The sequence below is a fragment of the Mesorhizobium temperatum genome (genome assembly GCF_002284575.1).
In the GTDB taxonomy this organism is placed as follows: Bacteria; Pseudomonadota; Alphaproteobacteria; order Rhizobiales; family Rhizobiaceae; genus Mesorhizobium; species Mesorhizobium temperatum.
This window is the reverse complement of the sequence record NZ_NPKJ01000013.1, coordinates 1-55385: the sequence shown is the minus strand read 5'-3', so window position 1 is coordinate 55385 and position 55385 is coordinate 1. Positions and strand designations below refer to the sequence as shown.

Annotated in this window: 56 protein-coding genes and 3 pseudogenes (1 of these 59 running past the window's edge); 27 read left to right on the top strand and 32 right to left on the bottom strand. The window is 62.4% G+C overall.

Annotated elements, in window-relative coordinates; all coding sequences use genetic code 11:
- Positions 1–856: the 5' portion of a 3,4-dihydroxy-2-butanone-4-phosphate synthase gene (ribB, locus tag CIT26_RS02625; RefSeq protein ID WP_095491113.1), read on the bottom strand. 245 nt of this gene lie to the left of the window's left edge; only the first 856 of its 1101 coding nucleotides appear in the window; its start codon is at positions 854–856; the stop codon falls past the left edge of the window.
- A 102-nt stretch (positions 857–958) separates the two neighbouring features.
- The gene (aroC, locus tag CIT26_RS02620; RefSeq protein WP_095491112.1) at positions 959–2068 is read right to left on the bottom strand and encodes a chorismate synthase; all 1110 of its coding nucleotides are present in this window, start codon (positions 2066–2068) and stop codon (positions 959–961) included.
- A gap of 277 nt (positions 2069–2345) precedes the next feature.
- Between aroC and CIT26_RS02615 the strand changes: the two genes are divergently transcribed.
- A complete protein-coding gene (locus CIT26_RS02615; protein WP_095491131.1) occupies positions 2346–2609 on the top strand; it encodes a DUF1344 domain-containing protein in 264 nt (87 codons plus the stop codon).
- Here CIT26_RS02615 and CIT26_RS02610 read toward each other — a convergent pair.
- Together CIT26_RS02610 and CIT26_RS02605 are read right to left on the bottom strand one after the other, a co-directional pair.
- Positions 2598–3455, bottom strand: coding sequence for a LysE family translocator (locus CIT26_RS02610; protein WP_143747771.1), 858 nt, complete (start codon positions 3453–3455; stop codon positions 2598–2600). The genes CIT26_RS02615 and CIT26_RS02610 overlap by 12 nt on opposite strands.
- A 332-nt stretch (positions 3456–3787) precedes the next feature.
- Positions 3788–4834: a hypothetical protein gene (locus tag CIT26_RS02605; RefSeq protein WP_143747770.1), complete on the bottom strand. Its 1047-nt coding sequence runs from the start codon at positions 4832–4834 to the stop codon at positions 3788–3790.
- Between the two features lie 928 nt (positions 4835–5762).
- Here CIT26_RS02605 and CIT26_RS02595 point away from each other — a divergent pair.
- Positions 5763–6230, top strand: a complete 468-nt coding sequence (locus tag CIT26_RS02595; protein ID WP_095491108.1) for a hypothetical protein — start codon at positions 5763–5765, stop codon at positions 6228–6230.
- A gap of 26 nt (positions 6231–6256) precedes the next feature.
- On the opposite strand, the gene CIT26_RS02590 is transcribed toward CIT26_RS02595, so the two are convergent.
- The 4 genes from CIT26_RS02590 to CIT26_RS02575 form a co-directional block, all read right to left on the bottom strand.
- On the bottom strand, positions 6257–8299 hold the full coding sequence (locus tag CIT26_RS02590) for an AfsR/SARP family transcriptional regulator (RefSeq protein ID WP_095491107.1): 2043 nt from the start codon (positions 8297–8299) through the stop codon (positions 6257–6259).
- A 24-nt stretch (positions 8300–8323) separates the two neighbouring features.
- Complete coding sequence (locus CIT26_RS02585) at positions 8324–9532, bottom strand: YcaO-like family protein (RefSeq protein WP_143747769.1); 1209 nt, start codon at positions 9530–9532, stop codon at positions 8324–8326.
- 278 nt (positions 9533–9810) lie between these two features.
- Complete coding sequence (locus CIT26_RS02580) at positions 9811–10419, bottom strand: N-acetylmuramoyl-L-alanine amidase (protein ID WP_095491105.1); 609 nt, start codon at positions 10417–10419, stop codon at positions 9811–9813.
- A 234-nt stretch (positions 10420–10653) separates the two neighbouring features.
- Complete coding sequence (locus CIT26_RS02575) at positions 10654–11034, bottom strand: hypothetical protein (protein WP_206072709.1); 381 nt, start codon at positions 11032–11034, stop codon at positions 10654–10656.
- Positions 11035–11479: 445 nt separating this feature from the next.
- On the opposite strand from CIT26_RS02575, the gene CIT26_RS02570 reads away from it, so the two are divergent.
- Together CIT26_RS02570 and CIT26_RS02565 are read left to right on the top strand one after the other, a co-directional pair.
- Complete coding sequence (locus CIT26_RS02570) at positions 11480–12217, top strand: hypothetical protein (RefSeq protein WP_206072708.1); 738 nt, start codon at positions 11480–11482, stop codon at positions 12215–12217.
- Positions 12214–12879 (top strand): LOG family protein, encoded by a 666-nt coding sequence (locus tag CIT26_RS02565; protein ID WP_245319035.1) that lies wholly within the window; start codon positions 12214–12216, stop codon positions 12877–12879. The genes CIT26_RS02570 and CIT26_RS02565 overlap by 4 nt, the downstream gene beginning before the upstream one ends.
- Before the next feature lie 333 nt (positions 12880–13212).
- Here the strand turns inward: CIT26_RS02565 and CIT26_RS02560 are convergent, their stop codons facing one another.
- Complete coding sequence (locus tag CIT26_RS02560) at positions 13213–13680, bottom strand: VOC family protein (protein ID WP_095491104.1); 468 nt, start codon at positions 13678–13680, stop codon at positions 13213–13215.
- A gap of 105 nt (positions 13681–13785) precedes the next feature.
- Here CIT26_RS02560 and CIT26_RS36385 point away from each other — a divergent pair, with 105 nt between their 5' ends.
- Together CIT26_RS36385 and gcvA are read left to right on the top strand one after the other, a co-directional pair.
- The gene (locus CIT26_RS36385; protein WP_167391253.1) at positions 13786–14085 is read left to right on the top strand and encodes a hypothetical protein; all 300 of its coding nucleotides are present in this window, start codon (positions 13786–13788) and stop codon (positions 14083–14085) included.
- 20 nt (positions 14086–14105) lie between these two features.
- Positions 14106–15032: a transcriptional regulator GcvA gene (gcvA, locus tag CIT26_RS02550; protein WP_095491103.1), complete on the top strand. Its 927-nt coding sequence runs from the start codon at positions 14106–14108 to the stop codon at positions 15030–15032.
- A gap of 143 nt (positions 15033–15175) precedes the next feature.
- Here gcvA and CIT26_RS02545 read toward each other — a convergent pair whose 3' ends face one another.
- Positions 15176–15919 carry a helix-turn-helix transcriptional regulator gene (locus tag CIT26_RS02545; RefSeq protein WP_245319034.1) on the bottom strand — a complete coding sequence of 248 codons (744 nt, stop codon included), beginning with the start codon at positions 15917–15919 and terminating at the stop codon, positions 15176–15178.
- Positions 15916–16278 carry a hypothetical protein gene (locus CIT26_RS37310; RefSeq protein WP_245319031.1) on the bottom strand — a complete coding sequence of 121 codons (363 nt, stop codon included), beginning with the start codon at positions 16276–16278 and terminating at the stop codon, positions 15916–15918. The genes CIT26_RS02545 and CIT26_RS37310 overlap by 4 nt, the downstream gene beginning before the upstream one ends.
- 393 nt (positions 16279–16671) lie before the next feature.
- Here CIT26_RS37310 and CIT26_RS02540 point away from each other — a divergent pair, with 393 nt between their 5' ends.
- Positions 16672–17460, top strand: a complete 789-nt coding sequence (locus tag CIT26_RS02540) for a DUF1194 domain-containing protein (protein WP_143747768.1) — start codon at positions 16672–16674, stop codon at positions 17458–17460.
- 144 nt (positions 17461–17604) lie between these two features.
- Here CIT26_RS02540 and CIT26_RS02535 read toward each other — a convergent pair whose 3' ends face one another.
- The 4 genes from CIT26_RS02535 to CIT26_RS02520 all read right to left on the bottom strand — a co-directional run bounded on the left by CIT26_RS02535 (position 17605) and on the right by CIT26_RS02520 (position 20789).
- Positions 17605–18192: a histidine phosphatase family protein gene (locus CIT26_RS02535; RefSeq protein WP_095491101.1), complete on the bottom strand. Its 588-nt coding sequence runs from the start codon at positions 18190–18192 to the stop codon at positions 17605–17607.
- 54 nt (positions 18193–18246) lie between these two features.
- Positions 18247–19065, bottom strand: coding sequence for an enoyl-ACP reductase FabI (fabI, locus tag CIT26_RS02530; protein WP_095491100.1), 819 nt, complete (start codon positions 19063–19065; stop codon positions 18247–18249).
- A gap of 227 nt (positions 19066–19292) precedes the next feature.
- Positions 19293–20213, bottom strand: a complete 921-nt coding sequence (locus CIT26_RS02525) for a DnaJ C-terminal domain-containing protein (RefSeq protein ID WP_095491099.1) — start codon at positions 20211–20213, stop codon at positions 19293–19295.
- Between the two features lie 99 nt (positions 20214–20312).
- Entirely contained in the window at positions 20313–20789 is a 477-nt protein-coding gene (locus CIT26_RS02520) for an RT0821/Lpp0805 family surface protein (RefSeq protein WP_095491098.1), read from the bottom strand.
- Positions 20790–20829: 40 nt separating this feature from the next.
- On the opposite strand from CIT26_RS02520, the gene pdxH reads away from it, so the two are divergent.
- From pdxH to CIT26_RS02505, 3 genes and pseudogenes are all read left to right on the top strand, one after another.
- Complete coding sequence (pdxH, locus tag CIT26_RS02515) at positions 20830–21447, top strand: pyridoxamine 5'-phosphate oxidase (RefSeq protein WP_095491097.1); 618 nt, start codon at positions 20830–20832, stop codon at positions 21445–21447.
- Positions 21448–21652: 205 nt separating this feature from the next.
- A complete protein-coding gene (locus CIT26_RS02510; RefSeq protein ID WP_095491128.1) occupies positions 21653–21898 on the top strand; it encodes a CopG family ribbon-helix-helix protein in 246 nt (81 codons plus the stop codon).
- A pseudogene (locus CIT26_RS02505) lies at positions 21849–22079 on the top strand (type II toxin-antitoxin system RelE/ParE family toxin); the annotation flags it as partial. The gene CIT26_RS02510 and the pseudogene CIT26_RS02505, both read left to right, overlap by 50 nt.
- 48 nt (positions 22080–22127) lie before the next feature.
- Here the strand turns inward: CIT26_RS02505 and CIT26_RS02500 are convergent.
- Positions 22128–22883, bottom strand: coding sequence for a crotonase/enoyl-CoA hydratase family protein (locus tag CIT26_RS02500; RefSeq protein ID WP_095491096.1), 756 nt, complete (start codon positions 22881–22883; stop codon positions 22128–22130).
- A 53-nt stretch (positions 22884–22936) separates the two neighbouring features.
- Positions 22937–24706: an acyl-CoA dehydrogenase family protein gene (locus CIT26_RS02495; RefSeq protein ID WP_095491095.1), complete on the bottom strand. Its 1770-nt coding sequence runs from the start codon at positions 24704–24706 to the stop codon at positions 22937–22939.
- Positions 24707–24917: 211 nt separating this feature from the next.
- Here CIT26_RS02495 and CIT26_RS02490 point away from each other — a divergent pair, with 211 nt between their 5' ends.
- Both CIT26_RS02490 and CIT26_RS02485 read left to right on the top strand, forming a co-directional pair.
- On the top strand, positions 24918–25148 hold the full coding sequence (locus CIT26_RS02490) for a hypothetical protein (protein WP_095491094.1): 231 nt from the start codon (positions 24918–24920) through the stop codon (positions 25146–25148).
- A gap of 169 nt (positions 25149–25317) precedes the next feature.
- A complete protein-coding gene (locus CIT26_RS02485) occupies positions 25318–26424 on the top strand; it encodes a glycoside hydrolase family 25 protein (protein ID WP_095491093.1) in 1107 nt (368 codons plus the stop codon).
- A gap of 20 nt (positions 26425–26444) precedes the next feature.
- Here the strand turns inward: CIT26_RS02485 and purD are convergent, their stop codons facing one another.
- The gene (gene purD / locus CIT26_RS02480) at positions 26445–27722 is read right to left on the bottom strand and encodes a phosphoribosylamine--glycine ligase (RefSeq protein ID WP_095491127.1); all 1278 of its coding nucleotides are present in this window, start codon (positions 27720–27722) and stop codon (positions 26445–26447) included.
- A gap of 205 nt (positions 27723–27927) precedes the next feature.
- On the opposite strand from purD, the gene ubiA reads away from it, so the two are divergent.
- A complete protein-coding gene (gene ubiA, locus CIT26_RS02475; RefSeq protein ID WP_095491126.1) occupies positions 27928–28911 on the top strand; it encodes a 4-hydroxybenzoate octaprenyltransferase in 984 nt (327 codons plus the stop codon).
- 183 nt (positions 28912–29094) lie between these two features.
- Here ubiA and CIT26_RS02470 read toward each other — a convergent pair whose 3' ends face one another.
- The 3 genes from CIT26_RS02470 to CIT26_RS02460 form a co-directional block, all read right to left on the bottom strand.
- Positions 29095–29661 (bottom strand): DUF6101 family protein, encoded by a 567-nt coding sequence (locus CIT26_RS02470; protein WP_095491092.1) that lies wholly within the window; start codon positions 29659–29661, stop codon positions 29095–29097.
- Between the two features lie 184 nt (positions 29662–29845).
- Positions 29846–31276 carry an FAD-binding oxidoreductase gene (locus tag CIT26_RS02465; protein WP_095491091.1) on the bottom strand — a complete coding sequence of 477 codons (1431 nt, stop codon included), beginning with the start codon at positions 31274–31276 and terminating at the stop codon, positions 29846–29848.
- A 9-nt stretch (positions 31277–31285) separates the two neighbouring features.
- Positions 31286–32257, bottom strand: a complete 972-nt coding sequence (locus CIT26_RS02460) for an L-threonylcarbamoyladenylate synthase (RefSeq protein WP_167391252.1) — start codon at positions 32255–32257, stop codon at positions 31286–31288.
- Between the two features lie 175 nt (positions 32258–32432).
- Here CIT26_RS02460 and CIT26_RS02455 point away from each other — a divergent pair, with 175 nt between their 5' ends.
- On the top strand, positions 32433–32891 hold the full coding sequence (locus CIT26_RS02455; RefSeq protein WP_095491089.1) for a hypothetical protein: 459 nt from the start codon (positions 32433–32435) through the stop codon (positions 32889–32891).
- A 70-nt stretch (positions 32892–32961) separates the two neighbouring features.
- Here the strand turns inward: CIT26_RS02455 and CIT26_RS38175 are convergent, their stop codons facing one another.
- From CIT26_RS38175 to CIT26_RS02430, 4 genes are all read right to left on the bottom strand, one after another.
- A complete protein-coding gene (locus tag CIT26_RS38175; protein ID WP_280951079.1) occupies positions 32962–33084 on the bottom strand; it encodes a hypothetical protein in 123 nt (40 codons plus the stop codon).
- A gap of 112 nt (positions 33085–33196) precedes the next feature.
- The gene (glyS, locus tag CIT26_RS02445) at positions 33197–35674 is read right to left on the bottom strand and encodes a glycine--tRNA ligase subunit beta (protein WP_095491088.1); all 2478 of its coding nucleotides are present in this window, start codon (positions 35672–35674) and stop codon (positions 33197–33199) included.
- Positions 35675–36076: 402 nt separating this feature from the next.
- Positions 36077–37144 (bottom strand): glycine--tRNA ligase subunit alpha, encoded by a 1068-nt coding sequence (locus tag CIT26_RS02435; RefSeq protein WP_245319038.1) that lies wholly within the window; start codon positions 37142–37144, stop codon positions 36077–36079.
- 126 nt (positions 37145–37270) lie between these two features.
- Entirely contained in the window at positions 37271–39046 is a 1776-nt protein-coding gene (locus tag CIT26_RS02430; protein WP_095491085.1) for a tetratricopeptide repeat protein, read from the bottom strand.
- Between the two features lie 290 nt (positions 39047–39336).
- On the opposite strand from CIT26_RS02430, the gene CIT26_RS02425 reads away from it, so the two are divergent.
- Entirely contained in the window at positions 39337–40470 is a 1134-nt protein-coding gene (locus tag CIT26_RS02425) for a helix-turn-helix transcriptional regulator (RefSeq protein WP_245319028.1), read from the top strand.
- Positions 40471–40544: 74 nt separating this feature from the next.
- Here CIT26_RS02425 and CIT26_RS02420 read toward each other — a convergent pair whose 3' ends face one another.
- Positions 40545–41150, bottom strand: coding sequence for a TetR/AcrR family transcriptional regulator (locus tag CIT26_RS02420; RefSeq protein WP_095491084.1), 606 nt, complete (start codon positions 41148–41150; stop codon positions 40545–40547).
- 103 nt (positions 41151–41253) lie between these two features.
- On the opposite strand from CIT26_RS02420, the gene CIT26_RS02415 reads away from it, so the two are divergent.
- On the top strand, positions 41254–42681 hold the full coding sequence (locus tag CIT26_RS02415; protein WP_245319025.1) for an MFS transporter: 1428 nt from the start codon (positions 41254–41256) through the stop codon (positions 42679–42681).
- Between the two features lie 41 nt (positions 42682–42722).
- Here the strand turns inward: CIT26_RS02415 and CIT26_RS02410 are convergent, their stop codons facing one another.
- Entirely contained in the window at positions 42723–43739 is a 1017-nt protein-coding gene (locus tag CIT26_RS02410) for a polyprenyl synthetase family protein (RefSeq protein WP_095491082.1), read from the bottom strand.
- Between the two features lie 166 nt (positions 43740–43905).
- Here CIT26_RS02410 and CIT26_RS02405 point away from each other — a divergent pair, with 166 nt between their 5' ends.
- The 6 genes from CIT26_RS02405 (at position 43906) to moaB (ending at position 47621) form a co-directional block, all read left to right on the top strand.
- A complete protein-coding gene (locus CIT26_RS02405) occupies positions 43906–44130 on the top strand; it encodes a putative signal transducing protein (RefSeq protein WP_095491081.1) in 225 nt (74 codons plus the stop codon).
- Positions 44130–44930, top strand: a complete 801-nt coding sequence (locus CIT26_RS02400) for a tRNA1(Val) (adenine(37)-N6)-methyltransferase (RefSeq protein WP_095491080.1) — start codon at positions 44130–44132, stop codon at positions 44928–44930. Before CIT26_RS02405 ends, CIT26_RS02400 begins: the two co-directional genes overlap by 1 nt.
- Before the next feature lie 84 nt (positions 44931–45014).
- Positions 45015–45881: a S49 family peptidase gene (locus CIT26_RS02395; protein ID WP_095491079.1), complete on the top strand. Its 867-nt coding sequence runs from the start codon at positions 45015–45017 to the stop codon at positions 45879–45881.
- An 82-nt stretch (positions 45882–45963) separates the two neighbouring features.
- Positions 45964–46149 (top strand): hypothetical protein, encoded by a 186-nt coding sequence (locus CIT26_RS02390; RefSeq protein ID WP_095491078.1) that lies wholly within the window; start codon positions 45964–45966, stop codon positions 46147–46149.
- 37 nt (positions 46150–46186) lie between these two features.
- Complete coding sequence (locus CIT26_RS02385; RefSeq protein WP_095491077.1) at positions 46187–47077, top strand: 4-(cytidine 5'-diphospho)-2-C-methyl-D-erythritol kinase; 891 nt, start codon at positions 46187–46189, stop codon at positions 47075–47077.
- Positions 47064–47621, top strand: a complete 558-nt coding sequence (gene moaB / locus CIT26_RS02380) for a molybdenum cofactor biosynthesis protein B (protein ID WP_095491076.1) — start codon at positions 47064–47066, stop codon at positions 47619–47621. Before CIT26_RS02385 ends, moaB begins: the two co-directional genes overlap by 14 nt.
- Before the next feature lie 48 nt (positions 47622–47669).
- Here the strand turns inward: moaB and CIT26_RS02375 are convergent, their stop codons facing one another.
- The 3 genes from CIT26_RS02375 to CIT26_RS02365 all read right to left on the bottom strand — a co-directional run bounded on the left by CIT26_RS02375 (position 47670) and on the right by CIT26_RS02365 (position 50859).
- The gene (locus tag CIT26_RS02375) at positions 47670–48644 is read right to left on the bottom strand and encodes a phytanoyl-CoA dioxygenase family protein (RefSeq protein ID WP_095491075.1); all 975 of its coding nucleotides are present in this window, start codon (positions 48642–48644) and stop codon (positions 47670–47672) included.
- A gap of 257 nt (positions 48645–48901) precedes the next feature.
- The gene (locus tag CIT26_RS02370) at positions 48902–49729 is read right to left on the bottom strand and encodes an MBL fold metallo-hydrolase (protein ID WP_095491074.1); all 828 of its coding nucleotides are present in this window, start codon (positions 49727–49729) and stop codon (positions 48902–48904) included.
- 194 nt (positions 49730–49923) lie between these two features.
- Positions 49924–50859 (bottom strand): cyclase family protein, encoded by a 936-nt coding sequence (locus CIT26_RS02365; RefSeq protein ID WP_095491073.1) that lies wholly within the window; start codon positions 50857–50859, stop codon positions 49924–49926.
- A gap of 338 nt (positions 50860–51197) precedes the next feature.
- Between CIT26_RS02365 and CIT26_RS02360 the strand changes: the two are divergent.
- Together CIT26_RS02360 and CIT26_RS02355 are read left to right on the top strand one after the other, a co-directional pair.
- Positions 51198–51439, top strand: a pseudogene (locus CIT26_RS02360) (type II toxin-antitoxin system Phd/YefM family antitoxin).
- Entirely contained in the window at positions 51436–51852 is a 417-nt protein-coding gene (locus CIT26_RS02355; protein WP_095491072.1) for a type II toxin-antitoxin system VapC family toxin, read from the top strand. The pseudogene CIT26_RS02360 and the gene CIT26_RS02355 overlap by 4 nt, the downstream one beginning before the upstream one ends.
- Before the next feature lie 82 nt (positions 51853–51934).
- On the opposite strand, the gene CIT26_RS02350 is transcribed toward CIT26_RS02355, so the two are convergent.
- Positions 51935–52441, bottom strand: a complete 507-nt coding sequence (locus CIT26_RS02350) for a glycosyltransferase (RefSeq protein ID WP_095491071.1) — start codon at positions 52439–52441, stop codon at positions 51935–51937.
- Between the two features lie 151 nt (positions 52442–52592).
- Between CIT26_RS02350 and CIT26_RS02345 the strand changes: the two genes are divergently transcribed.
- The 3 genes from CIT26_RS02345 to CIT26_RS02335 all read left to right on the top strand — a co-directional run bounded on the left by CIT26_RS02345 (position 52593) and on the right by CIT26_RS02335 (position 55062).
- On the top strand, positions 52593–53747 hold the full coding sequence (locus CIT26_RS02345; RefSeq protein WP_143747767.1) for a PA0069 family radical SAM protein: 1155 nt from the start codon (positions 52593–52595) through the stop codon (positions 53745–53747).
- A gap of 155 nt (positions 53748–53902) precedes the next feature.
- Positions 53903–54598, top strand: coding sequence for a ribonuclease HII (locus CIT26_RS02340; RefSeq protein WP_095491069.1), 696 nt, complete (start codon positions 53903–53905; stop codon positions 54596–54598).
- A 131-nt stretch (positions 54599–54729) separates the two neighbouring features.
- Positions 54730–55062 carry a transposase family protein gene (locus CIT26_RS02335; protein WP_095491068.1) on the top strand — a complete coding sequence of 111 codons (333 nt, stop codon included), beginning with the start codon at positions 54730–54732 and terminating at the stop codon, positions 55060–55062.
- Positions 55063–55076: 14 nt separating this feature from the next.
- Here the strand turns inward: CIT26_RS02335 and CIT26_RS02330 are convergent.
- Positions 55077–55313 (bottom strand): annotated as a pseudogene (locus CIT26_RS02330) (integrase); the annotation flags it as partial.
- Between the last annotated feature and the right edge of the window lie 72 nt (positions 55314–55385).

The window sequence follows — 55385 nt, the reverse complement described above, 5'->3', positions numbered from 1 at the left end:
TGACGCCGCGCCGGCGCTCGCCCATCGATTTCATGATGGCGTCCAGCCTGTGGCTGGTACCGAAGACGTCGGTCACAACGTCCTCGGAATGCAGCCGCACCGGCACCTCCTCGCCGTCGCGGATGTCGCCGAAGACGATCGCCACATGGTGCATAGAATCCCAGGGCAGCGTGTAGGTGAAGACCTGCGCCTTGCCGCCAGGCGTGTCGATGTTGGAACAGGCAACACGCTCGACCAACGTTTCCTTGCGCTGGCGGTAGGCAATGAGGTCGGCGACCGAAATTTGCTTCAAACCGTTCTTTTCGGCGAAGGCCTGCACCTGCGGGCCGCGCATCACGGTGCCGTCATCATTGACCAGCTCGGAAATCACGCCGACCGGCGGCAGGCCGGCAAGCTTGCACAAATCGACCGCGGCTTCGGTATGGCCCGAACGCATCAGCACGCCGCCTTCGCGCGCAATCAGCGGAAAGATGTGGCCGGGGCGGACGAAATCAGACGCGCCGACATTGCCGTTGGCAAGATTGCGCACGGTCAATGTGCGGTCGTCAGCCGAAATGCCCGTCGTCGTGCCGTGCTTGAAATCGACGCTGACGGTGAAGGCGGTGGTGTGGGCCGAGTCATTGTCGGCGACCATCGGCGAAAGGTTCAGGCGCTTGGCTTCCTCACGCGGCATCGGCGTGCAGACGATGCCGGAGGTGTTGCGGACGATGAACGCCATCTTTTCCGGCGTGCAATGGACGGCGGCGACGATCAGGTCGCCCTCGTTCTCGCGCCCGTCATCGTCCATGACGACGACGATCTCACCGCGTTCGAAGGCGCGCAGGGCTTCGACGATTTTCTTCTGGTCGTAAGGCATAAGTGCTCGCTTTGCTCGCGGGAGTAGGGGAGTAGGGCAGTAAGGGAGTAGGAAAAAGGAAAATGCGGTCGCGGGAGCTGTGTAACATACTGCCTTACTCCCCTACTCCCCTACTCCCCTCCCTGTCTGTCCCCGATGACGGAGATAGTGATCGGCGATCGCGCAGGCAACCATCGCCTCGCCGATCGGCACGGCGCGGATGCCAACGCACGGGTCGTGCCGGCCCTTGGTCATGATCTCGACGTCGTTGCCGTCCTTGTCGATCGACTTTCGCGGGGTCAGGATCGACGAGGTCGGCTTGACAGCGAAGCGCGCGACGATCGCCTGGCCGGTCGAGATGCCGCCGAGGATGCCGCCCGCATTATTGGAGAGGAAGACCGGCTTGCCGTCATTGCCCATCCGCATCTCGTCGGCATTCTCTTCGCCGGTGATGCGGGCGGCCTCGAAACCGTTACCGATCTCGACACCCTTTACGGCATTGATCGACATCAGGCCCGAGGCAATGTCCTGGTCGAGCTTGGCATAGATCGGCGCGCCGAGGCCTGCCGGAACGCCGTCGGCGACGATCTCGATCACCGCGCCGACCGAGGAACCAGCCTTGCGGATGCCGTCAAGATACGCGGTAAAGACGGCGACCGATGCCGGGTCGGGCGTGAAGAACGGATTTTCGGCGTCGCCAACGAAATTCCAGTTCCAGTTGGCGCGGTCGATCGATTTCTCCCCCATCGATACCAGCGCACCGCGCACGATCATGCCGGGCACGACCTTGCGGGCCAGGGCTCCGGCCGCCACCCGCGCCGCTGTCTCGCGGGCCGAAGACCGGCCGCCACCGCGATAATCGCGCAGGCCGTATTTGGCATCGTAGGTGTAATCGGCATGACCAGGCCGGTACTGGCGGGCGATCTCGCCATAGTCCTTGGAGCGCTGGTCGACATTCTCGATCAGCATCGACACCGGCGTGCCGGTGGTGATCATGGTCTCGCCGTCCTCATCCAGGATGAAGCCGGACAGGATCTTGACCTCGTCGGGTTCGCGACGCTGCGTCACAAAACGCGATTGACCCGGGCGGCGCTTGTCGAGGTCGGCCTGGATCTCAGCGCGCGTGAAGCGGATGCCGGGCGGACAGCCGTCGACCACGCAGCCGAGCGCTGGGCCATGGCTTTCGCCCCAGGTGGTGACGCGGAAAAGGTGGCCAAACGTATTGTGAGACATGAAACCAGCCCTGCCGGCATCGGAGCCGGCTTAGCACATGACCCGAAAATCGGAGCGATTTTTGGGGTCATGCGCAAAATCAAAGTGCTACAGCGTCCTGCGCCCGTCCAACAGGGACGCGCGGCGCTGCAGTCTGCGTTCTATTGGCGTTTTCCGCAGTGGTCAAACTGTGATCTGGCGGATTTAGTTTTGACACATTCGGTTGGTTTCTGCTTCCCTCGATCCGTCTGTTGAACACCCGCCGCCACCGTGCCGGCGCAATGATAAGAGGACGATGATGCGTATCCTGATCGGCGCCGTTGCCGCCATGTTGCTGTTTTCCACTGCCGCCTTCGCCGGCCAAACCGAAGGCCTGATCAAAGAGGTCGACAAGGACACGTTGACGCTGACACTAGACGACGGCAAATCCTACAAGCTGAATGCCGAAACCGATCTCGATGCGCTGAAGCCCGGCATGGATATCGTGATCGCCTACGACGAGACAAACGGCGAGAACGTCATCACCGACATGCAATTGCCGGACAGCGATTCAACCGAATAGAGTCTTTCCGGCTGACTTATTCCAAAAGAACGGGATAAAATTCCACATTCTTGCTTGACCATGATCCTGTCCGAACCTCCGGTTCGAGATCATGGCCTTGGCAAACTCATTCAGCTGGCTGCCGCCAATGGCCGAGATGGGTGGACCTTGTCGTTTGAGCTGGCCGGCGGAGAGAAGCGAAGCTTCTTTCGCAGCGCATGGGGCCGCACAGATCTCCAAACGGGATCCATTCCGCATCACCCAGAACCTAGGGCAGACCACGCTGACCACATTGCCAGGGACGTAAGGAGGGCCGCTCCGACGGTGCGGATCGGACGGTGCCAGGCCGACAGGCGGGCGAAGACGGTGGCCACTAGCATGTACCAGGCGAGATTGACCACGCCGACTGCCACCGCGATCGAGACGACCGTCCCGAATTCGCGTTGCGACAGCACCGGGCCGGTGAACATTGCCATCAGAAAAAGGCCGCCTAGCGGGGAGGACAACGGAGTCAGAAATCCAGTTAAGACGAGGCCACCAAGCGAGCCTTTCGAGTTTTTTTACAGGCTCGCCGGCCGGCAGCGGTATGCGGATGATCCTGACCGCGATCCAGATCAGCAATGCGGTACCGGCCAGGTGAAGGATCGGGAGCGGAACTGTCGTGGAAACGTTGTCGGCCATCAGGCCGAGGAATGCGGTTAGCGAAGCCGCGCCCGTGCCGATGCCGATGACGAATGGCATCGCCCTCGGAAGGCCGCTGAGGGTTGCGAGGCTTCCCGTCGCGAACGTGATCGGGCCGGGCGTCACCAGAACAACGGCATAAGCAGCCAGGAACTGAGGCATGCCGGCCAGGATATGTTCGAACATGGTACTGTCCGCGCTGCAGACGTCGAGCGACCGGTCGGCCGACGCCCTACCAAGCAACGGGTGACGTGATCTGCGCGTGAGCAGGACGTGAAAGGATGAGATGTCCCGAGGGACTAGGCAGCAGGCGCCGCGATCACTAAAAGCGCTTTGCATTTTGGTGAAACCAAACCGCGCTCTAACTTTTCGTTTTAACGCATTTTGTCGGACGCCAAACGAAGACGTTTTGGCTGCCAAATGCTCTAGCGGCGAACCGCGCCCGAGACGCCGCCTTTTGTTCCGCCTAGGTACCGCACGCGGGCATTACAGACGGACTACCTGATATCAGATGCTCTCTAGCAGTGGGGCAGACCGACCCAGGCTGCTTGCGCATCGTTGCTCATGTCTTCCTTCGCCGGAGCGTTCCCCGCCAAGTACCGCCGCATTACATATTCCCGGTGCGGTAGAAAGACGAACTTCAGGGCCCGCGATATTTGGTACTCGCCATCCCTTAAAGTAGTGGTGACGTGTGTGTTGTTGGTGCCTTGCCAACAGACCGGGCGCCTGAAATCGTCCTTGAAGCCGCCGCGGCCCCTGTCAGAAAACTGATGGCAACCTGCGCAGGAGAGGGACTGAATCCGCTTTCGGATTTGCAGTTCCAGAGCTTCCGCAGGACTGTCGGTGTTGCCACTGAGGTCGGGATTTCCTTCAGCGTGGAGTATTTCAGCGTCGGCGCCGAGCCGATCATTTTGCCCGTTCATTTCCGCTGCCAGAGCTTCCGCAGCATCTTTGATCGTGCCAATGAGGTCGGGATTTCCTTCGGTGTGGAGTACTGCAGCGTAGTCGCCGAGCGAACGATTTTCCGCGTTCATTTCCGCCGCGAGCAGGTGCTCGGGCAGGCCTGGCAAGTGGAAGCTGTTAATGTTGGGATCAAGCAGAGGACCATGCGCAGAACCTTCGGTGCGAATAGACTCTGCTACCAATTCAACGAGGTCGTTCGTTGCCTCGGAGTCCGGTGAATTTTGGGAAAAGAGAGTGGGCTCAGGGGAACCTGTTGTACGCGTGGGAAGCAGGCGCATCGACTCCTTGTCGAAGCGGTACTCACGGAGCCCCCATTGTCCCCGATGCAGCTTCGAGTTCGTCCGGATTTGACCGGTGCTTGATTCCGACGCGCCGAGATGGTCGACATGCATGGCCGGACGCAGCCGAAACGTGGTCCGGCCGCCCAGATCGCCGTCAACAACGCTGCCGTCCTCCGCGAGCGTTATTCCCTCCAGGAAAAACCTGCGCAGCAAAATCGCGACTTCCCGGTCCGCGAACCGTGGCTGGCCTTGGGTCAGCTCTTCCGAAAGGGATAGCCAGAACTTCTGGATCGCAACGGCAGCGCTTCGGGTCACCTTCATTGGGCATGACTGCCTCGAAAGCGATCAGCATCTCGCCGGTGATTCCATCGGGAGCTTCGGCCTCGTTGGGAACCGGATTTTTCCAATCCGGATGCTTTCCCGCTATGACGCGAAACTCGCCGCAATCGTCGCCAAGCAGCAGATCGACCCGATTCACGGCGGCAACGATGATGAATGGGGTTTTGCCGTCGCCGAACACCTTATAGGGATCCTTGTCCTTGAGCATCCCTTCGGCTCGCGAACAGTCGTAGGAAAACGGCGGGCCACCATTCGGCTGCTTCGGCCGTAGGTCTTCGCACTCGTCGCCAGCCGCCGTGCTCCACCAGTTCCGGAACAGCTCGTTGCGGTCGGCGATCTTGCCGTTGCTCGACGCCACGAGTTGGTCCATCACGCCGGTGAAGGAAATTCCCTCCAGAAGGGCCGGCTTTCGCACGAAAAGTGACCGTCCCCAGACGATGGTGGGAGCGGCGCTAACGTCGCGCCCAGGTGTCGCTGCGGGATTCGTCGAGCTTTTTCCCGCCAACTTGACACCCAAGCCACGCCGCTCCGGATGGTCTTGAAGCGGCGCCTTACCTTCGCCGGCATCGGGCGCACCTGCGGAAAACAACAACACCGCAAGCCCGACCAGCACTCCTCGCACCAGCGCGAGCCGGACTGACCACAGTTGGCGAGAAAGTCGTTTCCAAGCAAAACCGAGACAACCAATATCCTTCATGCCGACCATCCCCTCAAAAAGCGCAATACCGTCTTGAGCCCGATTAGCGGAAAGGAGATAAGTTAAAACAAGAAGCCGATTTTGTCTTCTGGCAGTGTCGCCTGAAATTTTCACGAAGCTTTCACGCTGACGATGTGAGTTAATCGCCCTTGCGGGTATTTGGCGTTAGCGGTCTACTGCCCGTGCGTGAAGACACTACCAAAGGAGGGAAGCATGCCGGGACCAGATATCGGTTCACCAGATCGAAAATACCCGCCGGTTCAGTTCGGTATCGATGGCGACGAGACAGGTGCTATCTTCAAGGATTACGAGGCGGTCGGGAAGAAGTTAGTTGAATGGGCGCAGCAAGGCAGGGAATCTTGGCCCAAAACCATCGACGAGTTGCGGGTGGCATTTAAGGACCTCCTGACGATACCGGACGTCTTCAAGAGGCTCAGGGTGGAACAGGGCGACGATGCTACCGAGGGCGACTACGAGCTTGTCCTGCGGTTGCCGCCGAAGGGCCAGGTAACGGAGTCGGAGCAGATCGTTAAAGCCAGCGTTGATGACGACGTCTACCCGCTTCCGCCGCTCTACAAGGATTTCGAGCCGGGCGGACGCGACGAGGACAAGCGCGTGATCACTCAGTTGCGCTTTTTCTATGCCCGGGTTGGCGACTACACGATGCGTAGCTGCCGGTGAAAGAGCGAAAACCGGCGGGTGGAACGCTAGCCAGCCAGGTCGAGCAACCCGGTCGCCAGAATTCCTGAATGCAGCCTCTCCCGGTCCGCCATCAGGCGGATCGGGAGGCATTGGCAGAACCATTCGAGCGTGGCTTTCGGCGAAGCGGGGGCCTCGCCATGCCAGCTGTCCGAGGCACGGCGGAAGAACGCTGCCGCCTCTTCAAGAGCCGCTTCTTTCAAGCCAAGCTCGGCCTGCGCCGCCGCTTTCAAGCCGCCGACAAAGAAGGTCGCATCCTCGGCAAGATCGGCTGCTTCCACCGCGCCCTCGCTGTTGCCGAAGAGAAAGCGGATACAGGCGTGATAAGCCCAATGAACGGGTTCGGCGCCATATCCCACCCGCAGCGCCCTTTGTGCGATCTCGTCTGCGAGCGCCTTCTCGCCACAATAGGCGAGGCCCTGCGCACATGAGATCAGCGTCCAGGGATCGTTGTCGTTCATTTTGAGCGCCAGCCCGTAGCAATAGATCGCTTGCTCGTACTTTTCGTTCATAAGATAGGACCAGGCCAGAGTGAGCTTGGTCCGGCTATCCATCGGCGCGAGCTTGGAAGCCATGTTTGCAAGTTTGAGGGCTTCCTGTTCCCGCTTTCTATCCCGCATGAGGCCGGGGAAGATGAGATGTCTGCTGTTGAGGATCTGCGCCAGACTGGCATGAGCGGGCGCGAAATCGGGAGCATCCCGTATGATCGACCGGAATATCCCCTCGGACCGGCTCTCGTCGGCCGGACGCCACCGCGAAAGAAGCTCATTACCACGCAGCCAGCGGTCGTAGATGTCGAGATCCATATCGGGAAGGCCCGCCGTCGTGCTCAAACGCTCTGCCGAGATCTGAACATCGAGCGCTGCGGCCAGGTGCCGGACGATCTGCAGTCTGGCGCGATGCCAGTTGCCGATCTCGATCTCCGAATTCTCGCTCCACATGTAGTGGCCGTCAGACCTGCGACGGAGCAGCACAGCGATGTGCAATTCACTGTCCTCGCCCGTCGCCGTGGCAAGCAAGTCATAGACCTTCCGGCCGCTTGGCGGGAGGGCATCGTCGGACGCCGAATGCTCCCTCACCGACCAGTCCCGGAACCGTGTCATGGCTGCGATCAATTCGTGGCGGAAGCCGTTGATACGGATGGCATGGACCGCCTCGTACAAGAATGGATGAACCAGGATCAGCGGGGGTTCAGCGCGCGCCTGAGCGGCGATTCCTCCGTCGCCCAACAGATGCGCTGCGGCCGGAACAGCGGAGGCGAGTTGCGGGACGTGGCTGGGAGGAGCGGGAAGAGGTTTCGCCGTCTTTATCTCCGCGACCAGCGCCTGGGTCTGCGGTGACGGCTCCATATCATAGTCGGTGCCGAGCAACTCCCACAGGTCGTTGTAGATGCGAAGCGCTCCCGCCGTGTCGCCACGTGAGGCACGGCACTGCATAAGGATACGGCAGGCTTCCTCATGCGTCGGGTCCAGCTTGTGGATGGCGGTGGCGAACCTCTCCCGCTTGGCATCGTTCTGCTCGCGCCGGGCTTGGTCCTGGAGGAGCTTAACCGCCCTGTCGTGGAGATATTCGCGCTGGACCGAGAGCCACATGTCGAAGCTGGGATCAATGTCCCTCAAATTGACGAGAAAGCCCCCGAACAGCCGCTGCTGCGTGATCATCACTTCGGGCACGATATTCTGTTCGAGATCGGCGATGTGGGTCGCCGCGTCGCTTGAGACATGAATCGGCTGCAACCAGACATTGTTCCGATCGCAGTCGAAGATCTGCAATGGAAACTGCTTCGTTTCCTTCTTTATCCCACTGATTAGCTGGCGCAGGGAGGTGCGCGCGGCTTCCTCACTGTTTTCGCCCCACAAAAGGCCGGCGAGGCGCTCCCGGCTTTCGATCATGTTCTTGCAAAATGCGAGATAGGCAAAGAGCGCCTGTGCCTTGCGGCTCTTGAAAGTGCAATTCACGGCGCCATGAGACATGCGGAAGATGCCAAGCGTCTCAATATGGAAACTTGGTGTTTCGCGGCTCCGCGATGCTGCCTGGCTATATTGGTCCATGGGACTCTGATTACAGCGAACGCCTTACAGTATCGGAATGTTGAAATTGATGCACCTGCCCATGGAGTCGAATTGCAATACGTCGCTTGGGGGAACAGACCGCAGGCCTGTCACAAGAGCGCGGGCGACCGGAATGCCAATGGGATGGCGCGTCAGGTTCACGATAAAGGCCGTACAGTCGGCACGAAGGAGTGCCTCGCGCGTATAGTCGAGGAGTAATTCGTCGTTGCCTTCTACGGACGATTTCTCCGAGCCCGCGGGAGCGGCCATAAGCTTTGGATGATCGGGGTGGATCCTCTGGCTTCGCGCAATATAGGCGAGGTCATCCTGATTGAGTTTCTCGAACCCGTGCACCTGTTGCTTGGCGCGCACGAGATGATGTCCGATCTCCATCTGCACCATCTCTTTAGTCGCGGCGTGAACGGCATCGGCCATGTTCGGCCGTGCTGCGAAACCGCAAGCGAAATCTCTCCCGTCACGAGAAAACGAAAAGGCGGCGATGACGGGAATGTCAACAGCTGCCCGAATATCGACCAAGCCGCATGCTCGGGTCGTCTTTCCCGACCGGTATCGGGAGAGCAGGTCTGGGAGTCCGCTATCCCGCAACGCATCTTCGCCAATCGCCTGGGCCACCAAGTCGCCGTGCCACCATCTTGCGACGGCATCGCGCTCGATTAGTTCCCATATTGCACGGTTTGCCGCCTCGATGAGGGTTCTCCCCGCTGCGACGCCGCTACCGAGCCTGTACGGTAGAACACCACGGGCGCTCGCGCGGCGGACACAAAGTTCGCCCGGCAATGCCACCGGTTCCGATGAACCGAACTGATGCCCGGCCAGCCACAGGCGCTCGCCTCCAGTTTCGGTGGCGCCGGCAAGATAGTGATCGAAGGCGTCAATGCGCCGACCGGCCGTTTCGGCCCCAGACCTTCGGTCCTCCGGGTACTCGAGCTGGGAAAGATATTCGGCAGCTTCGGCGATGCAGGCTTCGAATGCCCGCTCGGGACGCCAATCGCAGCCTGCGACTCCGACAGGCTGAAAGTCGCGGAACTCCTCGCCGTGATCATGGGGATGCGCTTGCGCCACATATATCGCGGCGCCAGGTGCGTCCGGATGAGGCAGTCGAGTGAGAAGACGAAGCTTTGGCGCCAGCCGCGCGATCGCTATCCGATTATCTCGTGACATCGGATCGAGCGCGTGTGATGTTTCATGCGAACCCAAAGCAACTGTGGCCACGTGCCCTCCACCGCTGAGCGCTCCCGCAGAACGCGCCCCTGCAGGTTCGATTGCGAAACCACATCGGCCAACTGGGCACCGGATAAACGGTTGCCTTCCTTGATAGACGATGAGGCATCTTCGCGCGTGCAGGTCCAACGCGCAACACGGGTGATCAGTGGGCGTCGCGGCCCGATTAGTCGTCCACAGGCAGCAAATCCCAGCCTGCGCAGCAGGTGGCAACCATTCCGCAGGGCGGGCAGCGATTCCATCGGCACCGCAGCGGGGGTGCGCCCGGTTCAGTACATGTCGCCGGCACCGTTCAGCACGAGATCGCGGAACCGTTTCCAAGGAAAGTGGGCACCTGGATCGCTGCACCGTTCGGGGTCCAGCAAGGCGTGCGATACGACATGTTTCAAATTCGGGTACTTCGCCCAACTGTAACGCACGATTTCGGCGGCAATCTCCACCTGCCAGTCCGAGAATGGCTCCACGACATCGCGGCTCCGCGAATTAACGATCTGGATTGCGAGGCTCCAGTCATTGACTTTGGCCTGGCCACCGTTCACCGCAGGATAAGATCGAAGGTCCCGCACGTGGAGGGCGGCGCTTGCCTCCGGCACACAGGCCCATGCGACCTTGCCATGCGGCTCTTCGTCCGTACCCGGAATCAGCCAATGCCAACTGGCCCTGTGCGCCTTCATGACCGACATGGCGCCCGCCGAACTTAATCCTACCGCCGCGTGGATGACCAGCGCCCTGATTCCTCCGATCGGATCGACCGCTCGACGGGACGTCGCATGATGCCAGTGATCCCGTACGCCGGGATACCATTCCTCCGGAATTCTGAATGGTGCAGGTCGTCCTGACCTTGGTAAATCAAAGAGAAAAAATTTCGGATCGTTCATCGTCCGTTGCCCCAGGGTCGGGACGAGCTTTTCCTGCGCCGTACGTGAAGGCAACGTGATTCCTCCCACCTGCTTATCGATCGGCTGGCAATCAACTTACAGGGCCGCCTCCCTGGAACGGTGAACTGGCTGCTGGCGGATTCTTCGCCCAAAGCGCTTGGCTTCCCTCGCGCTGCTGTACAACTGAGCATAGTCCGGCCTGTCTAACGCTGTAGGTCCGCTTCCGGTCGACTGTCACCTTTCCGACGCTGCCGGGATCGGTTCCACGTCAACGAGATCGACCATCGCAGCGGGAATGGCGTCGCTGACAACGAGCGCGTCACCATCCCGGAGAATCTCGAAATCGATCGACGGCTGGCCGATCGCCTGCGGCACGGAGACAGTCATGCGCTGCCCGGGCGCGAGCGTGGAAATCATCCGCAGCGGCAGCCCGTCGGCTCCAGATGCCAGAGTCGCCACAACTCGGTAGCCGTCCTGCTCGACCGTAAAGTAGACGACACCGTCAAAGTCAGCGAGATGAATGTTGTGCCCGTTGCCTGGCGCCAGTTCGGCCGCAGCCGAAATCCCGGTCCAGGCGAGGCCAGCGAATGCGCATGTTGCAAAAAGTCTGGTCATCATCATTTCCTCCTTGAGCCGGAATGCTCCGGAATTCTGAATGGTGCAGCTCGACCTGACCTTGGTTGATCAAAGAAAAGAAACTCGGCTCGTTCATCGTCCGTTGCCCCAAGGGTCGAGACCACCTTTGTCTGCGCCTTGCGTGAAGGCAGCGTGATTCCTCCCGCCTGCAAGCCTCGGAGCCGTCTGCCGCTCGTCGACTGCCAATCACGTGCTGTTCACGAGCCGCTGACGACGACCCGGTTCAATCGGTGCAGATCCCGATCTGGAGGCGAACCCGATGTTCTCCCGATGCCTTGGTGAGGAGCGATGCCGTGGATGAACTCGTGAACACCTGCGCCTATTGGGCCCCGGGGCGGCGAATTTCACCCAGAGAACTGACCGTTTCACGCGCGCCTCACATGCCTTGAAATCGAATAGCGATCGCCTACGGGAGGAGGACTTAATGTCATTGCACGGAGAAATGGGGCCATCGGCAAACAGGATAGGCGGCCGCGCTTTGGCAGCGCGTCTGGCTGGACCGGGCGGGTACTACAATATCGGCAACGCGATCGGTCTCTGCGTGGGGTTGGCTTTGCAAGTCAGGCAGGTCGTCCTCGGGGCGGATGGAGGCCTCTCTGCCTCGTTGCAGGCTGCCCATTCCTACTTCGCCGGAAGTTGGAGCGCCGTCGCACTGACGGTGGCCACGGCCATATTCTTCTGGAGTGGGGAGGAATATCATCGCGGCCTAGCGAAGCGGCCGCCGGATGCGGCGGGGATACGGCGCGGAGACTTCCTGTCGGGTATCGGCGCCGTCGCGTTGGGCATGAGCCTGCTTCTCATTGGCGATCCGCTCCTTGCTATTACTTCCGGCTTTCTCCATGCGGCGGGAAAATTCGGAAGTGCGTTGAAGACGGATCCCCGCGGAACAGAGCTTACTAAGATCAAGATTGCGCACCTATTCCGCAAGGCTGTTCTGCTCAGCCGCTTTCCGGCGGCTCTCGTCGCCCTCATTGAGATTGCGAAGGCACTCGGCAGCCCGGCTGCCGATGTACTTCATTCGATGGCAATGCCAGCAACGCTGCTTGTCTGCTGCTTGCTCTGGGCTTGGGCCGACATTCTACTCCTGGACCCAAAACTCAATGTGTCAGCCGCAGGAAATGCATCCCAAACGTCCGCAAGTAAATTTCAAAAGGGAACATGACCGTGAAAATTCTTTTGAATGGAAGCAATATACTTCAAGATACAAGCCGACTGCCATTGGCGCGCCCCAAAACCATATGTGTCTTCTGCGGCGCAAAATCGGGAAATGACGAGAGCTTCATTGATGCCGCGACTGAGCTAGGCGATGCAATAGGCCTGGAGGGCATGGCCCTCCTCTACGGGGGTGGCGCGGAGGGGCTGATGGGCGCGGTTGCGCGGGCAGCCGCCGAGCACGGCAGCCTCGTGACCGCGGTCATGCCACGGTTTCTTGCCGACCGAATCCCGATGCTTGCGGCTCCGCACGAAATCGTAATCGTTCCGGATATGCATACCCGAAAGCGGATCATGTTCGAACGTGCCGATGCCTTTGTCGCGCTTCCCGGCGGCATCGGAACGATCGAGGAATTGACGGAAGTCGTGACACTGCACAAACTGGAGCAGCAGCGGAAACCGCTTGTCTTCGCCAACGTGAAAGGTTTCTGGCAACCACTCTTGCAACTGTTCTCGCATCTGGAGCGTTCCGGTTTCATATCCGACGATCTCATGAGCAAATGCCTGGTGGCCGACACGCCAAGCGCCATCCTGCCTATGCTTCGCGAGTTCTCAGCCAACGCCGTAGGGCATGCTGCCAACGCGGTCTCGCCTGCCTGGTGTTCGCGGTAGCAGCTGGAAACCGGAGTAGTGCCATGGCCGCGCAGATTTGGTTGCGGCCAAGGCACCGTCGTGCGTGAAGGTGCGGTTGCGGTTCAAATGGCTGACGATCGTCTTGACGCCGATCCTGGCCGGACGTGCCATGGCCTTCAAGCGCCAGCCGATAAATAGGCGGACGGTATCCGGGTGAATTGGGTCATCTCGCTGCTGAGCAATCCTGTCGCGCCGATAATCAGCGTACGGATCGCATTACTCTCTCGGAAATGTGTTGCGGGTTGCATTGGGGAGGTGCCAACCGTGGAGGCGAGAGTTTCAAGAAGAGAACGATCGTCTGGCGCGAGGTCGTTAGCCCCGGTAAGCGCGCTCGAGGTCCGCGATGATGATCTTCTTCATCTTGTACATCGCCTGAAGATACATCGCCTGAAGAACCCGCCCGGCTTTGTCCCTGTCGGGATTCCCCAGCATTTGCAGCAATGCCTTGGGCGTGACCTGCCAATAGACCCCGAACTTGTCCGTCAGCCATCCGCAGGGCTTCTCCTCACCGCCCCCGGCCGTCAGCGCATCCCAGTAGTAGTCGGTCTCCGCCTGGTCCTCGGTCTCGACAAGGAAGGAGAAAGCCTCGTTATACGGCGCATGGGAGTGGGCATTGAGAGCGGCTACCGGCAGGCCCGCCAGTTCGAAGCGGACAACCGACAGCTCGGGATCGGGAAGGTCGGTGCTTCCCAGGACCCTCGAGTCCTTGAACACGGACATGTAGAATTCCATGGCCTCTTCGGCCTGGGATTGGAACCAGAGATGTGGATAGATCTTCATGTCATTCTCCTTCAGTACTCGGAATTATCGGCGCCGCCCCGACTGTCGCTGCCTGCTGATGATTGACCCGTCCCAGTCGCGCTCGAACCCCATGTCCTGGAGGCGATGATCCGAGAAGCTTGTAATGCGCTGCATCGTCCGGCGGTGCTGCAACCCGGCGAACAGGCGGGCGGCTCGTCCGGTGACCGCGATGCGCAGGGATTCGATTGCCGCTATGGGCAGGCGTGCAGATGCCGGTTCCAGTCGATCGAAGGCATCCGGATAAGCGTGAATGTTGCTCACAGTTACCTCCCGTTCAGGTTTTGCGTCGTCATCGACGAAGGGTTGGAAAGAGGCGCTTTTGTTGCTGCAAGGTTGCGCCGCTCCTCGCTGGACGACAACCGAATATTTGTGCAGAATATGTGACTATCACTCACAGGTATGCGATGCCGCGCAGACTTCCTCCTTTGACCGCTCTCCCGGCCTTCGACGCGGCGGCTCGTCACCTGAGCTTCACGAAAGCGGCGGCCGAGTTGAACCTGACGCATGGGGCGATCAGTCGCGCCGTCCGCAACCTGGAGGAAAGACTCGGCATTCGGCTCTTCGAACGAGGAACGCGCTTCGTGCGCCTCACACCCGCAGGCGCCGCCTATGCAGCGGAAGTCGGCGCAGCCCTGGACCGGATCGGGGCCGCGACGATCGTCGCCACGGCGTCAAGATCGGCAGGTGTCCTCAACGTCAGCACGTCGGACGGCTTTGCCGGCCGGTGGCTTGTGCCGCGGCTCCATCGTTTCCACCGCGAGAACCGCGACATCGATGTGCGTCTCTCCACGTCGGGCGTGCACGCGGATTTCATCAGGGATGGAGTCGACGTCGCGATACGCTACGGCGCGGGCGGTTATGAAGGGGCGGTGTCGGAGTTCCTGGCCGAGGAGGACGTCTCTCCTGTCTGCAGTCCGGAGTTGCTGCACGGAGAACATCCGCTGCGGCAGCCCAGCGACCTTAGACACCACAGGCTTATCCACCATGACTTCCGCATCGACTGGGCTATGTGGCTGCAGCGCGCCGGCCTGGGCGATATCGATCCCAATAGTGGCGTGAGGTTCGACTCCGCCGGCTATGCTGTCGAGGCGGCTGTGCAGGGCGAAGGTGTGCTGCTGGGCAGGAGCGCGCTCGTCTCAGCCGATCTGGCAGCCGGGCGACTGGTGCGCCCCTTTGATCTGGCGCTGGAGTCGAGGTGGAAATACTACGTCGTCTATCCAGATGGGGCGCTGCGGCAGAGGAAGGTCAAGGCATTCCGCGATTGGCTGTTTAGCGAAATGGCGGCCAGCCAGAAGGACGAGCAACAGACCCCGCGGGCGCGCCAAGCTTGAAGCGACGGCGCAACCGAGCGCCGTTGAATTTTCGCACTGCCCGGCAAGTGGTTTGACGCCGGAATCGCAGCGTTCAACATGACCCTGGCCTTGCACAGGCCCGTGTGCCCACCACGCTAAAGCTTTAGCAGTGCGACTTGCGGTCATTCAGTTTGGGCGGTGCTGGCTATTCTCGCGAGCAACGCGACCAGCTCCGGCTGGCGATGGGTCTCGGTTTTGGCGAAGACGGCTTTCAGTTGATTCCTGGCGGTTTCGTAAGTGACACCCAACTTATCCGCGACGGCCTTCAACTCTGCGCCCGATGAAACCCGGCGAGCCAGTCTCGCCTCGGCAGGGGTCAGCCCGAAGCAAGTCCGCAAGGCAACCTCCGAGGGTTGAGGATAAATGTCCGGATCGACAAAGCAGACAACTATCTGACAGGACGCAAAGACGTTCGTGGCAATTCTCGGCAGGCGCGTTGGATAAGCTAACAGAGGTCTGCCTCCGAGGCGGGGAAGCGGGACGGGGTTCACCATTGCTGGCGGGGTCGGATTTCGCAGCAGCACGTGAAATGCGCGCCTAAGGGCATCAGTGGCGTTCTTGTCGGCACAAGCCAGATGGCGTCCGGTCACCCAAAGGTCTCGACCGAACAGTCTCTCTGCAGGTTCGTTCACCAGGATCACGGCGGCGTTCCGGTCAAGCATCACTGCAGGCGTGCCGCTTGCGCTGAATGCACCCATCGCGCCTTCGGCACGCGCGAAGCTCAGCATTCTCGCGAGCGCGACCGCGGAACCCAACTGTCTTGAGAAGTCGGCAAGGCTTTGAATCTCGGATGGCGAAAAAGGTCCTTGCTGGATCGACCTCTGGATCGACAGGCACCAGAGGTCGTCGCCTGCAGCAACCTTCACACCCGCAACCACCGCAGACCGAACGGCGCGAGAAATTCCTGATAGTAGGGATGCCTGGCGATTTCCTCGGGCGTCAGGACGTCAAGCTCGCTGACCGCCCCTCTCCGAACCAACAGAGGCAACAGGTTGTACCGGTCGTCCCGGTCGATCCAACCATCCTTGACGTATGTCTCGAGCGACGGACCCATTCGGCGACTTTTCGGTATGCCGGGGAGATGCCCTTTCGCGTCGAACAGCATTGCGCCAAAGCTTCCAGTGGCGTCCGCAGCCACATCCATTGCAGCATCCCAAAGCGCCGGGTCGGCCGCCGCTTCGGCTATGGCATTGCCCACTGCATTAAAATCGAAAGCTGCGCCCATCTCCGTCCCGCAACCGAGAAGCAATCCGACCTTACATTAGCGAACTCGAAACTTCTAGCCGTCCGCGGCCGAGGGAGCTGGCCCCGTAGGGCTAGTACACCTGGTCTGACCCAGTTGGGGCATGCGCAAGATTTGAATTTCTATAAAACAGCCGTCGGGAACCGGCGAGGTCAGGGGTAAAAAGACGAACGACGCATGCTTGCGCGTTCAGTTGTCTCGGCGCGAGCGTAAAGCGGGCCGTCAGCGTCTTTTGTGAACGGGGGATCGGTGGCTAAAATTGCAACGTACGGCGCACGCACCGTCCACATCAATGGCGACATCGCCCCTACCAACGGAACTCTCCACGCTCCTGCGGCGACCCCCGCAGTCGTACCGAAACACTGGGGCGCCTTCATGCCCGCCCTCGTCGTCTGCACAAGCTTCTTTATTCCGGCTGCATCCGTCCGCGCGCAGAAGGCCGACACTGCGGTTGACGTGTGCCTCGTCCTGGCCGCTGATATATCGGCCAGCATCGCCAATGACACAGCCCATATGCAGCGTGAGGGTCACGCCCAGGCGTTGAGCCATCCTGACATCGTGTCCGCCATAGCCCTGACCCGCACTGGGCGGATCGCCGTTACCTATGTCGAATGGTCTAGCCACCGTACGGCCCACACCATATTGCCTTGGCGCGTCATAGAGAATGCGCGCGGCGCGCGAGAGGCAGCTGACGTTATTCGAGGTATGGGCCACCGTCCCGGTCAAGACCGCCTCGGCCTAACCAGCCTCAGCTGGGCCATTTCCTACGCCTCCCAGAGCCTGGCCCAGTGCCCCGCCACACCCGACCGCGCGGTTATCGACATCTCAGCGAATGGACCCAACAATGATGGTCCTGCCCCAGAGGCCGCGCGGGACCACGCATTGGCCATGGGCCACATCATCAATGCGCTTGCCATCCCCGCGCCGGTGCTACCACCTAAGGACTTACCCCTCAGCCTCGACCCAAACGAAGGAGCGTGGCAGCACCCAACCGATTATCTCTACAGCCACGTTACCGGCGGTCCCAACAGCTTCGCGACTACAGTTCGCACATTAGACGACTATTTTCCTGTCCTCCGCCGCAAAATCGTCACGGAGATTGCCGGCTTGTCCGACAATCCGCTTGAGCATGTGCAGGAAGTGGAGCTTGCCTGGCGGCCTTGATTTGAAAAGATAGCAGAGCAGGACCGCATCCGCCTGGGAGAGGCCGTACGGGGACTGTCGCCAACCGCCGCCCGCTTCTCTACGTCGTCCCGACTTGGCATCAATTTCTGAATCAATGTCTGAGAAGGGCTGAACTCGCGTCCTTCAGAGCCACTCCAGGGTTCGTCCTTCCAGCCTGAGCAAGCGATCCTGCGGCACATCCAGGTTTGCGGCTTCTGTCTCGGGCATTCCCAGCACCATGCGAAACAGGGCGCGCACGACGCCGCCATGGGTCACGCAGACCGTCGGGCGGTCCAGCGCGTCGAACCACGGCTTTACCCGCTCGAGCAGCATTTGATAGCTTTCAGCGCCCTCGCCGGGCGGCAGGAAATTCCATTTGTCGAGGCGCCTCTCCCTGCCCGAGCCCAGATGCCGGGCCTCGAGTTCGGGAAAGGTGAAACCCTGCCAATCGCCGAAACTCATTTCGACAAGGCGGGGATCGGTGCGATAGGCCCGCGGATCGAGCCTCATTGCAGCGCGAATGCGCTCCATGGTCTGGCGCGTCCGCCGCATCGGACTGGCGACAAAGTCGAAATCCTCGGGGTTATGAACGAATTCGGCAAGCCGATGGCCGTTGCGGGTCGCCTGCTCGCAGCCAAGCGGGTTGAGATCGGTGTCGGCCTGTCCTTGCAGCCGGGACTCGGCGTTCCACACCGTCTGGCCATGGCGCGCGATGTAGACGAGCGGATACATCAGGTCATCCGGAGAGCGGTCGAGAGCAGGCTGGAGGCGGGAGAGTTCGAGGCGTTATTCCTTGACGGTCGAAATATCAGGCGCGTCGACCGCCTTCATGCCGACGACATGGTAACCGGAATCGACATGGTGGATCTCGCCGGTGACGCCACGTGAAAGGCTGGACAGGAAATAGACGGCTGAATCGCCGACTTCCTCTTGCGTGACCGTCTGCTTCAGCGGTGAATTGTATTCGTTCCACTTCAAGATGTAGCGAAAATCGCCGATGCCGGAGGCGGCCAGCGTCTTGATCGGGCCGGCGGAGATGGCGTTGACACGAATTTTCTTGGCGCCGAGGTCGACGGCCAGATAGCGTACGCTGGCTTCGAGCGCCGCCTTGGCGACACCCATTACGTTGTAATGCGGCATCACTTTTTCCGCGCCGTAATAGGTCAGCGTCAGCAGCGAACCGCCATCGGTCATCAGCGCCTCGGCGCGCTTGGCGATGGTGGTGAAGGAAAACACCGAGATGTCCATGGTGCGGAGGAAATTGTCGCGCGTCGTCTCGACATAGCGGCCTGTCAGTTCGTCCTTGTCGGAAAAGGCGATGGCGTGGACGAGGAAATCGAGCTTACCCCAATGCTTGGCGATGTCGTCGAAAACCGCATCGAGCGTGGCCGGATCGGTCACATCGCAATGGCCGGCGACATGGGCGTTGAGTTCAGCCGCCAGCGGCTCGACGCGTTTCTTGAACGCCTCGCCCTGGTAGGTCAGCGCAATCTCGGCGCCGTGGTCGACGCAGGCCTTGGCAATACCATAGGCGATCGACCGATTGTTCGCGACGCCAAGGACAAGCCCGCGCTTGCCGGCCATAATGCCTTGTCCACCCGCCATGTGAGCGCTCTCCGCAAGATCTTCTGCTTTGTGGAGTGGCTATCGCACAGGCACAGAGCCCCTTCAAGCGCTCAACACGGACAGTTCAGGGGACAAAAGCATCGCTCCACAGCGCCGCGCGTCCTTTTGGACGCGCAAACGGCACTGTAACACCTAATCTTGCGCATGATCCCCAGCGAAAATCGATTCCGATTTTTGCTGCGCGGACTTCGATTAGGGGTCATGCGCTAGCGTTTTCGGTTGCGCATCAGCGCTTCGAGATCGCTGTCGCCGCCCTCGGGAAGCATCAGCCGCACATGCGCGTAGAGATCACCGTGACCGCCAACTTTTTCCGGCAGGCCCCTGCCCTTCAGCCGCAGGACCTTGTCCGAGCTCGACCAGGCGGGAACATTGACCGCAAGCTTGCCGGTCGGCGTTTCGACCGCCACCTTGGCACCCAGCACGGCATCCGCCAGCGCAACCGGCAAGTCGGCATGGAGGTCGCGGCCTTCTACACGATAGCGCGGATGCCGCCGGAAGCGAATCTTGACCAGCGCATCGCCCGGCTGCCCCGGCCCTTGCTCGCCCTGGCCTTTCAGCCGGATGGTCTGGCCGTCCTCGACATAAGCTGGCAGCTTGACGGCGACCTTGCGCCCGTCGGGGAACATCGCCGTCACCTTCTCCGCAGTCGCAGCTTCCTCGATGGTGATGTCGAGCGTCACGTTCACGTCGGCGCCGGACGGCGCCTGCCGGCCGGCGCCCATGCCGGCGCCGCGAGAGAAGGTCTCGCCGAAAATCTGGCTGAAGATGTCGCTGCTGCCGTCGAACGGATCGCCGCTCGGACGGCTTGAGCGAAACTCGAAACGTGAGCCGCCCGGCCCTTGCTGCCGGCGAAAACCGGCGAACGGATCGGCGCCGCCGGCGGCACCCTCGAAGCCTTGAAAGCGCGGCTTGCCCTCGGCGTCAATCTCGCCGCGATCGAAAGCCCCACGGTTCTTCTCGTCGCCGACGATCTCGTAAGCCTGGTTGGCTGCGGCAAACCGCTCCTTCGCCTTGGGATCCGGATTCTGGTCCGGATGATACTCCTTGGCGAGTTTGCGGTACGCCGATTTTATGTCCTTGGCCGATGCGTTCTTGGCAACGCCCAGCACCTCATAGGGGTCGCGCATGCTTCCTGCCCTGGAGAAGGAGTGAGTCCACGATTGCCACCTATATGCGCTCGCATAGGAAGAAATTCCAGTGGCGCGCGGTCATATGATGGCGGAAAATCAGAGCGCTTTGAAGTCCTGCATCCGCCAGGCGCCGGCGCCGGCCAGGCACACCTCGCCCTTGAACAGGGCGACGCCGTCGAAGCTTTCGCGCGACGCGGTGAAGCGGCGGCAAAGCTGACCGTTGTCCCTAGACTCCGCCAGTTCGATGATCGAGCCGCGCGAACCGGTATCGGAATTCGCCCAGGGAACGGCCTGCCCGCCAAGTTCCTGGATATCGGCGGAAGACACAGCGTTGCGGATCGTCGCCTGGTCCGAGGCGCGATCCTGGTCGATCGGCGAGGCAGCAGCAGGCGTGCTGCTGGTCAGGATCGTACGGTCGACCTCCGCCTGCTCCAAGCTGAAGCCGCCGGCACCGCAGGCGGCAAGCGGCAAGGCGACCAGCACGATCGCGGCGGCCTTGACCGTAGCCTGGGCGCTGGCCGAAGCAATAAGGCTCCATTGCCTGCTGTCAAAAGGTTGCGCGATGCGCGACAATCGGCAATCTCCCCGGCCGGCAATAGAATTTGGAAAAACTATGAGCGAAACTGAGTTAACAAGCGGTGACTTTACCGAGGCTGCCGAGCCATTCCGCCTGTTTGCCGCATGGCTCGACGACGCGACGAAGAGTGAGATCAACGATCCCAACAGCGTGGCTCTGGCGACCGTCGATGCCGAGGGCATGCCGAATGTGCGGATGGTGCTGCTCAAGGGGTTCGATGAAAGCGGATTTGTCTTCTACACGAATTTTGAGAGCGCCAAGAGCCGCGAGATTCTTGGCAGCATGAAGGCGGCGATGTGCTTTCACTGGAAATCGCTGCGCCGGCAGGTGCGCGTGCGCGGGCCGGTGGAGATCGTCACCGAGGCGGAAGCGGACGCCTATTATGCGACGCGCCCGCGCGGCAGCCGCATCGGCGCCTGGGCGTCGAAGCAATCGCGGCCGCTGGAAAGCCGCTTCGCACTGGAAAAAGCGGTTGCCGAATACACGGCCCGCTATGCGATCGGCGAGATCCCACGACCGAAACACTGGTCGGGCTTCCGTATCGTGCCGCAGACGATCGAGTTCTGGCACGACCGGCCTTTCCGGCTGCACGACCGCGTCGTCTTTTCTCGCAACGCGGGGGGCGGTTGGGACAAGACAAGGCTTTACCCCTGAGAAGGTGGTCCATTAAGCAGTTTCACCGAGGGGTAAGGGAGAGCTGGACGCGCGGCAATATGGCATCGCTAATATACGATGGCGCGCTACACGGCGCCGGCGGACGTTTAAGCAACTGGCGTCAGGGGAGGCCCCTCTGGGTAATCCTTGATGAAACGACCTTGGTTCACCAACAATCATAGGGAACCAAATGAAGGTAATGAGCATGACGGCTTTTACCGTGCGTGTCCCGGACGAAACCGCAAACAGGCTTGACCAGCTTGCCGAAAAGCTCGACCGCTCGCGCTCCTATGCGGCGGCGCAGGCCATTGAGGACTTTGTTGCCCGTGAGGAATGGCAACTCGCCGAGATAGAGACCGGGTTGGCCGACGCCGAGCGCGGCGATTTTGCCAGTGACCGTGATGTTGCCGCTGTTGTCGGGAAATACGTCAAGTCCGCCCGCCAAGGATGAGCCGCAAATCGTGACGGCGGCGGAACATCTCGTCGAGCAACCGGCCATGGGACGCGTCGGGCGCATCAAGGCGACGCAAGAGCTCGTTTTGGTCGATATTCCGTATATCGTCCCCTATCGGGTCAACGGCGAGACTGTCGAAATCCTCACCGTCATGCACGCCGCCCAACGCTGGCCGCAGGCCTGTAAATCGCCAACACCATGGCCGCGTCATCGGGCCACACCGCCTTCAGCCTGTCTTCTTCCTGGTCATGAAGGCCATCAAGGCCGCGCGGGCCTCGTCGGATTTGAGCCGCTCTCGGAAATACTCGCTTTCCTGGCCGATGCGGGCAACGAGCTCTTCACGCGAGCCGCGCATCAGGTCGCGCGCGATCTTCAGCGCTTGCGGCGGCTTGGCCGCAATCTGGCCGGCCGCTGCAAGCACGGATGCTTCGAGTTCGTTTTCCTCGACCACCGCGTAGATCAGTCCGGCGGCCTTCGCCCGCTCGGCCGAAAAGCCTTCGCCGAGGCCAAGCAGCGCGAAGGCGCCTTGCCGGCCGAGAATCTGCGGCGCAAGCAGGCTCGATCCCGCCTCGGGGACCAGGCCGAGATCGACGAAGGGCGTGCGGAACATTGTGCGCGGCGTGGCGAAGGTCAGGTCGCAATGCAGGTTGAGCGTGGTGCCGATGCCGACCGCAATGCCGTCGACGCCGGAAACCATGGGCTTTTCCGTCCTGGCCAGCGCCATCAGGAAATCCCAGACCTCGGTGCCGCCCTCGCCGCCGGTGGCGACGACCATGAAATCGGCAAGGTCGTTGCCGGACGAGAAAGCGCCGGAAACACCGAGGAAGACGTGAACACGGATCGCCGGATCCGCCTCGCCCTCGGCAAGGGTTTTGGACATTTTCGCATACATGGCGCGCGTCAAGGCGTTCTTCTTGTCCGGACGGTTCATGCGGATGATCTGGATGGCGCCCTGGCGCTCGACGAGGATATGGTCTGTCACGGGTGGTCCTTTGTGAAACGCCGGGCTTTTGTGAAACGTCGACCTTGTGGATGTCAGGCAGAAATCAGTGTCTTGCCGGCAGCGGCAAGGCTTTCGGCGCCGCCAATGACGCGCTCCTTCAGCGCACCCGCCTCGCCAAGCAGGTTTTCGGCAAAGAAACGGCAAAGGGCGGTGCGGCTTTGGTCGGCAAGCGCGCCGCGTGCCAGATAGGCGCCGCCCGCCGCGAGCGAGATCAGCCGCAGATACGGCGTCGCACCGGCCAACGCCTCGTCCGAGCGCCCGTCGGCAAGCAGCCCTTGCAGGAAACGCGTCGCCTGGCCGAGGTCGTCGAGCGCCTGGCCGAGACCGTCGGCGGTGCGGCCAAAACCCTGAAGATTTGAGGTCCGCACTTGATTGGCGACCGCTTTCAGTTCGGCGATGTAACCATGCACATGCTCGCCACCGCCAGACGGCAGCTTGCGCGCCACCAGGTCGATCGCCTGGATACCGTTGGTGCCTTCGTAGATCGGCGCGATGCGCGCGTCACGATAAAGTGCTGCCGCACCGGTCTCCTCGATGAAACCCATGCCACCATGAACCTGCAGCCCAAGCGAGGCGACCTCGACGCCGACATCGGTGGAAAAGGCCTTGGCCAGCGGTGTCAACAGATTGGCACGTTCCTGCCAATGGGTGGCTTCATCGCCGACGGATACGCGCGCGTGGTCAATGGCATGCGCACAGGAATAGCTGATGGCGCGCGCAATCTGGGTCAGCGCATTCATGGTCAGGAGGTTGCGCTGCACGTCCGGGTGATGGACGATCGGCGCCATGCCGTTGCCGTCATAGCTTGCAGCCTTGCCTTGCCGGCGGTCATTGGCGTAGGCGAGCGCCTTCTGCGTGGCCGTTTCGGCAACCGCCACGCCCTGCATGCCGACGGCGAGCCGCGCATTGTTCATCATGGTGAACATGCCGGCGAGCCCCTTGTTTTCCTTGCCGATCAGCCAGCCGATCGCGCCGGGGGTGGTCCCTTCGAAACCGTCGCCATAGATCATGGTGCAGGTCGGCGAGGCGTGTATGCCCAATTTGTGCTCCAGCCCGGAGCAGAAGACGTCGTTGCGTGCGCCCAGCGCGCCGTCGTCGCCGACAAGGAATTTCGGCACCAGGAACAGCGAAAGGCCACGCGTGCCGGCCGGCGCGTCCGGCAGCCGCGCCAGCACCAGATGGATGATGTTGTCGGTGAAATCGTGCTCGCCATAGGTGATGAAAATCTTCTGGCCGAAGATGCGGTAGGTGCCGTCGCCGGCCGGCTCGGCGCGGGCGCGCAAGGCGCTCAGATCCGAGCCCGCCTGCGGCTCGGTCAGGTTCATCGTGCCCATCCATTCGCCGGAGACGAGCTTTTCCAAGTATTTGCCCTTCAGCGCCTGTGAGGCGTGCTTGTCGAGTGCTTCGACCGCGCCCATGGTCAGCGTCGGGCCGATGCCGAAGGCCATGGCGGCGGAGTTCCACATTTCGAGCGCCGCCACCCCCAGCATGGTCGGCAGTGCCTGGCCGCCGAATTCCTCCGGTGCGGACAGCGCGTTCCAGCCGCCGTCGATCCAGCGGCGATAAAGTTCCTTCCAGCCGGGCGGCATGGTGACGGCAGCGCCGCTCAGCACCGCGCCTTGTTCATCGCCGATCTTGTAGAGCGGCGCGACCTCCTCTGTGGCGAAGCGGCCGGCTTCCGCCAGAATGGCGTCGACGAGATCTTCGCCAAGGTCGCCAAAGGTGCCGGCGCCAAGCGCCGGCTTCAGGCCGGCCACATGCTTCAGCGTGAAAGCGATTTCCTCGACCGGTGCCCGATACATGCCGCTCGCTCCTCCTTTTTCCGGCAGGGCAACTTAATATCCGTGCCGACACAAAACCATTCGCTTTTGGGTCGCCTCTCCCCACCTTCTTTTTACGTAAACGTCAAATTTTGTCACGCGGATTTTGCAATTGGAGCTGTTCACGCTAAAATCGGCAAAAAGCCGGACAAGTCGACCGGCGACAGATCAGGAATACCGGATCGGACCGCCCGTGCTCGCCAGACCTGACGCCTATCGCTGCATCGAATGCGGCCTGCCCTATCGAGCGGCAGGTTTTTGGCACCATCGGGGCAAGATCGAGGACGGCGCCGCCTATTGGTCGGATCGCGGCATTCTGTGTTCGCCGCAATGCTCGCTGGCCCATCACCGCAAGCGCGAGGCTGAGGGAACGCTGCCGCAAGCGCCGGCGGCCGACCCGTTCCAGCCGCTCTCCCTCCGTTGATGGCCAGCGAAGCCACCACCGGCAGAATTGCCGCATTCGCCGCGGGCCGCCGAAAGCATTTCCTTAACCATGGCGGTTCAGGATCAGGTTTTGGCCAGCAAGGATCTGCTGTTTGAAGCCGCCGGCGCACCCTCTCCGCCGCCTAGGACTCCTCGTCGTCGCGACTGCGATGACGATGGCGTTGGGGCCGGCACAAGCCTCGGATTTCTCCGCGCCTTGGAAGGATGCCGACCGGGCGCTGGTGATCGACGCCTACGAATACAATCCCATCGATTGGGCTGAACTTGCGACCGACAAGCGGATCGTCGGCTTCATCAACAAGGCGTCCGACGGAATGCCGCCAGCCTATTTCTGTTTCGGCGACGAGACCGAGACGCGGCTCTGCAAGGCGCTATGGAAGCGCCATGCGGTGGCACAGGAACTGTTTCAGACGCGCAAGGTGGTGGCCAAGGCGCTCGGCCTGAAATGGGGCGCCTATCATCTCGCCCGCCCCGGCAACCCGGTGGGACAGGCCAACAATTTCATCAATTTCGCGAAACCTGGTCCGGATGACCTGCTTGCCCTCGACATCGAGGATGACGACCCCACGAAATGGATGTCGCTCGAGGATGCAGAGGAGTTCGTGCGCCATGTGCATCGGCGGCTGGGCCGCTTTCCGGTGCTCTACACCAACGGCAAGACCGCCAGGCACATCGCTGACAACACGTACAAGTACCGGCTCCTGTCGCGGCTGCCGCTCTGGTATGCGCGCTACAAGCCGGACATCGGCGTGCATTTTCCGATGGGCAACTGGCAAGGCTACGTACTCTGGCAGTTTTCGGCAAAAGCCAATTGCGGACGGTTCCGCTGTCCTTACCGGGTGGCCGGCACGCCCAACGATATCGACGTCAATGTCGCACCGATGGATGCCGCCACCTTGCGCGCGCAATGGCCCTTCGGCGGACTGATCGATGCACAGCCGGATTACCTCGCCTCGATACCGGTGCCTCTCTCGCGCGAGGCCGGCCTTGCGGGCAATGCCATTACCTACGCCACCGTGGTGGCATCACCGAGCTTCACCGAAATGATCGCGATGTTCAGCGCCCGCTGGGCCGAGTTCCGCAGCAGCTTTCAAATGCCTGCTGTGAAGACGTTGCTGCGCCTTCCGCGCGGGATTGCGGAATATGTGGCCTGGACGCTGAAAGAAAAGCCCTCCGCATCAGCCGTTGAAGCCGCGCCCGCCGCCAGCGATCCGGTCAGCACCGCATCAACCGAGTTCGACCGTGGCCTGCGCTGAAAGCTGAAAGCCGTTCGGCGTCAGCGCGCCTGCTCGCGCGCGACGGCCTGCCAGCCGATGTCGTGGCGGCAAAAGCCTTGCGGCCAATCGATCCGGTCGAGTGCGGCATAGGCTCGCCTCTGCGCCTCGCCGACCGTGCCGCCGACAGCCGTGACGTCGAGCACACGGCCGCCATTGGCGACCAGCGCGCCGCTGTTGATGGCGGTGCCGGCATGAAAGATCTCGACGCCATCGCCCGCGGCCTCTTCCAAGCCGCGGATGACCGAGCCCTTTTCCGGCGTGCCGGGGTAACCCCTTGCCGCCATCACCACGGTGAGCGCCGCCTCGTCGCGCCAGCGCGCGGAGGTATGCGCGAGCTGGCCGTCGGCAGAAGCGTTGAGCAGGACCAGGAGGTCGTCCTTCAGCCGCATCATCAGCACCTGGCATTCCGGGTCGCCGAAACGGGTGTTGTATTCGATTAGCTTCGGCCCCTCGCCTGATATCATCAGCCCGGCAAACAGCACGCCCGAAAACGGCGCGCCCCGTTCGGCCATGCCGCGCATGGTCGGCTCGACGATCTCGCGCATGGTGCGGTCGATCATCTCCGGCGTCATCACCGGAGCCGGCGAATAGGCACCCATGCCGCCGGTGTTCGGGCCGATGTCGCCGTCGCCGACGCGCTTGTGGTCCTGCGCAGTGCCGAACGGCAGCGCAGTGGCGCCGTCGCACAGGCAAAAGAAACTCGCCTCCTCGCCGGTGAGAAACTCCTCGACCACGACCTCCGCGCCGGCCTGTCCGAAGGATCCATCGAAACAGGCATCGAGTGCTGCCAGCGCCTCGGCCAACGTCATGGCGACGGTGACGCCCTTGCCGGCGGCGAGGCCGTCGGCCTTGATGACGATTGGCGCGCCCCTCTTTTCGACATAGGCCCTGGCCGACGCAAGGTCGCCGAAACGGCCATAGGCGGCGGTCGGGATGTCGTATTTCGCGCAAAGATCCTTGGTGAAACCCTTCGAGCCTTCCAGCCGCGCCGCCGCCTTGGATGGGCCGAAGACGCGGATGCCTGCAGCGCGGAGGTCGTCTGCAATGCCGGCGACCAGCGGCCCTTCCGGGCCGACCACGACGAGGTCGATCTTTTTCTCCGCGCAGAACCGGGCCACCGCCGCATGATCGGCAATGTCCAACGTCACCAGCTCGGCTTCTTGGCCGATGCCTGGGTTGCCCGGCGCCGCGTAAAGCTTCGTCAGCAGCGGCGAGGCCGCGATCTTCCAGGCCAGCGCATGTTCGCGGCCGCCGGAGCCGATCAACAAAACACGCATGCCCAGATCCCTTGCCATTCCACGGTGAGGACTGCGCTATTGCGCCCCGGACGATGGGTCAAGACATTTGGATGGTTTGGGACAAATTGCGCATGGGAACGTCGGGCATCAACGGGGAAGGCTGGTTCGCCGTCTACGATATTTTACGGCATGACCATTTGGCTTGATGCTTGACGGCGTTCGCCTCTGCTGCCACTTCAGCACGATGGAACCCATCCAATCGAAAGCTGCCCAGGGCCGCGTCGCCGATGCGCCGAGCGGCCACTGGGTCTACCGCATTCTGCCGCGCTGGCTGTGGTCCTATGCGCAGCTTGCCCGGTGGGATCGGCCGATCGGTTGGCAGTTGCTGCTGTGGCCGTGCTGGTGGTCGGCAGCCCTCGCCGCAAGTGCCTATCCACGCCCTACTGATCCACTGCTCTCGCTGCTGCCGGCGCCATGGTATCTCGTGCTGTTCCTGATCGGCGCCATCGCGATGCGCGGCGCCGGCTGCACCTATAACGATCTGGTCGACCAGGACATCGACAACCAGGTGGAACGCACGCGCTCGCGGCCGCTGCCGGCGGGAAAGGTCACGCGCCGGCAGGCCTGGGCGTTTCTCGTTATCCAGGCATTGATTGGACTCGCTGTGCTTCTGCAGTTCAACAGCTTTGCCATCCTGCTCGGCATCTGCTCGCTCGCTGTCGTCGCCATCTACCCATTCATGAAGCGATTCACCAACTGGCCGCAACTGGTTCTCGGCCTTGCGTTTTCCTGGGGTGCGCTGATGGGATGGGCGGTCGAATTCGGCGATCTCGATGGCCCGCCCGTCATGCTCTATATCGGCTCGATCCTGTGGGTGATCGGCTACGACACGATCTATGCGCATCAGGATAAGGAGGACGACGCCATCGTCGGCGTGCGCTCGACCGCACGCCTGTTCGGCGACAACACCAAGACCTGGCTCGTCGGGCTTTATGGCGGGGCGCTGGTCTGCTTCGCCATCGCCTTCGCCTCGGCGCAGGCGCCGGTGCCGGCGCTGGCCGGGCTGGTCGCCGCCGGCGCCCATATGGCGCGGCAGATCACGGTGCTCGACATAGACGATCCGGACCAGTGCATGCTTCTGTTCAGGTCGAACAACCAGGTCGGCTGGCTGGTATTCCTCGGCCTGATCGGTGGCGCGTTGTGGGTGGCGCTGAAGCCGCTGGTGTAGGGGCTTGTTCCCTTCTCCCTTGTGGGCCACTTATGGGAGAAGGTGGATTGGCGCGTAGCGCCAAGACGGTTGAGGGGTGTTGGAAGAAATGAGGCGTTGGCGTTTCCTGGAACACCCCTCATCCGACCTCGCTTCGCGAGGCCACCTTCTCCCACAAGGGGAGAAGGAAGAGGCGCATGTGGACTATTCCCGCGAAATAATTTCCTGGCCGCCAATCACCAGCCTGAGGCCGAGATCGCCGGCCCTGCGACGGGCGAGGAAGCGGGGACGACGCGTGGTCGAAACCCGACCCTTGCGGCGGTTCTGCGCCGGCAATGTCTTGATGGCGGCGCCAAGCGATTCCTCCAGCGTGCGGGCGATGCCGTCCGATTCGATCAGAAGCATCGGCAGGCGGTAGGCAGCGGCCCAGGCGCGCCAGTCGGCGGCGACATCCTCGAGATCGTCGGCCACCAGCAGCGGCACCGACAGCATCGGATCATTGTGCAGAAGCTCCAGCGTCACCGTGACATTGCCATCCGGATCCTCCATCGCGCGGGCGGCCACGCCACGAAACGCGTTGGCAGGCAGAGCGATGAACGCCGGCACGCCGCTCATCTCCAGCATGCGGCGAATGACGGCGCCACGGTGGTCGATGGTGAAGGTAACGTCGCCATAATCGTCGCGCGTGGCGTAGCTCACCACCTGCGGCAGGCGGAATGGGTCGAGGCGCATGTTGCGCCCGGCCCAGACTGGCTTCAGTCCAGTGTTCATATTGTGCCTTTCCTGTCTCTCCTGAGAGCCGGTCTTCCGGTTCTCCGGGCCGGTTTTTCCAGCCTCGTTGTGGGGAAACGTTAGCGCGGGCTTCTTATCGCAGCGCTTAAGAAAGTCGGTTAAATTTTGCTGATCTCAAAGGGATGGTTATCGGAATGCGACCATTCACAAGACATCGAAAGGATCAGATAACCTTACCGGGATTCATAATACCGGCCGGGTCGAAGGCCGTCTTCACCCTGCGCATCAATTCGATCGCCATCGGCGGCGCCGTCGCGATCAATTCATCGCGCTTCAGCTGGCCAATGCCGTGCTCGGCCGAAATCGAGCCGTGGAAGCTGCGCACGACATCATGCACGGCCTTGTTCATGGCGTGGTAGAGCCCGAGAAACGCTTCGTCATCGCCGCCGAGCGGCCGGGAGATATTGTAGTGGAGATTGCCGTCGCCCATGTGGCCGAAACAGACCTCGCGCGCGCCCGGGCTGACCGATTGCACGGCGCCGGCCGCTTTTTCGATGAATTGCGGGATGGCCGCCACCGGCACCGAGATGTCGTGCTTGATCGAGGCGCCTTCGGGCTTCTGCGCCTCGGGCAGCACCTCGCGGAAATTCCAGAAGGCATCGCCCTGCGTGATGCTCGCCGCAATCACCGCATCGCCGACGATCTCCTGTTCGAGGCCGGCTGAGAGCACCTCTTCGATCAGGGCCCTCGCATCCTCCGCCGAGCGGCCCGAAGAAAGCTGCATCAGCACATACCACGGCCAATCCCCGGACAGCGGCCGCACGACGCCTGGCGCGTGCAGAAGCGTAAAGTCGTAGGGCCTCTGGCCGATCAGTTCGAACGCGGTGAGCGCGGCACCGGCGCGATCCATCGCCAGGCTGAACAGGGACAGTGCCGCCTCAGGTGACGACAGGCCGGCAAAGGCCACCTCGCGCCCCTTGGGCTTAGGGAAAAGCTTGAGCACGGCGGCGGTGATGATGCCGAGCGTGCCCTCCGCGCCGACAAACAGGTTCTTCAGATCGTAGCCGGTGTTGTCCTTCTTCAGCTTGCGCAGATCATCGAAGACCTCGCCAGTCGGCAGCACCACTTCGACGCCGAGACAGAGCTCGCGCGCATTGCCATAGGCAAGCACACCGGTACCGCCGGCGTTGGAAGAGAGATTGCCGCCGATCTGGCAGGAGCCTTGCGCAGCAAGCGACAGCGGAAACAGCCGGTCGGCGGCGTCGGCCGCTTCCTGCAGCGTCTGCAGGATGACGCCGGCCTCGACGGTGACCGTGTTGGACAGGATGTCGATCTCGCGGATGCGGTTCAGCCGCGACAGCGACAGCACGATCTCGCGGCCGGACATATCCGGCACCTGCGCGCCGACCAGCCCGGTGTTGCCGCTTTGCGGCACGACCGGCGTTCCCGTCTCGGTCGCCAGCCGCATGATGCGGCTGACCTCGTCGACGCTGCCGGGCCTCAGCACCAGCGCCGTTCGGCCATGCCACAGGCCGCGCCTTTCGGTGAGGTAGGGCGCGATGTCCTGCTGGTCGCGAAGCGCATATTTGTCGCCGACGATGACCGCAAAGCGGTCGATGAGGGCGGGGTCGATATCCCGGGATATGTCGTTCATAGCTGGAAACTATGGCCCTGCGTCGATCTTGTCACGAGGGGCGGCGGCGCGCGAAAGCCGGTCGTTGATCGCCTCGCCCAGCCCGTCGAAGGGGATCGGCTCGACCGCGATTGTCTTGGCGCCGCTGCGATCGAGATCCTGCATGTGGGCAAAGAGGTTGGCTGCGGCCTCGCGCAGGTCGCCGGTCTCGGACAGGTTGCGCAAGGCGGCAGCGCCCTGCCAGCCTTCGGCACGGCGGGGGCCGAACGCCAGCAAGGCTTCGCCCTTTGCGACTTTTGCGGCGTTGACCCGCACCGCAGCACCAGGCGCGTAATGCGAGGCGAGCATGCCCGGCGCCTCGATGCCCGCCGCACCGCGCGACAGCTTCACGCCGGCGGCCGCTTCGATCTCCTCGGCGGCAATGCCTCCCGGTCGCAGCAGCCGCAGCTTTCCACCCTCGATCTTCACGATCGTCGATTCGAGCCCGACCGACGTCGCGCCGCCATCGACCACCAGCCTGATTCTGGAACCGAGATCGGCCGCCACGGCCTCGGCCGTCGTGGCGCTGATCCTTCCTGATGAATTGGCGCTGGGCGCCGCAAGCGGGCGTCCGAGCCTGGCGATCAGCTCGCCGCCAAAGCCTTTCGGCATGCGCAGCGCGATCGTATCGAGCCCAGCGGTGACCAGCGGATGAATGCCGTTGCCAGGCCGCTGCGGCAGCACCAGCGTCAGCGGTCCCGGCCAGAATGTCTGCGCCAGTCTTTTCGACAGCGGATCGAACAGCGCGAGGCGCGCGGCCATCGCCAGATCGGCGACATGGGCGATCAGCGGGTTGAAGCGCGGCCGCCCTTTGACCTCGAAGATGCGCGCCACGCCCACGCCATTGGTGGCGTCGGCGGCCAGCCCGTAGACGGTTTCCGTCGGAATGGCGACGACATCGCCGCCTTCGAGCAGCGCCAGCGCCCGCTCCATCGCCTCGCCGGCGGCAAGTATCTCAGCCACTCTCATCACCTTACAGATGCGGGACCTCACAGATGTGGGTGCGTAATACGGTGACGTTTACGGGGCAAGTCCGGGTGTAGCGAATTATCAAATCGCTAAAATGGTAGCTTTCCTCGCAATCCCGCATCAATTCCCGGACGATATGGTGCCGACTTGTTGGGCAAGGGGAACTATCATGGTCTGGGTGCGTATCCTGGCACCGCTTGGTCTCACTCTGGCGGCGGGCGGAGCACAGGCTTCGTCATTCGTTGTTCTCGGTGCACCATCCTCGACGCCATCCGTCGTCAGGCTTGGCGCGCCTGAAGCGGTGAAGATGGCTGGGAGCTCCTCGACGCCATCGATCGTGGCGCTCGGCGAACCAGTGCCCGACGTCACCTATGAAAAAGTTGCTGCGATCCCGAGCCAGCCCAAGCCCGAGCATGATTTCATGCAAAGCCCGATGATCATTCGCGGCGGCATCGTCGGCGACGCCTTCGCAAAGCCGGCCCCCAGCGTCGCACCTGCCGCGACAACCGCTGCCGCAGCACCTGGGGCGGCCACCAGATCCGACAAAAAGATAAGTGCAACGAACAGCCCGCCTGAGCCCGCAACGCCGCAACCGACGCCCATTCCCGAGATTGACCAGGCCAGATAGCCGTTCGAGGCCAGGACGACGCTCGCGCGCCGCCCGGTTCATTGAGTAAAATTCCGTCGCCTGAAAAACCTCAGGCCGCGACTTCTTCGTCCGCGTCGGCAGCGGCGACCTCGTCGAGGGTCGTTTCGGAAGCGGACGCAACAGTCTCGGCAGGAGTTTCTTCTGTCACTTCGATGTCGCGAGCGGAATTCATGGAAGCCTCCGTGGTGTTGGGGAACATGTTCCCTATGCCACGCAGAGATCATCGTCATATGACTGTAAGCCGGCACGAATCGGCTATTGGGAAAGAAATATTTTCCCAAGCCTCAGCCGGCGATTTTCGAGAAATCCGCAACCTGGTCGGTGGCTGCCCGGATGCGTGCCAGCAGTGCCAGACGATTGGCGCGCACAGCCAGGTCCTCATCATTCACGAGAACGCGTTCAAAGAATGAATCAACCGGTTCACGCAGCGCGCTAAGCGCCAGCATGGCGGCGGAAAAGTCTTCGTTTTGAATCGCTTGGCCGGCTTCTCTCTCGGCCTGATTCACCGCTGCAAACAGCGCTTTCTCGGCCTCTTCCCGGAATAGAGCCGGCTCAACACGTTCGGCGATCGTCGTTTTCTTCTTCTCCTCGGCAGCCAGGATATTGGCCGCACGCTTGGTGCCGGCAAGCAGGTTCTTGCCGTCCTCGGTGTCGAGGAACGTGCCAAGTGCTTGGACGCGGCGGACGATTTGAAGGAGATCGTCGTTGGACGATTGGCCAAATTCCCCCCTTGAGGGGAAGATGCCCGGCAGCGCAGAGGGGGTCGTCTCGCGTGGGTCGGCGACCCCCTCTGCCGCCTTCGGCGACATCTCCCCCTCAAGGGGGGAGATCAGGCGCGAGCCAGCTGACAACACCGCGTCAATCAGGTCGTGCCGCGCACCCTGGTCGCGGAGATAGACCTTCAGGCGGTCGTGGAAGAAGGCGAGGAGATCGGAGCGGTAGATTTGTTCCGCCTTCCCTTCCAGCGTTGTAACGGCATTCTTATCAAGATAGTTCGCCCACTCATAGGCGCTTCCGAAGATGGGTGTGAGCGCCAATCGGATACCGTTCTCGACCAGAATCCTCACCACCCCCAGCGCCGCCCTCCTCAGCGCATAGGGATCTTTTGACCCCGTCGGCTTTTCGTCGATCGCCCAGAAGCTGACCAGCGTGTCAAGCTTGTCGGCGAGCGCCACGGCCACGGATACCTGATCGGTGGGCACGCGGTCGGACGGGCCCTGCGGCTTGTAGTGTTCTTCTATCGCTGCGGCGGCGGATGGATGCTCACCTTGCAGCAGCGCATATTTGCGGCCCATGGCGCCCTGCAATTCCGGGAACTCGCCGACCACCTCGGTGGTGAGATCGGCCTTGGCCAGAACGGCGGCACGGCGAGCCAGCGCGGTAATCTCCCCCCTTGAGGGGGAGATGTCGCCGAAGGCGACAGAGGGGGTCGGCACGTCCTGACGCGACGCCCTATCGCGGACAGAGGATGCCGGCGTTTCACGCGCAGCTACCCCCTCTGGCCTGCCGGCCATCTCCCCCTCAAGGGGGGAGATGCAACTCGCTACGATCGGCGCCAACTCCTCAGCAAGCCGCGCAATCCGCTCAACCCGCTCACCCTGCGTGCCGAGCTTGGCGTGGAAGGTGACGCCGAGATGGTCGAGGCGGGCCATGCGCTGGTCGAGCGGCTTTTTGAGATCGAGCCCGAACTTTTCCGCCGATGCCTGCAACTGGTCGAGGTCAGGCAGGTCGCCCTGGTCGGTCTTCCAGAAATAGAGCGCGTCGGAGAGACGGGCGCGCACCACCTTGCCGTTACCGTAAGCGATCTCCTTGCCACCGTCGCTTGCTTCGATGTTGGCGGTCAGGATGAAGCGGTTGGAAAGCTCTTCACCGGCGCCATGCGGCCGCGTCACGAAGCACTTCTGGTTGGCGCGGATGGTCAGCCGGATCACCTCGGCCGGAATGGCGAGAAAGTCCTGCTCGAATTCGCCCATCAGCACGACAGGCCATTCGACCAAGCCTGACACTTCCTCGAGCAGCCCCTCGTCCTCGACCAGATCGAGCCCGTTGGCGAAAGCGAGATTCCTGGCGTCGGAAAGGATGATCTCCTTGCGCCGGTCGGCATCGAGCACGACCTTCGCCGCCTCCAGCTTGGCGGCATAGTCGTCGAAGCGGCGCACGGTGATCGCGCCCGGCGCGTGAAAACGGTGGCCGAAGGTGACGTTGCCCGAGCGGATGCCGTCGATCTCGAAATCGACCACCACCGGCTCCTCGGTCTCCGGGCCGAAGGTGCAGAGGACGGATTGCAGCGGCCGCACCCAGCGCAAGGATCCGGGTTTCGCCGAGGCCGGCCCCCAGCGCATCGATTTCGGCCATGGAAAGCCGCGGATGATGCCCGGCACCAGTTCGGCGATGATTTCTTCCGCCGCCCGGCCCGGCTTGGAGATATGGGCGACATAGAAGTCGCCCTTCTTCGGATCGGCATGGACATGCGCCTCGGCGACCGAGGAAAGGCCGGCCTTGTGCAGAAAACCTTGCACCGCCTGTTCGGGCGCCTTGGTCGAGGGTCCCTTGATCTCCTCGCTTATGTCCTTCGAGCGCGCCGTCACGCCGCGAATGTCGAGCGCCAACCGGCGCGGTGTCCAATATTCGCGCGCCGCCTCATAGGTCAGCCCGGCCTCGACCAAACCGTCCGTCATCACCTTCTTCAGGTCGCCCGCCGCCTTGCGCTGCATGCGCGCGGGAATCTCTTCCGAACGGAGTTCTAAAAGCAGGTCGGGCATTGATTGTGCTCACGCGGCAAAATGGTCCGGGCGGGCATAGCAACTCGGCTGGCCGCTGTCACCCTTCCCCATGCGATCGGCGCATCTACCGACGATTTCCAAAAAATTCCGCTGCCTGTCGGGCCGAAGCGGGGCTATCCGTCCTTGGGTCAAAGATTTCCATGAACCGAACGCAGCGCTGAAGCGACCAACGCTCAGGCAGAGAACTATTGGCTGAACGACCATGAAGACGGCATCGACATTCCTACAGATCCTCGCGCTCAGCGCCTGTTTCGCAGCCCAGGCTCATGGGACGTTCGCGATGCCTGGCGTTAGACAAGCGCTGCGGACTATGGCTGGCTCCAGCGGCCAAGGCGTATTGCCAATCAGCGCTTCAGTCGAAATCGCAAATAGCCTCTGGAGCTAAGCCGCCAGCCCGCCAGCCTGCGTCAGCAAAAACGCCTCGCCGCAGGCTTTCGCCAGATTGCGTACCCGCAAGATGTAGCTCTGCCGCTCGGTGACGGAAATCACGCCGCGCGCGTCGAGCAGGTTGAAGACGTGGCTGGCCTTGATGCACTGGTCGTAGGCGGGGAATACCAGGCGGTGGTTCCCCTCCCCCTTGGGGGGAGGGTGGCCAGACGAAGCCTGGCCGGGAGAGGTCGCTCGAGCAGTGCTCGACGTCCTACCTGCAGTGCCTTCTGAGGCAACCCCTTCTGCCCGCTTCGCGGGCATCTCCCCCTCGAGGGGGGAGAAAGGCGCGCCGGCGTCGAGCAGCGCCTTGCACTCAGCTTCGGCGTCCTCGAAATGCCGGAGCAGCATCGCCGTATTGGCGAATTCGAAATTGTGCCGGGAATATTCCTGCTCGGCCTGCAGGAAAACGTCGCCATATGTCACCTTGTCGGCGCCGTCGCGGCCGTTGAAGTTGAGGTCGTAGACATTGTCGACGCCCTGCACATACATGGCCAGCCGCTCCAGCCCGTAGGTGAGTTCGCCCGCCACCGGCGCGCATTCGATGCCGCAGACCTGCTGGAAATAAGTGAACTGCGACACTTCCATGCCGTCGCACCAGCACTCCCAGCCCAGCCCCCAGGCGCCGAGCGTCGGGCTTTCCCAGTCGTCCTCGACGAAGCGGATGTCATGCAGAAGCGGATCGACGCCGATGGCCGCCAGCGAGCCGAGATAAAGCTCCTGCAGATTGGGCGGGTTCGGCTTAAGGATCACCTGGTATTGGTAATAGTGCTGCAGCCGGTTCGGGTTCTCGCCGTAGCGCCCGTCCTTGGGCCGGCGCGAAGGCTGCACGTAGGCCGCGTTCCAGCGCTTTGGCCCGAGCGCGCGCAGTGTCGTCGCCGGATGGAACGTGCCGGCGCCGACTTCCATGTCATAGGGCTGGAGAACGACGCAGCCATAGTCCGCCCAGTAGTTATGCAAGGTCAGGATCAGCCCCTGGAACGAGCGGCTGGGATGCATATGGGCTGGGATATCAACGGTCACGGCGGCCTCGACGGAGCGGCGGGATGCGGCACCGGTTGGATGAGGCCGCATGATCTTGTCCGAAAAGTCTGCAACTTTTCGGGATCAGGCTCTAGAGCGCCGCCCGCCAAGCGTCAAGGCGAAGGGTCAGCCCTTCGGCGCGGGCGCCGGTTCCGGCTTGACCTTCGGGGTTTCCTGCGCAGTGTTGGATTCGATCGGCGGCAGGCCCTTCAGCAGTTTCTGCTGCAAGGCGGCGAGCACGTCGGGATCCGGCTTCAGGTCGCGGGCCTGGTTCCACTGGAAGGTGGCTTCCAGCCTGCGGCCGACGCGCCAATAGGCATCGCCGAGGTGATCGTTCAGCACCGGATCTTCCGGCTTCAGCGACACGGCGCGTTCCATTTCGCGCACAGCGTCTTCAAACCTGCCCATGCGGAAATAGGCCCAGCCCAGCGAATCGACGATGTAGCCGTCGCTCGGCCTGAGGTCGACGGCCTTCTGGATCATCTGAAGGCCTTCCTCGAGGTTGATGTTCATGTCCACCCAGGAATAGCCGAGATAGTTCAGAACCTGCGGCTGGTCGGGGAACAATTCCAGCGCCTTGCGAAAATTCGGCTCGGCCTTGGGCCACTCCTTCAGCCGCTCATAGGCGATGCCGCGCTGGTAGAAAATATTCCAGTCAGCGCGGGTCGGGGTCTTCAGCATCGCTGCCGCCTTGTCATAGAGACCGGCCGCGGAGCGGAAATCCTCCTTTGAGGCATAGACGCCACCGAGCGCCTGATAGGCACGCATGTCGTCGGGATGCGCTTGGACGAGGGCCTTCAGATGGGCGATGGCCTCGTCATAGCGGTCGAGATCGGCAAGGTTGAGGCCGAGCTGCAGTTCCGAAAGCGCCTTCAGTGGCGAACTGGCCGGGATGCGGCGATAGAAGGCGATGGCGCCCTCGCCGTCCTTCAACTGCTCGGAAACGGCGGCGAGTTGGACAAGGGCCGCGTCGCTGTCGGGCCGCAGTGCCAGGGCATATTGCAGATAGAGGCGAACGAACGGCTCGCCGCCACCGCGATTGAGCGCGGTGGCGAGATCGAGCAGAATTTCCGAGGCGCCGTCGGACGCGCCTACAACGAAGGGTTCGACCTTCTCGCCCTTGGTGATCTTGTCGCGAAGCGCTGATATCTCGACCTTGCCGGGGGCAAATGCCTCGGCCTGATCGAGCACGGACAGCGCCTTGTCTTCGTCGCCCTTGCGGGCAAGGAAGGAAGCATAGGCCTGCGCATTGCGCATCCAGGTTTCGGGCGCCGCACTACCGGTCGCGGTGTCCTGCAGCGTCGCGGCATAGATGGCATCCGCCTTTTCTGGCAGGCCCGAAGCGTCGGCGATCAGCGCGCGATGGAAGGATTTGAAGAGGCCGAACCAGTCCGGACCCTGCAGCCTGTCGATGGAGGCCATCGCCTCGCTGGCGTCGCCGCCGCCCTGTTTGGCCCAGCCGGTCATGACGCCGGAGATCAGCCGGTCGAGATCGGATTCGAGCGAAAGCTTGAGCCAGTATTCGGCCTTGGTGAAATCCTTTTTGTGAAAGGAGCCGACAGCCAGCGCCAGGCGCGAGAACCGCTCGACGTCGGGAACCGTCTTGAGCTTGTCGGCATAGACCAGGGATTCTTCGAAGCGCCCTTGCGCGATCAGCGACAGCATCAGGCTTTGCTGCAACGACGTATCACCGGGAGCGAAGGCGAGCGCCTGCTTGTAGTAGGCGATGGCGCTGTCGAGATCATTGTCGCCTTCGGCGACCCGCGCGGCAAGATAGGCCCCCGAGAACGACGTGATATTGACTGGCTCGGTGGTCTCTTTGGCATAGGCAGGCAGACCGGAGATCGCCATGCCCGTCAAAACTGCCAGCCCTGTCAGCCAGCGCGCACATCCTTGCCGCATCGTATCCCTTTCAGTCAAAGCCGCGTCAGCGGGATCGCCGTAGACTCGATCTTTTCCAGGCAAAGGATGGCCTTTTTGGGGTCATGCTTCAACCCGCCCGAATTCACAATCGGGTCATGCGATTAAAAACCACGCTAGGAGCGCCCAACTGCGACCGTCGACCGCGCTTTGCCGGCCTGGCGGGCCGCCGGCCTGTCCTGCTGCAGGAACGGCACCCCGATGCCGTAAGCGATCCGTAAGCGGCGGGCGTCGAAAATTTCCGCAGCGGAATGATGCGTGGAACCGTGCAGATGGATGCTGTTGCTTCGCCCAGGAAGATGCCGATGCTGGAAATGCCGCAGGACGAGCAGACCTTCGCCATTGTCGATCGAATCTACGAAGCGGCGTTCGCGGCCGAGCTGTGGCCGGAGGTATTGGCAGCGGCAAGCGCGATCTCCCGCTCGGCAAACGGCGCGATCTTTGTAGTCAGCGATCACTCGCCGGTACGCGCCATCACCGAAGCGCATGTCCAGACCTTGCTCGATGAGTTCATGGAGGGGGATACCTGGAAGTTTTCCAAGAGCGTGCAGCGGATGTGCAGCGCGCACCTGGCAAGTTTTGTACGGGTCGACGATTTCATGACCGGCGAGGAGATCGAGCGCGATCCCGCCCGCAAAGGTGCAACGGCATTTGGCATCGGGTCGCATGTATGCACATCCATCGCCATGCCTGGCGGCGAGCGTGTCCTTTTTGTCTTCCAGCGCTGGCTGAAGGACGGGAGTTACGATCAGGCCGCAATCGATCTGTTGAACGGACTGCGTCCGCATCTCGCACGGGCCGGCCTTGTCGCCGGGCGCCTGAGTCTGGAACGGGCCAGGACCGCCGTATCCATTCTGAGGGAAATCGGGCTGCCGGCTGCAATCATGAGTGGATCGGGCCGCGTGCTGACGGCCAATCCGCTTTTCGAAGACATGGCCGACGTCTTCCTTCCCACGGCCCATGCCGGCATGGCGATTGCCGATGAACCGGCAAACGCGCTTTTCCAGCAGGCCATCGCGCAGAACCGGGATAACCGCGTCGTGCGGTCCATCCCCGTCGCTGCCATCAAGGGGCGGTCCGCGCTGGTCGTTCACCTGTTGCCGCTGCGCCGCGCCGCGCATGATATTTTTTCGGGCGCGGACATTCTCGTTGCGGCAACCGCAGTCGGCATCGGCGCGACTGTTCCATCGCCCAATATCCTTTCAGGCCTGTTCGACCTGACGCCGGCAGAAGCCCGGCTCGCCGTCGAGCTTGCCTCGGGCCTTTCGTTGCAGGAGGCGGCCATGGAAATCGGCATCGCCGTCAAATCGGCCCGCACCTATCTCGAGCGAGTCTTCCGGAAGACCGAAACTAGCCGTCAGAGCCAGCTCGTGGCGCTGCTGAAGAGCACGTGGTCGTTTTCGTGATCTCGACATGCCCATGAGTATCTGCTGATCTGCCCGGGAATTCCGTGCAGATTTCCGGCGCCGGTCGATGAAGCTCAGGCCCCCTGGATGAGTCTTGCGTCCAGCGACTGCATTGCCACGGTGATCAGAGCGTGCAGCCGCTCTTTCGGCACGCCGTCGCGCGCCTGCACCGAGAGACCGTGCATGAGCGTCGCGTAGTAATCGCCCAACGTTTCGGCATCCGTATCCGGCTTCAGCTCTCCGTCTCGAACGCCCTGCTTCAGTCGCTCGACGATCGATGCGGTGCGGGCCAGGCGATGCTCCGCCAGCCAGTGGAGCACACTGTCGTTTTCAACGGCGCAGTTGGTCGCGGCCGACACCACCATGCAGCCCTGCGGCCACCCCGGCCTGGTGTAGGTCTCGACGGCTTCTCGCAACATCCGCTCGATGACCCGCCGGGCCGTCGGTTCCTCGGCCAGCGCGCGGGTGGCGAAGCCGCCTTCATTGGCCTCGTAAAGCGCCACCGCCTCGCGAAACAGGTCCTCCTTCGAGCCGAAAGCGGCATAGATGCGCGGCGAAGCCAGACCGAGCGCCGACACGAGATCGGCCATCGAGGTGCCCTCATAGCCGCGCGTCCAGAAGGCGTCGCGGGCCTTCTCCAGCGCCTGGTCCCGATCGAACTCCCTTGGCCTTCCCGCCATTGCGATCTCCATTTTTTATCGATCAACAAATAATCCGCTTGACTTCGGATTGCAAACCCAATTCTTTGTCGATCGATAAAGAATCGTCGACATGGAGATTGACATGAGTTCACTCGATCAGGGCGCGCCGTTCGCCGGGGCAACAGGGGTCGGCGCGAAGCGCGGCGCCACGCTGGCATTGCTCGCTTTCGCGCAGCTCATCATCGCACTCGACCTCAACATCGTCTTCGTGGCGTTGCCGGAAATCGGTGACGGGCTGGGCTTTTCGGGCCAGACCCTGCAATGGGTGGTCAGCGCCTACACCGTGTTCACCGGTGGCTTCCTGCTGTTCGGCGGTCGGGCCGCCGACCTGATCGGCCAGCGCCGCGTTTTCATCTTCGCGCTTTGGCTCTATGCGATTTCGTCCCTGGTCGGCGGCCTCGCCTGGTCGCCGCAAGTCATCATCGCGGCACGTGCGGTGCAAGGCATCGGCGCCGCGTTCCTGTTCCCGGCCACGCTGTCGCTGATCAACCGCCTGTTTGCCGAGGGGCCGGAGCGCAACCGGGCGCTTGCGGTCTGGGGCGGCGCCGGAGCGAGCGGCCTGACGCTCGGCTCGCTGGCGGGAGGGCTTCTCACCAGCGCCTTCGGCTGGCCCTCCGTCTTCTATGTCAACGTGCTTTTGGCCGGGGTCGCCATCGTCGCGGCTTTCGCCATCATTCCGCGTGACGGCAAGCGGCACGAACACCGCAGCTTCGATCTGCCGGGCGCGCTGGCCGTCACCACCGGCGCGACCTTGCTCGTCTTCACGCTGGTTCAAGGGCCCGAATATGGCTGGTGGTCGACTGCGATCATCGCCAGCACCTTGCTGGCGGTAATTTTCCTGACCACCTTCGCGGTGATAGAGGCCAGGAGCGCCGATCCGCTGATGCCGCTGCGCCTGTTCCACACCCGCAGCCTCGTCGCCGGCATGACGATCACCTTCCTCTACATGGGGACTTTCGGGGCGCTGCCTTACTTCCTCACCGTGCTGCTGCAGAACGTGCATGGTTTCACCGCCTTGCAGACCGGCTTGGCGTTCCTGGTGCCATCCATCGCCATCGCGGCCGGCACCCAGGTCGGCGAACGTCTGGCAACGCGTTTTTCGACACGCGCGACGCTGGTCGGCGGCATGGTCGTCGGCGCGATCGGGACGGCCCTGATGGTATCCGGTGCAGACGCCGACAGCTTCTATCTGTCCCTCGTACCCGGCTTGATCATCTCCGGCGTTGGACAAGGCATCGTCTGGACTGCCATGTGGATCGCCGCCGCCTCGGGTGTTTCCCATGACGAGCAAGGTGTCGCATCGGGGATGGCTTCCACCATGCTCAATGTCGGCAATGCGATCGGCATGGCGGTGTTGATCGCGATTGCCAACCGCCATGTCGGCGGATTGACGGGCGGTGCCTTGAAGATCGCCGTCGCCGACGGCATTCAGGTCGCCTTCTGGCTCGCTGCGGCAGGCATCGTTTTCAGCCTGCTCGCCGCAATGGTTCTTCCGGGGAAACCAAGATGAGGGGGCAGGGCGCCGTGCCGGCCAAATGTCGGCGATGCCTTTCAGTTCACCCGGCTGATGCAGAAATCGATGACGTCGATCAGCGCCGATTTCTGCGGCGTCGCTTCAAGCGGCGCCAGCGCGTCGCGGGCGATCTCGCCGAAATGGCCGGCGCGCCCGATAGTGTCAGCGATCGCGCCGTGGCGAGTCATCAATCCGATCGCCTTTTCCAGCCCGGCGTCGTCGGTGAAATTGTCCTCGATGGCGCGCTTCCAGAAGGTGCGCTCGGCCTTGGTCCCGCGCCGGTAGGCGAGAATCACCGGCAGCGTAACTTTGCCTTCGCGGAAGTCGTCGCCGACATTCTTGCCCAGATCCTTGCTGGTGCCGCCATAATCCAGCGCATCGTCGATCAGCTGGAAGGCAAGGCCGAGATTCATGCCATAGGAGCGCAGCGCCGCGCGATCGTTTCGCGTCGCCTGGGCGATAACTGGACCGACCTCGGCGGCGGCCGAGAACAGGGCCGCGGTCTTGGCCTTGATCACCGCGAAATGCTCATCCTCCGTGGTTTCGAGGTTCTTGGCAGCGGCGAGCTGCATTACCTCGCCCTCGGCAATGATCGAGGCGGCGCTGGACAGGATGTCGAGCGCTTCCAGCGAACCGACATCGACCATCATGCGGAAAGCCTGGCCAAGCAGGAAATCGCCGACCAGCACGCTCGCCTGGTTGCCCCAGATCATCCGGGCGGTCTTATTGCCGCGCCGCATGCCGCTCTCGTCAACGACATCGTCGTGGAGGAGCGTGGCGGTGTGCATGAACTCGACTGATGTGGCGAGCTTGACATGGCCCTCGCCGGAATAGCCGAACATCTGGGCTGAAGCGAGCGTCAGCATCGGCCTCAGCCGCTTGCCGCCCGACGAGATCAGGTGGTTGGCAATCTCCGGGATCATCTCGACGTCGGAACCGGCCTTCGACAGGATCAATTTGTTGACGCGCCCCATATCGGCCGCCGTCAGGTCGATGAGATCCTTTATGGAGGCGGCTTCCCGCTTCCCGTTTTCGATGTTGAGAACGACACCCACCACAAACACTCCCGTCTATAAGTCATGCGCACGGACGGCACCCTGATCCCGCCACAGACTCTAGGGCGCTATCCACAGGCACGGCAAGAGGCGATTTGGCGCGGTCGAGGTGGCGACGGGAGCCACCCACATTTACATAGACGCTGCAACCTGCGAGTTTCGTCCGATGATAGAGCTTATCCGCACCAACGATGCCGTGATCATCTCCTTTGTCGAATCGCTGATGCGCGATGCCGGCATCGGCTGTTTCGTCGCCGACCAGAATATGAGCGTGCTCGACGGTTCGATCGGCATCCTGCCCCGGCGCATCATGGTCGATGCCGACCAGGCCGATGCGGCGCGGCGCATCCTGACGGATGCCGGCATCGCCAACGAGATGCGCCAGACATAATGTCCGCGGCGCGCGCCACCCTTGTCCAGGACACGCCGGCCCATACGGTCGATGCCTTCCATCGCGGGCGGTTCTGGCTTGTGCAGCCGAAACAGGCCGGCCATCGCGCCGGTATGGACGCCATGATGCTGGCGGCCTCCGTGCCGTCCGCCTTCGCCGGGCGCCTTGCCGATTTCGGCGCGGGTGCCGGTGCCGCAGGCCTAGCCGTGCTGTCGCGCTGTCCTGATGCCGAGGCCGTGCTCATCGAACGGTCTCCGGAGATGGCTGCCTTCGCCGCAACGACGCTTGCCCACCCCGGCAATGCGCATCTCAACGACCGCGCCTCGGTGCTCGCCGCCGACGTCGCGCTGTCGGGCCAAGCGCGAACAGCCGCCGGGCTTGCCGACAATTCCTTCGATTTCGTCATCATGAACCCGCCCTTCAATGCCGCCGAGGATCGCGCCACGCCCGACCCGCTCAGGAAGGCGGCGCATGTTATGGAAGATGGGCTGTTCGACAGCTGGATCCGAAGTGCAGCTGCTGTGGTCAGGCCGCGCGGTGGTCTTGCCGTGATTGCTCGGCCAGATCAGCTCGGCGCCATCCTCGATGCGATATTAGGCCGCTTCGGCGACGCCGAGATGCTGGCCGTCCACCCTCGCCCCGAGGCAGTGGCGATCCGCATTGTCGTCAGGGCAATACTCGGCGCACGCGGAAAACTGTCGATCCGCCCGCCGCTGATGCTGCATGCACAATCGGGCGACGGCCCAACCGAGCGGACCGAGATGATCAACAACGGGCTGGCTTCGCTGTTCGGCGACTGAGCCTTTTTCTACCGGCCGGCGGCGCGGCATTGCCGTTGGCCGGCGAATCCCTACATGCCTTCAAGCCAATCGAGCGGAGACCCCGTGAAACGCTTCCTGAATCGCCTGTTGCCGAAATCCTGGCGTTCCGACATCGTCGTTATTCCCGTCATCCGGCTGCACGGCACCATCATGCCCGGCGGCGGCCAGTTCCGTCCGAGCCTGTCGCTCGCGTCCACTGCCGGCCCTATCGAGAAGGCGTTTTCCTTCGATGCGCCCGTGGTCGCCATTTCGATCAATTCGCCGGGCGGCTCGCCGGTGCAGTCGCGGCTGATCTTCAGACGCATTCGCGACCTGGCGACCGAGAAGAACAAAAAGGTTCTGGTCTTCGTCGAGGACGTGGCGGCTTCGGGCGGCTACATGATCGCGATCGCCGGCGACGAGATCTTTGCCGATCCGTCGTCCATCGTCGGTTCGATCGGCGTGGTGTCGGCCTCGTTCGGCTTTCCCGAACTGTTGAAGAAGATCGGCGTCGAGCGCCGCGTCCATACTGCCGGCCAGAACAAGGCGGTGCTCGATCCGTTCAAGCCCGAGAAAAAGGAAGATATCGAGCGGTTGAAGGCGCTGCAGCTCGATGTCCACGAGACCTTCATCGACCTCGTCAAGGACCGGCGCGGTCCCAAGCTCAAGGACGACCCGGACCTGTTCACCGGCTTGTTCTGGACCGGCAAGAAGGGGCTGGAACTCGGCCTTGTCGATGCGCTCGGCGATATGCGCAGCGTGCTGAAGACCCGTTTCGGGCCCAAAACCCAGCTCAAACTGATCACGGCGCCGCGCGGCCTGTTCGGCCGCTTCGGCTGGTTCGGCTCGAGCAGAGGGGGTTTTTCGGCGCCCGATATCGCCGCTGCTGCCGCAAGCGGCGTGATCGATGCGGCGGAAGAGCGCGCGCTGTGGGCGCGCTTCGGGCTTTGAAAAACCGGCAAAAGCGTCTAACTTAAGAGCTTGACCGACCCGACCGGCCACCGCAGCCGGCCTTGCGAGGAAGGAGATTGACATGCCGCAGATCATTTTCTTCATCGCAGTCGGCCTGCTCGCCTATTTCGGCTATCGCTCCTTCATCAGGGAAGCCGAGCGCGTGACGGCCAAGATACGGCGCACCGAAAAACAGGCTACCAACGGCACAATGGGCACGCTGGTCAAGGACCCGAAAACCGGCGAATACCGTCTGGCCAAGGACTGACATCATCTCTCTCGCAACTGACACAGCGGATTCCGGCATCACCGTTCGGGCATTGCATGCGCATGCCAAGATAAATCTCGCGCTTCACGTCACCGGCAGGCGCGCCGATGGCTATCACATGATCGAGAGCCTGGCGGTGTTCACGCGCTTCGGCGACAGGGTCGAGATCGAGATTGCCGACAGCGACGGGTTTTCCGTGTCGGGCCGATACGCCTCCGCGGTCCCGCTCGACGCCAGCAATCTGGTCGTGAAAGCGCGCAACGCGTTGCGAGAGCAGGCCGGTCAGCGGCATATGCCGCCGGTCGCCATCAGGCTCGAAAAGAACCTGCCGGTCGCGTCGGGCGTCGGCGGCGGGTCGAGCGACGCCGCAACGGTGCTGCGCGGGCTGGCTGAGACATGGAGACTGGACCTCGACGACGCCGACCTGGCGCGGATCGGCCTCTCGCTGGGCGCCGACGTTCCCATGTGCCTTATGGCAAAGCCATTGATCGCGCGCGGCGTTGGCGACGAACTGTCGGCCGTGCCGGGCTTTCCCGCACTCGGGCTGGTTCTCGTCAATCCCGGCACTGCCATCTCTACGGCCGACGTGTTCAATGCGCTTTCCGATCGCAACAACGAGGGACTGCCGCCGCTGCCGCGCAGCCTCGACTTCCACAGTATACGCAACTGGCTGGAGAGCACCCGCAACGATCTCGAGCCCGCGGCGCGGGCGATCCAACCCGCCGTCGGCAAGGCGCTGTCGGTGCTCAACAAGGCCGGAGCGGGGTTCGCCCGGATGTCCGGTTCCGGCGCAACCTGCTTCGGGCTGTTCGAGACCGGCAATGTCGCCAAGCGCGCGGCCGTCGATATCCGCAGCCGCCATCCCGACTGGTTCGTCGCCGCGACGCGAAGCATGACATCGGAGGCTGACACGCATGGCCAGGATTGACGAGAGCCGCTCCTTCATTCCCGTGCGCATCGCGGTGCTGACCGTTTCCGATACGCGCGGCCTCGCCGACGACAAATCCGGCAAGACGCTGGCCAACCGCATCGTGGAGGCCGGCCATATCCTGGCCGCCCGCGACATCGTCACCGACGACCGCGAAAAAATCCGCGACAAGGTTCTGGGCTGGTCGAGGGACGACGCGATCGATGTCGTCATCACCACCGGCGGCACCGGCTTTACCGGCCGCGATGTGACGCCGGAGGCGCTGGAGCCGATCTTCGAAAAGCGCATGGACGGCTTTTCCGAAGTGTTCCACCGCATTTCCTACGACAAGATCGGCACTTCGACGATCCAGAGCCGGGCGACCGGCGGCGTCGTCAACGCGACCTTCGTCTTCGTGCTACCGGGTTCGCCCGGCGCCTGCAAGGACGCCTGGGACGGCATTTTAAAGCCGCAGCTCGACTACCGGCACATGCCCTGCAACTTCGTCGAGATCATGCCGCGCCTGGACGAACATCTTCGGCGCGGCGGCGACAAGACAAGTTAGGCCAGGTTCCCAAAAGGCTGTTTCGGGCCAAAAAATCAGCGCCAAAAATCAGCGAATAACCGGCTCGCCGTGGAACCGCCGGCGCGAGGGCGGCGAAACGCCGAAGCCGACTTCCATCATCAGCCGCGGGTTGCGCGTCGGCACGGTGCCCATGTGGAAGCCGAACGGATCCTCGACAAAGCCCAAACCTGCCTCGCCGGTCAGCGTAATCGGGCTCTGTGCGCCGTAGACCTTCAGAACCTCTTCCGCGGGATGGCCGACAAGAAGCGTCATCTGATGCTTGAGGATGCGGCGATTATGGCTGCCGCGAACATAGACATGCGGACCGGTCTCGGCATCGACCGGATTGAGATAGAAGAAGAATTTCAGCATCCGCCAATCGTCGAGATCGAAGTGGTATTTGCCAAGCGACGCCAGGTTCTTCTCGGCGTCGGAGACGGAGCTCGTCGGAAAGCTCCACCAGACGCGCGTGGTGATCAGCTTCGCCTGGCTGCCGAGATAATGGGCTGCGATGTTGAGAAGCAGCGGGTCGCGCTGTACGGTAAGCGCAGCGTTGCAGTCGAGAACCCGCTCGAAAAAATGGCCGCTGAGCAAGGGACGGCCGAAGTGCTTCTCGGCCTCGGCATGCTCGGCCGGCAGGAACTCCAGGCGACGGTCGAAATTGCCGAAGCAAGGCGTGCGCTGCGCAAAGCTGGCGATCTCCTCGTGGATCGACTGCGGCAGGGCAAGCCCGGAAAAGAGGCCGTCCGAGCGGAGCGCGCCGACCACCGCGTCACGATCGACGCCGGCGAACATCGTCTCCTCGGCCCTTTGTGCGGATCGAACCGGTTTTGCGCCACGCCAATGCAACCGCCGTGCCGGCATGGTGCGCGCCAGCATGAACATCGGCAGCCATGCCGGATTCTCGCGAAGGTCCGACAGATAGGTCGGAATCCGCACCGCAATGCGGCGCAGCAGGCTGCCGTTTCGGGCAATCGACTCGAGGCTTGCAGCACCGGATTGGTCAGGACTTGAAAGGGTCATCATGGTCCTCAGCTATAAGGGGCGCGTCGACGAAGCGTCGGCCGCTCACCGCTCAGGCGTTACCCAAACCCATCCGCCCGCACAAAGGAATGGTAACCCCCGGCTAGATTTTGTGCAATGCACAATGGAAGGAGTTGTCGCAAACTTTCCGGCAAGCTTGACGGAGCATTAAGGCTCGTTGATTTCGCGACAGCGAGTGTTTCGAGCGAGGTGGAACGAAGAGGTTGCGCACGGTGGAGAACATCGCGACGAAGCGATCAAACCCCGTCGAGAATGACGATCGTCGGCCGGTCGGGCAGGGTCTTCAGCGAAACCGTCAGCGACCGGCCGGAAAGGAATTCCACTGCGAAATCGTCGCCCATCCTACCTGTGAATTCGCTGATCGGAGTCGCATGGCGATGCATCGGCAGGATCATCGAGGAATAGAGCCGCGCGGTGATTTCGGTCATCCGGTCGAGCGACAGCGTCATGCCGCCGTCGATAGGCACCATAAGGATGTCGAGCCGGCCGATGGCGCCGTAATGTGCGTCCTCCAGCCGGTGGTGCAGATGGCCGAGATGGCCGATGCAGAGCCCCGCCACTTCGAAGATGAAGATGGAATTGCCGTCCTTGCCGAGATCGCCGCCATTGCGGATATCCGTCGGCACGTTGCGGATGTAGACATCGTCCACTACAAGGGCGTGCCGCGCCGGACCGCCTTCGGGATTCCAGCCGCGCAGAACATGTTCGATGGCGGGATCCGGATGGTCCGAATAATGGGTGCGGTGGGCCTTGTTCATAGTCACCACGCGCGGCAGCGGGTCAGCGCCGTAGACGCCGGAAAAGTCGGTGGCGATCCTGACGCCGGCAGGCGTCTCGATGATGTAGGTCGAATGGCCGGCATAGGTGATCGTAACGTCGCCGTCGACGAAAGCCTCGGCCAGCGGAGGCGTCTGCGCCTTTGGCGCTGTGAAGCTGGCATAGGTGGCCGACGGCAGCGCTTCGGCGATCGCAACGCATCTCGACGGCGGCGACTCTTCCTGGGCCGACGCGGCGAACGGCCAGAAAGCCAGGGTCAGCAGGACGGCGGCAGATAGGCGGAGCATGACTGCCTCCCGTGGCAGGATCGGCGCTCATGCCACGATAGCGCCAGCAATTGTGATGGCTATCGTCGGGACAGTCACGTTTTCGCGAGCGCCGGAGGGGCTGGTCGTCTGAACGTTTTGTCCCGACTTACGCGACAAATCGCGTGGAATGGGACGCGCCACGGCCCTGCAGCCCCCGATGATATCGTCAGAGATCAGGGCGTCGGACGGAAGACGCCGTTCTCGTCGCGCTTGAGCGGCGCCTTTTGCCGGGAAAGCGGCGCACCAGGCGCTTCGGTGACCGAAACGCCCTCCGTCCAATCGGCGGGTGCAATAGCGATGTAACGCGCATATCCGCCTGACCCGCCAAGCGGCTTGGCAAAGCCGATTGTAACCAACGCCCCAGCCTCAGGCACCTTGTCGAGGTTTGCAACGCCTTCTGCCTGCGTGAAGTCGTTGTGAAGTAGCCAATGTTCGCCCTCGAGATTGGGCGTGGTGTCGGTGTCGAGCGGCTCATGACCATGAAACAGAATCTTCCGCTCCAGATGCAGGAACTTCAGCGCGTCCAAACTGACGCCTGGAAACGGCTTCTGGTTAAAGCGGGCGGCATCGGACCATTTCTTGTACCAATCCGAACGCACGAAGACGACCGAACCCTCCGGTATGCGGCCGTGCTCCTTTTCCCATTCTTCGATGTCGGCGACCTGGAGGTGATAGCCTTCGTCGGTCTGCACCTTGCCGCTGATGTCGATCACGACGAGCGGCCGCACGGCATAAGTGGCCGGCAGGTCGCTGATCGTTGCACCAAGTGGATTCCAATGGGAGGGTGGGTCGAGCTGCGTGCCATATTGGTCCGTCGTCAACTCGTAGGCGGTCGCAACGAACCCATGCTTGTCGTAGGTGAACTCTTCGCCGGCCTTGACGTAGCCCTCGATATCCCGACCGGCGACAGTCGGTTTGAACTTGGCATTGGCGAAGCCTGGCCATACAGGCTGCACCGGCTCGAAGGCGTGGGTCAGATCGATGTACTTGGCCGATTTGAGCGTGTTCTCATAAACCGACCAAAGGGACGATTCCTGCGCCAAAGCGATCGCCGGCACTGACCAAGCGGCTCCGAGCAAGGCGATACGAACGAATTTGGATACATTCATCTGCGATCTCCCCGAAATGTCGCCGAGTATCGCGAGTTTCCCGCAGGACGACAAGCATATGCATTCCTCCATCTGCATTCCTTCCAGGAGTGTCGCGCCAATGCGCATTCCATCAGGCTCGGCTATTACAGCGATCGCATGCAGCCGCCTGCTTCAGTCACTCCGGATAAAGGCACAGCACCAATGTCGCTGGTGACAATTATCCTCTTATCGATAGAGATAAGACCAAGCCTTGATCAACACGGAAAAATCGCACTACGGTCGTCTAAATTCCCAATTGCCGTGCTGTCCACACGCCGCTCGACGACAGCGTCCATGCGCGACCTCAGGAGAGAACCATGACCATCATCGTCAAGGTCGGAAAGGCCAAGACACACCTCTCCAATCTGCTGGCCAAGGTCGAAGCCGGCGAGGAGGTCATCATTTTGCGCGGCAACCATCCGATCGCGAAACTGAGCCGAATCCCCAAGAACAACGACCTGGGCGCCCTGATCGAAGAGGTCCGCGCTCGCGGGCCAGGGCCAAGCCCGTCACGACCGAGGAGATTCTGGCTTGGAAACATGAAGGCCATCGCCACTGATGGCCTTCGACCTTGATGCGTCCGTTGCGGCCGCATGGCTCCTTCCGGAGGAGCACAGTGAGGCAGCCGAAGCACTGATTGGCGCATTGACAGCACAATGCCCGGTGCTGTCCCTGTTCTGGCACGAGGCCCGCAGCATCGTTCTGATGGCCGAACGCCGCAACCGCATTGCTCCGGGCGAGGCGATCGCGGCAATGGGCCGGTTGCGGCGCCTGCCGCTCGAGGATGCAGGAACGGGCGGTGACGGATCTGTTTTGGCGCTGGCTACAAGCCACGGGCTGAGCGCCTACGATGCCGCGTACCTGTCACTGGCTCTCGAGCGTACGCTTCCGCTCGCCACGTTGGAACGCAAGCTGGTCGCAGCAGCACTAGCCGAGGGCGTCGAGATGGGTGGGCTCCTCGGCAATGGCTGAATCCCCGGCCCCATATCGCCTTCCTCTCGGGCTGGCGAAGGACGCGACGTTCCCTCGCCCGCTATGGGGAGAGAGACGACCGTCACTTCGCCGGCGCCACCCAGATCTCGGCGTCGAGCCTCTTGGTCGCAAGGCCGCGGGCGATGGCTTCGGCGCTGCGGGCGTTTTTCGATAAGGCCGCGGCCTGACGCTTGCTGATCACCAGCCCTTCGGCCAGTGCCCGGTTTCCCGAAAACACCCGCGACAGGAACGGCACGCGACTGCCGCGCGCCCGCGAAAACCGCGCCGGCATGGTTTGCCGGGCCGTGTGGGCGACGACCTCGTCGATCCAGCCTTCCGCCAACCGCGCCCCCGGCTCCAGCAGCAGCAGCCAGTCGCCCTTGGCCTGCCTGATGCCGGCAGCAATACCGCCGCTCGCCACATAAAGGCAGCCGGCATGTTCGGCAACGCGGTGCGTCTGGTCGGTCGAGCCGGTGTCGCAGACGATGACATCGCGCACCACGCCCTCGACCGCGCCGCCGATCAGCGAGGCAAGCGTGCGGGCAAGTCTCTCTTCGTCATTCAGGGTCTGGATGAGAACGCTAAGCATCGTTAGCCGAATAGCCGAAAGCGGGGCGCAGTGCCAGTTTTTGCGTCGCATCGCAAAAATGTTCTTGCTTTGTTCTGATAGATAAAATAGGATTATTTTCATGAACAGAGCGATTCGACAGCCAGCCGACAGTCCCTGGGAGAGGGCAAAAATGGAACAGATCGTACGTGCCGACATTGCCGCCTTCGGGGCTGGAAGGGCCGAGATGGCCAATGCAATGATCGAGCAGAGCGGCGTCCGAATCCGTCCAGACCGCAATCGCGGCCGGTCCGCCGGCATCAACCCCTCCGGTCGGTTCGAACCGGTCAGCCGGCATGTGTTCGATGATGGCTGGAACTCGCTGGAGGAGCTGCCGCCCTTCAAGACCGAGGTGCAGGTCGAAAAGCCGCGCACCATCATCACCCGTAACGAATCGCCCGACATTTCGTTCGACCGTTCGATCAACCCCTATCGCGGCTGCGAGCATGGCTGCGTCTATTGCTTCGCGCGGCCGACGCACAGCTTCATGGGCCTGTCGCCGGGGCTGGATTTCGAAACGAGGCTGTTCGCCAAGCCGGATGCGGCGCGGCTACTCGACAAGGAACTGTCGAAGGACGGCTACCAGCCGCGCACCATCGCCATCGGCACCAACACCGATCCCTATCAGCCGATCGAGAAGCAGTACCGGATCATGCGCGAGATCCTCGAAGTGCTGGAAGCGCGCGGCCATCCGGTCGGCATCGTCACCAAATCCGCGCTGGTGACGCGCGACATCGACATTCTGTCGCGCATGGCCGAACGCGGTCTGGCCAAGGTGGCGCTGTCGGTGACGACGCTCGACCGGATGCTGGCCAGAACGATGGAGCCACGCGCGTCGACGCCGACCAAGCGGCTGGAGGCGATCAGGCAGCTTTCGGACGCCGGCATTCCGGCCTCGGTCATGGTCGCTCCGATCATCCCCGGTCTGACCGATCAGGAGATGGAACGCATCCTCGATTCGGCACGTGCGGCAGGAGCGCGCGAGGCCGGTTATGTCGTGCTGCGCCTGCCGCTGGAGGTCGCGCCGATCTTCAAGGATTGGCTGCTGCGCCATTATCCGGACCGCTACCGTCACGTCATGTCGCTGATCCGCTCGATGCGCGACGGCAAGGATTACGATTCGGATTGGGGCAAGCGCATGAAAGGCTCCGGCCCCTATGCCTGGCAGATCGGCCGGCGCTTCGAGATCGCCGCCAAACGGCTTGGCCTCAACGCCGAACGGCGGTCGCTCAGGACCGATCAGTTCGTCGTCGCGGCCAAGGCAACCGAGCAACTGATGCTGCTGTGAAGACATCGTGTGCCGCCGCTGCCGGCGGCACATGAAAAATCCCGTCCGGCCTGTCCTTGTCCCCGGGCTTGCAGACGGTGCCCTCCGGGTCCGGTGCCTCACCCGACCCGGAGGGGCTTGCGGAGAATCGGAGCCGATGCGAACCTCGCCGCAACATGGCTCGCGCGCGCTCTGATTCTCCGCTTCTCTTCGAAATCGTTGAGAGACCCGATTTCTCCTTCGAGACGAAGGCGATGGCCGAAGGCCTATGGCCGGTGGCGGGAATGGACGAGGCAGGCCGTGGCCCGCTCGCCGGGCCGGTCGTGGCGGCAGCGGTGGTGCTCGATCCCGCCAACATTCCCGACGGCCTCGACGATTCCAAGCGCCTCAGCCATCTGCAGCGCGAGGCGCTGTTCCTGAAAATCCTCGGCTCCGCTCTTGGCGTGTCGATGGCTTCGGTCAGCGCGGAAGGCATCGATGGCAGCAATATTCTCAAGGCCAGCCTCGAGGCGATGCGCCGCGCATTGGTCGGCTTGTCAGTGCAGCCGAAATTAGCCTTGGCCGACGGGCGCGACGTGCCGCCCGGACTGCCATGCGAAGGCAGAGCGCTGATCAAGGGCGACCAGCGCTCGCAGTCGATCGCCGCCGCCTCGATCGTCGCCAAGGTGATGCGCGACCGCATGATGTGCGGCTGCGGCAGCCATCACGCGCATTACGGTTTCGAACTCCATATGGGCTACGCCACGGTCCGCCACCGCACCGCGATCGAGATGCATGGACCGGTGGCGCGGCTGCACCGCGCGTCCTTCGCACCGTTCCGGCTTGGCGGAACCGAAGTGCTCGACGAAGAGAGTTTTTCGGGTCTGGATTAAGCGACGGTCCATCGTCGCGCTTTCTCCCCCCTTGAGGCAGGGGAATCGCATTTGAGTAGTTGGGAAATGGCTTGCCAATTGCCGGGTTGTGGATTCTTGGGAGGGCTCGNTCCGTAATTGGGGAGCTCTCGATGGAAACGATCCAGGCTGTGTTCGGTCATCTCGATCCGCGCGACCAGAACGCTCGACACGATTTTTGCGAGATACTGTTCATTGCCTTCGCTGCGATGCTGTGCGGCGCCAAGAATTGCTCCGACATCTGGCGCTTTGGGCAGGAAAAGGAAGCGATGCTGCGAAATGTGCTCACTCTGGCGCATGGCATTCCCTCGCACGACACCTTCTCGACACTGTTTCGCAAGCTTGTCCCTACGGCGTTCGCCGAGGCCTTCGCCGGCTTCATGCGCCATGTCGCGAGCGCTGCCGGCGGCGCGGGGTGTCCAGTTGATAGATGGGTAACACTTTGAACCGGATACATGGGTTACAGTTTTCCCCCTGTGCTGTCCGCCGCAGCGCCAAGCGGTTTGGTTGGCGTGGCGCTGCGGCGGACAAGCTTCATGCGCCTGGTGTCGAGGATGCCGAGCGGATGGGCATGGAAGCTGAGCGCCCATTGACCATCCTCGGTTTCGGTGGCGGCGACCGCTTCGCCGGCCAGCGTCTTGGAAACGTAGACGAAGCCACCGTTCCACCTGATCTCGCCATTGTGGCGCACGCGGCGCGGCGGCGACTATGTGCTGGCCTTGAAGGGCAATCAGGGGCTGCTTCTGGCCGATGCCGAGCGCCTCATCGC

Coding starts and splice junctions, on each gene's coding strand:
- CIT26_RS02375 (WP_095491075.1), bottom strand. CDS start 48,644: ATGACCCTTTCAAGTCCTGACCAATCCGGTGCTGCAAGCCTCGAGTCG.
- CIT26_RS02485 (WP_095491093.1), top strand. CDS start 25,318: ATGACGATGGCGTTGGGGCCGGCACAAGCCTCGGATTTCTCCGCGCCT.
- CIT26_RS02570 (WP_206072708.1), top strand. CDS start 11,480: ATGTCATTGCACGGAGAAATGGGGCCATCGGCAAACAGGATAGGCGGC.
- CIT26_RS37310 (WP_245319031.1), bottom strand. CDS start 16,278: ATGGGCGCAGCTTTCGATTTTAATGCAGTGGGCAATGCCATAGCCGAA.
- CIT26_RS02470 (WP_095491092.1), bottom strand. CDS start 29,661: ATGAACACTGGACTGAAGCCAGTCTGGGCCGGGCGCAACATGCGCCTC.
- CIT26_RS02390 (WP_095491078.1), top strand. CDS start 45,964: ATGCCGCAGATCATTTTCTTCATCGCAGTCGGCCTGCTCGCCTATTTC.
- pdxH (WP_095491097.1), top strand. CDS start 20,830: ATGAGCGAAACTGAGTTAACAAGCGGTGACTTTACCGAGGCTGCCGAG.
- moaB (WP_095491076.1), top strand. CDS start 47,064: ATGGCCAGGATTGACGAGAGCCGCTCCTTCATTCCCGTGCGCATCGCG.
- glyS (WP_095491088.1), bottom strand. CDS start 35,674: ATGCCCGACCTGCTTTTAGAACTCCGTTCGGAAGAGATTCCCGCGCGC.
- CIT26_RS02560 (WP_095491104.1), bottom strand. CDS start 13,680: ATGAAGATCTATCCACATCTCTGGTTCCAATCCCAGGCCGAAGAGGCC.
- CIT26_RS02365 (WP_095491073.1), bottom strand. CDS start 50,859: ATGAATGTATCCAAATTCGTTCGTATCGCCTTGCTCGGAGCCGCTTGG.
- CIT26_RS02595 (WP_095491108.1), top strand. CDS start 5,763: ATGCCGGGACCAGATATCGGTTCACCAGATCGAAAATACCCGCCGGTT.
- CIT26_RS02350 (WP_095491071.1), bottom strand. CDS start 52,441: ATGCTTAGCGTTCTCATCCAGACCCTGAATGACGAAGAGAGACTTGCC.
- CIT26_RS02590 (WP_095491107.1), bottom strand. CDS start 8,299: ATGGACCAATATAGCCAGGCAGCATCGCGGAGCCGCGAAACACCAAGT.
- CIT26_RS02425 (WP_245319028.1), top strand. CDS start 39,337: ATGGATGCTGTTGCTTCGCCCAGGAAGATGCCGATGCTGGAAATGCCG.
- CIT26_RS38175 (WP_280951079.1), bottom strand. CDS start 33,084: ATGAATTCCGCTCGCGACATCGAAGTGACAGAAGAAACTCCTGCCGAG.
- CIT26_RS02455 (WP_095491089.1), top strand. CDS start 32,433: ATGGTCTGGGTGCGTATCCTGGCACCGCTTGGTCTCACTCTGGCGGCG.
- CIT26_RS02525 (WP_095491099.1), bottom strand. CDS start 20,213: ATGCGCGACCCCTATGAGGTGCTGGGCGTTGCCAAGAACGCATCGGCC.
- CIT26_RS02430 (WP_095491085.1), bottom strand. CDS start 39,046: ATGCGGCAAGGATGTGCGCGCTGGCTGACAGGGCTGGCAGTTTTGACG.
- CIT26_RS36385 (WP_167391253.1), top strand. CDS start 13,786: ATGATCCGAGAAGCTTGTAATGCGCTGCATCGTCCGGCGGTGCTGCAA.
- CIT26_RS02495 (WP_095491095.1), bottom strand. CDS start 24,706: ATGTATCGGGCACCGGTCGAGGAAATCGCTTTCACGCTGAAGCATGTG.
- CIT26_RS02405 (WP_095491081.1), top strand. CDS start 43,906: ATGATAGAGCTTATCCGCACCAACGATGCCGTGATCATCTCCTTTGTC.
- CIT26_RS02370 (WP_095491074.1), bottom strand. CDS start 49,729: ATGCTCCGCCTATCTGCCGCCGTCCTGCTGACCCTGGCTTTCTGGCCG.
- CIT26_RS02400 (WP_095491080.1), top strand. CDS start 44,130: ATGTCCGCGGCGCGCGCCACCCTTGTCCAGGACACGCCGGCCCATACG.
- aroC (WP_095491112.1), bottom strand. CDS start 2,068: ATGTCTCACAATACGTTTGGCCACCTTTTCCGCGTCACCACCTGGGGC.
- CIT26_RS02340 (WP_095491069.1), top strand. CDS start 53,903: ATGGCTCGCGCGCGCTCTGATTCTCCGCTTCTCTTCGAAATCGTTGAG.
- CIT26_RS02610 (WP_143747771.1), bottom strand. CDS start 3,455: ATGTTCGAACATATCCTGGCCGGCATGCCTCAGTTCCTGGCTGCTTAT.
- ubiA (WP_095491126.1), top strand. CDS start 27,928: ATGGAACCCATCCAATCGAAAGCTGCCCAGGGCCGCGTCGCCGATGCG.
- CIT26_RS02510 (WP_095491128.1), top strand. CDS start 21,653: ATGACGGCTTTTACCGTGCGTGTCCCGGACGAAACCGCAAACAGGCTT.
- CIT26_RS02540 (WP_143747768.1), top strand. CDS start 16,672: ATGCCCGCCCTCGTCGTCTGCACAAGCTTCTTTATTCCGGCTGCATCC.
- CIT26_RS02535 (WP_095491101.1), bottom strand. CDS start 18,192: ATGTATCCGCTCGTCTACATCGCGCGCCATGGCCAGACGGTGTGGAAC.
- purD (WP_095491127.1), bottom strand. CDS start 27,722: ATGCGTGTTTTGTTGATCGGCTCCGGCGGCCGCGAACATGCGCTGGCC.
- CIT26_RS02565 (WP_245319035.1), top strand. CDS start 12,214: ATGACCGTGAAAATTCTTTTGAATGGAAGCAATATACTTCAAGATACA.
- CIT26_RS02465 (WP_095491091.1), bottom strand. CDS start 31,276: ATGAACGACATATCCCGGGATATCGACCCCGCCCTCATCGACCGCTTT.
- CIT26_RS02415 (WP_245319025.1), top strand. CDS start 41,254: ATGAGTTCACTCGATCAGGGCGCGCCGTTCGCCGGGGCAACAGGGGTC.
- CIT26_RS02580 (WP_095491105.1), bottom strand. CDS start 10,419: ATGAACGATCCGAAATTTTTTCTCTTTGATTTACCAAGGTCAGGACGA.
- CIT26_RS02575 (WP_206072709.1), bottom strand. CDS start 11,034: ATGACCAGACTTTTTGCAACATGCGCATTCGCTGGCCTCGCCTGGACC.
- CIT26_RS02345 (WP_143747767.1), top strand. CDS start 52,593: ATGGAACAGATCGTACGTGCCGACATTGCCGCCTTCGGGGCTGGAAGG.
- fabI (WP_095491100.1), bottom strand. CDS start 19,065: ATGGCGGGTGGACAAGGCATTATGGCCGGCAAGCGCGGGCTTGTCCTT.
- CIT26_RS02605 (WP_143747770.1), bottom strand. CDS start 4,834: ATGAAGGTGACCCGAAGCGCTGCCGTTGCGATCCAGAAGTTCTGGCTA.
- CIT26_RS02615 (WP_095491131.1), top strand. CDS start 2,346: ATGCGTATCCTGATCGGCGCCGTTGCCGCCATGTTGCTGTTTTCCACT.
- CIT26_RS02335 (WP_095491068.1), top strand. CDS start 54,730: ATGGAAACGATCCAGGCTGTGTTCGGTCATCTCGATCCGCGCGACCAG.
- gcvA (WP_095491103.1), top strand. CDS start 14,106: ATGCCGCGCAGACTTCCTCCTTTGACCGCTCTCCCGGCCTTCGACGCG.
- CIT26_RS02420 (WP_095491084.1), bottom strand. CDS start 41,150: ATGGCGGGAAGGCCAAGGGAGTTCGATCGGGACCAGGCGCTGGAGAAG.